The organism is Stenotrophomonas sp. YJH_SMC_14-1 (genome assembly GCF_059372275.1).
In genome coordinates this window covers 674330-730931 of record NZ_JCAFVK010000002.1, presented here as the reverse complement: position 1 = coordinate 730931, position 56602 = coordinate 674330, and the positions used below count along the sequence as shown (strand labels likewise).

The window sequence follows — 56602 nt, the reverse complement described above, 5'->3', positions numbered from 1 at the left end:
CCTTGGTTCGCACTCCCTGACCCGCCAGGCATGGCCCGGCGCTACCGTTGCCGCAGCCACCCCGACGCTTCAATAAACGCCCGCACCGCCTTCGGATCGGCATAGTCCAGCTCGATCATCCGCGCGACACCGGCTTTCTCGTCGGCTTGCTGGCGCATGTACTCCTGCGCGATGCGGTAGCCGGCGTAGTACCCCACATCACCCACCCCGAACGGATTACGGGCGCTGTTGTACAGCCAGTTGTCCAGATCCCCGCCGTCCATTTCAGCGACGAAACGCGTGCGGATTTCCGCTTCGTGCGCGGGCCCGTAGCTGTACAGCGGAAGCGCCGGCCGACGCCCACTCAGCCGTTCGGCCACATACTCCGCCACGCCTTCGCGCACCGCGTACTGCGCCAGGCTGCCGGTAGTCTCGCGCTGCTGGGTATGCACGTACTCGTGCAGGTTGTTCTGCGCGTTGTTCGCCCCCGGACGGCTGTCGTAGAAGATCCGCAGGCGGCTGCGCATCGGCTCCGGCAGCTCGCTCACGTCCACGCGTTCATCGCCCAGCGCCATCTCCGCACCGATCAGTACCTTGTCACCCAGCGTGGTCCCGCCAGTACGCAGCACGCCCACGGCATGGGTGATGGTGGCCGGGCGCAGGGCGGGGTAGAGCGTGCGGAAGGCGGCCAGGTCCCGTTCCAGTGTGGCGCTGGCCTGCTGCGCGTTGGCGGTCAATGGGCGTACCGACGTCCAGAAGCGCGGCCACGCACGCATGGCCTCGGCGTATTCGCGGGCGGTGTAGTTACGGACCTGCATCAGCGCATGCAGGCCGGGGCTGCATGGATCGATGTAGCGCGCCTGCACCAGTGCGACGTGGCGTTCAACGTCGGGCTCGGCGCGCACAGCGTCATAAGTGGCCCAGAAGCGGCCGATGTCGTCGGTGACGACCTGGGATGGGGCGGCCAGTGCCGCACAGGGCAGCAACAGGGCGGCAATCAGGCTGAAGGGCAGGCGCATCCGGAATTCCGCGATGGGATCACAGTTGAGATGCGACGTTGGCCCGGAAGGTTTAAGCCCGCGGCCCAGATCGAGGTAGTGCCGGCCGCTGGCCGGCAACCTCGACACACCGGGGTTTCACGCGATCGGCCAAAGTAGGGTAGAATGCCCACCCCGCCGAAAGGCTGGGGCAGTGCAATGGGCCGTTAGCTCAGTCGGTAGAGCAGAAGACTTTTAATCTTTTGGTCGAAGGTTCGAATCCTTCACGGCCCACCATTGCATCCAATGACCCAGGTCATTCAGAAAGGCACCGTAATGCGGTGCCTTTTTTGTTGCCCTGGTCCGTGGCCTCTACTTCGCCCGCATTCCCTTGGCTTTTGCGGCCGCCGCGTCGGCAGCTTGCTGTGCGGCCGTCGCTGCCGCATTCGCGGAACGCACGGCTTCCGCTTGAGCCGCGTCAAAGTCAGCCCGGCGCTGCGCGCTGATCCGGCGTTCCAGTTCTGAATATGCGACGTAGCTCTCCGGATACTTCGCGACGCAGGCCTGCTGCAGCAGCGGGATCGCGTGGTCGGACAATCCCGGTTGGAGGTGGGCGAGCAGGCAGTCCGCATACGCTGCGGATGCTGGCGGAGTGCTGCTGGACTGCGGTGAGGCGGCGGCAAGGGTGGTGGCGATCAATACACTCAACATGGGAACCTCCTTGTGGATATGAGCGTGGCGGCGACCAGTCCTTGAGCCAAAGTGCCCGTTGCATGACCATCACCGGCTCCATGGTGCTCCAGTTCCGGCAGATCGGCAAAGTGCCGCGAACGACAGTGCCTCCGGCGGTCTATGCTCGGCATCTTTCCCAGGATGGGCTGTCCCATGCGTCTGATCGTGCTGTCGCTGTTGTTGTCCGTCGTCTCCGCCGCGCCGCTGATGGCCGCCGAATCCGCGTCGCCCGCCGCCGCCACGCCGCTGGTCATCGGCGAGACCTTCACCATCGAGTCGAAGGCGCTGGGCGAGACCCGTCGTATCAACGTCTATCGCCCGCAGCCGTGGGGGCTGGACCCGAAGGCACCGCTACCGGTGCTCTACATGCCCGACGGCGGCATCGGCGAGGACTTCCTGCATGTGGCCGGGCTGGTGCAGGTGCTCAGCGGCAACGGCAGCATGCGTCCGTTCCTGCTGGTTGGCATCGAGAACACCGAGCGCCGCCGCGACATGACCGGCCCCAGCAAGGACCCTCAGGACCAGAAGATCGCGCCGCGCATCGGCGGCTCGGCGGCCTACCGTACCTTCCTGCGCGATGAACTGATGCCGCAGGTGCGTCAGCGTTACCCGACCACCGAGGAGCGCGCGCTGATCGGCGAGTCGCTGGCCGGCCTGTTCGTGGTCGAGACGCTGCTGCAGGAGCCTACGCTGTTCAACAGCTACATCGCGCTGGACCCCAGCCTGTGGTGGAACCGTGGCGCAATGCTGGCCGGCGCGGCCAAGCAGCTGCCGGCGGTGACGCGTGCGCAGCCGCGCGTGTTCCTGGCCAGCAGTGGGCAGCCAGAGCTGGCTGCGTCCGCCGCGCAGTTGGCCACGCTGCTGCAACAGGCGTCGCCGTCGCCGCTGGTGAAGTACCTGCCGTTGCCGGAGGAAACCCACGCCACGATCTATCATCCGGCCGCGTTGCAGGCGCTGCGCACGCTGTTCCCGGCGCCGCCGCCGGCCTCGCCCTGACCGCACTGGTACCCGCCCGCACACCATGCAACGATGCGGCAGCGGCGCCATCGGGTGCGCCGCCCGCAACGGGAGCGTGTGGATGCAGCGTGTGCGTGGATGGAGTATGGCGGCCTGCCTGGCCGTGAGTGGCTGTGCGATGTCGGTCGCGCCGCCCGCAGTGCAGAGTGAAGCGAAGGACAGTGCGCCGACTGCCACGCCGGGTGTGGTCCTGCCGGACACCGAAGTGCTGCGCGTGCACGACCCTGTCGGCCGCGACTATCCGGTCTGGGTGGCGCTGCCGGCCGCCTATGCGGCGCGTCCGGAAAAGCACTACCCGGTGCTGTACGTGACCGATGCGCTGTACAGCTTCCCGCTGGTGCGCAGCGTGCGCAACATGGTCGGGCAGAAGGGCGTCAACATCGAGGATTTCATCCTGGTCGGGCTGCCGCCGCAGGAAGGCCTGACCTCCAAGCAGAGCCGCTCGCGCGATTACACGCCCAGCGACCCGGCGCGTACCGATCCGCGTGATTACAGCGATGACGTCAGCTACGGCGGCGCGGCGCACTACCGCGATTTCCTCGCTGGGCAGGTACTGCCGATGATCGATGCGCGCTACCGCACCGATCCGGCGCGGCGTGCCTATGCGGGTCATTCCTATGGTGGCCTGTTCGGCGCCTATGTGCTGACCACGCGCCCGGACATGTTCCGCACCTACATCCTGTCCAGCCCATCGCTGTGGTTCGACGACCATCGGGTGCCGCGCATGCAGGCCGAAGCCAAGGCGCCGGCGCAGCCGACCACGGTGGTGCTGTCGGTGGGCAGCTTTGAAACGGTCAAGCCCGAACCGCGCTACTTCACCCGCAACGACATGCTGCGCCACAACGCCGAATTCGCCGAGCAGCTGCGCAGCAGCGGGCGATCGTTGAAGGTGGAGAACATGGTGATCGATGACGAGGATCACTTCACCGTCTACCCGGACATGATCACCCGCGCACTGCTGAAGGTGTTCCCGGGTACCGGACCGTACAGCAGCGGTTGATGAATGCCTCAGGCCGCCTCTGCATCCGGCCCGGTCAATACGCCCACATCGGCGTGCCGGAAGCACAGCCGGATGGCGTCGAGCAGCTCGCTCATGTTGTACGGCTTGGGCAGGAAATGGATGCCGTCGCGCAGCTGCGGCAGCACCTGGTGCTGGTCCATGCCCGACGTCACCAGGATCGGCAGCTGGGGATACAGGCCGCGGACCCGGTTGGCGGCTTCAATGCCACTGATCGCGCCCAGATTCACGTCGGTGAACAGCAGGTCGAAACGCTCACCGGCGGCCAGCAGGCCCAGCGCCGCTTCGGCAGAGCTCACGCCCACTACGTGGCAGGCCTGGCTTTCCAGCGCCAGCCGGCTCAGTTCGCGGGTTTCCTCGGCGTCCTCGATGAGCAGGACGCGGGGTTCAACGTGGCGCTTGGACAGCAACATGACGCGACAACTCCGGACAGCAACGGTGAAAAGGCGCGCAAGTATGCGCAAGCCGGTAGTGATCCCGACGTGCACGGCAAGCTAAGCGGGCGTTACAGGCTTCTCTGGCGCCGGAGCCGCACGTGCCAGGCCAGCACCGCGACCGCGAGCAGGGCGGTGCCGATGCGCAGGCTGGTGGCCTGCCAGCCCAATGCGAGGGCGTCATCGAGGCTGAACACATTCCAGGCCAGGTTCATCGAAACATGCAGGACCAGGCCGCACCAGAGCGTGTTGCCGTCAAGGTGGTCGAGCCAGGCGAAGATGAAGCCGCCCAGGGCGATCACCGCGCCGACGAACAGCGCGATGCCGCCACCGTCGAACCCGCCGAAGCCGAGCCAGTGCACCATGCCGAACAACAGCGCCTGCGGCAGTGCAAGCCATGGCCAGGGGCCGCGCACGATCTTTACCAGCAGCACGAAGCCCAAGCCGCGGAAGAGCACTTCCTCGGCCAGCGGGAACAGCACCGCCAGCATCGTGGCATCCAAGACGGTCAGCGCGGTGTTCGGCGTGCCGAGCAGCGCCAGGCCGAGCCAGCAGGGCAGGCTGGCCAGCAACACCCACATGGGACCGCTCCAGCCGTTTGTGCGCAGCCCGAGGCTGGCCAGCAGGCTCATGCCACGGGGCCGCAGCAGCGCGGCCAGCAGCAGTGCCACCAGTACCGCCAGCGCGTTGTCCAACAGGCTGCCGCCATAGGGGATGGGCAGTGCGGGAATCGGTGTGCCGATGGCCGTGGCGATATCGCGCAGGTTCAGGCCAAGGCCGACACCCAGCAGCACCAGCAACAGGCGTGCGGTGGTGGGCAGGCGGGACAACACGGTCATGTACGCATTCCCTGCGGAACAAGGACGCAGCGTGCCACGCGGTATGCATGTGGACACGCGCCGGAAGTCCCTGTGCCATCGGTCACGCGTTGCCGCACAGTCATCGCGGTGCAGGTACAGTCGAAACCAGACCGACAGGAGCAATGCCGATGCTGTGCCCCGTGTGCAAGACCCAGACGCTGCAGATGGCCGAACGCCATGGCATCGAGATTGATTACTGCCCGAGTTGCCGCGGTGTGTGGCTGGATCGTGGCGAGCTGGACAAGATCATCGAACGTGCAGGCGCCGGTGCTGCAGTACCTCCGCCAGCGCCCGTGCAGGCTCAGCCGGCGTCCGCGCCGCCACCGGTGACGCACCGTGATACCCGCCACCTCGGCCAGCGCTACGAGGACAACCGGGGACACGGCTACAGGAAAAAGAAGAAGGACAGCTTCCTGTCGGAGTTGTTCGATTTCTAGTTTGTAGCGTCGAGCCATGCTCGACGTTTGGCGCTAACAGTCGAGCAAGCTTGACTCTACATGGGGCGCGTGATCACGGCCGACGCAGGATGAACTCGCGGTCGTGGGTATCGCCCACGATGAAGTCGTACTCGCCAACCTTGCTGCAGCCATAGCGCGCGTAGAAGCGCTGCGCGCCGAAATTCTCTTCCCACACGCCCACCCACAGGGTGCGGCGCTGCGGCTGGTCCAGCCACGCCATGAACGCGTCCATCATGCGTGCACCATGTCCGCCGTTCTGGTGTCCGGCCAGGATGTAGAACCGCTTCAGTTCGATGTCACCCTCGCATGCATCCGTGTGCGGCAAGGTGTTGGCACCGGCGGCCAGGTAGCCGACCACGGCGTCATCGTCCAGCAACAGCCAGATGGCACTGCGTGGGTCGGACAGTTCGATGCGCTGCGGTTCGCTGCTGTAGTGCGCCTGCAGGAAATCGTGCAGCTCCTGCGGCGGATAGGAATCGCCCCAGGTTTCGTTGTACGTGGCGATGGCGATCGCCGACAGCGCGTCGACATCGGCAAGGGTGGCGCGGCGGATCTGCAACGACATGGCGGTGCCTGCATTGGAACGTGGCGAAGTGTAGCCGGCCCCGGCGGCTGCCGGGGCTGGCCATTGCTCACGATCTGCTGCTCAGAACCACATGCGCACGCCGGCCACCCAGCGCGTGTCGCGCGCGTGGTCACCGGCATAGTCGGCGGTGTCGCCAAAACTGCGTTCGTGACTGATGCCGATGTAGGGCGCGAAGCGACGGCTGAACTCGTAGCGCAGGCGCAGGCCGGCCTCTACCTTGTTCAGGCCACGGCCGATGCCGTACTCCTGCTCGTCCTTGGCCGCAACGGTAGCTTCCAGTAGCGGCTGCAGGATCAATCGGTTGGTCAGCAGCACGTCGTACTCGACCTCGGCCTTGGCCAGCACCTGGCCGCCGGAGCCCATGTACAGCGTGGCCGAGCTTTCGAACTTGTACGGCGCAAGACCCTGGATGCCGATGGCCGCCCATGTGCGCGAGTCGGACGGGCGGAAGTCCTGGCGCACGCCGACCAGCACGTCCCACCACGGCGACACGCTGCGACCATACAGTGCTTCCAGTGACGACGATTCGGTGCGGCCGCGGCTGCGTTCGCCATCGGTGCGCAGCCACAGGCGGTTGATGTTGCCGCCGATCCAGCCGGTGGCTTCCCATGCCTGGCCGTTGCTGCTCTTGCCATCCCAATGCTCAAGCCGGTCGATCAGCAGCAGGCTGTTGATCTCCGGCGCGTGCTCCATCGCGCCATGCGCGATCTGCGGGAAGGCGGCGGCGCGGTCGGCATCGGTCGGGACCGGGATCGGTTCGCGCGGTTCGGTGGGTGCAGGCGTGCCGTGGCCCATCGCCGCGTGATCCATGCTGGAGTGATCCATCTTGGAATGGTCCATCGTCGCCGGCTGCATCGCGCCATGGTCCATCTTCGAGTGGTCCATCGTGGAGTGGTCCATGCCGGCGTGATCCGCCGTACCCATGTCCATCTCCGAATGATCCATCTTTGAATGATCGACCGGTTCGGCCGGGGTCTTCGCGCTCTTCGCAGGCGCGTTCATCGCGCCCATGTCATGGCCGGCGTGCGACTGCGCGAACACCGGCAACGCGGCGGCGAGGCCCAGGGCCAGCAGGGTGGGGGAAAGCAGTGAGCGGCTCATTCTTCGATCCTCACTTCGCGCATCATGCCCGCTTCCATGTGGTACAGCAGATGGCAGTGGTAGGCCCAGCGGCCGAGTGCATCGGCGCGCACGCGATAGCTGCGGCGGGTGCCCGGCGGCATGTCGATGGTGTGCTTGCGGACCTGGAACTCACCTTGCGCGTTTTCCAGATCGCTCCACACGCCGTGCAGGTGGATCGGGTGCTGCATCATGGTGTCGTTGACCAGCACGATGCGCATGCGCTCGCCGTAGTTCAGCCGCAGCGGCTCGGCGCTGGCGAACGGGACGCCATCGAACGACCAGGAGAACTTCTCCATGTGGCCGGTCAGGTGCAGCTCGATCTCGCGGCTCGGCTCGCGGCCATCCGGGTCTTCGAACAGGCTGCGCATCGCGCCGTAGGTCAGCACCTGGCGGCCGTTGCCGCGCAGGCCGATGCCAGGGTCGTCCAGCTTCGGCTCGGTGGCCGAACTCTGCATGTCCACCAGCGGGTTGTTGCGCTCGCTGGCCGGATGCTTCGGTACCTTGCTGGCGGCACCGCCGCCGTGCGCACCGTGGCCCATGCTGGCGCCGCAGCTACCTTCCGTGCCCTTCATCGCGGCCATGTCGTGGCCACCATGGCCACCACTGCTCATGTCGTGCCCCATGTCGCTCATCGTCAGCAACGGGCGTGGGTCGCGCGCGGGAATCGGTGCCTGCAGCCCGTGGCGTACCGCCAGCGTGCCGGCGGCGTAGCCGGTGCGACCCATGTCCTGGCAGAAAATGGTGAACGCATCCTGGCCGGTGGGTTCGACCAGCACGTCGTAGGTTTCGGCGGGAGCGATGCGGAATTCGTCGATGCTGACCGGGTGGATGTACTGGCCGTCAGCGGCCACCACGGTCATCTTCAAACCGGGGATGCGCACGTCGAAGTAGGTCATCGACCCGCCGTTGATGAAGCGCAGCAGCACCTTTTCGCCACTGCGGAACAGGCCGGTCCAGTTGCCGGCCGGGGCGGTGCCGTTCATCAGGTAGGTGTAGGTATGCGCGTTGATATCGGAGATATCGGTGGGCGTCATCCGCATCCGGCCCCACATGCCACGGTCGGACAGCGCCGCGGACCAACCGTCGCGTTTCGCGTCGCGCAGGAAGTCGGGCAGGGTGCGCTTGTAGTAGTTGTCGTGCTCGGCCAGCTTCTTCATGCGCCGGAACAGCGCGCCCGGATCCATGTCGGTCCAGTCCGACAGCATGATCACGTGCTCGCGGTCGTGGTGGTACGGCGCCGGTTCGGCCGGGTCGATGATCAGCGCGCCGTACAGGCCGGCCTGTTCCTGGAACATCGAGTGGCTGTGGTACCAGTAGGTGCCCGACTGCTTCAGCTGGAAGTGGTAGTGGTAGGTTTCGCCGGGGCCGATGCCGTTGAAGCTCAGGCCCGGCACGCCGTCCATGTTGGCCGGCAGCAGGATGCCGTGCCAGTGGATGGAGGTCGGGTGGCGTTCCAGCGTGTTGCGCACGAACAGGTCCACGGTCTGGCCTTCGCGCCAGCGCAGGATCGGGGCCGGCAACGAGCCGTTGACGGTGATCGCCGGGCGGGTGCGGCCGGTGAAATTGGCCAGCGATTCGCCGATGGCCAGTTCGATGCGGGTATCGCTGAGCACGGCAGGGGCACCGGCCAACCGTGGGGCGGCAGTGGCGGCGGCGAGCGCGCGCTGCGGCACGCCGACAGCGGCGATGCCGGCGACCACGCCACCGGCGGCCAGGCCCTGCACGAACAGGCGGCGCGACGGCATGGGCACAGCGCCCGGACCGGGGGGATTGCGGGTATTCATGGTGGAGACTCCAGACACGGAAAGACGCCGGCAGGCCGCCGGCTCCGGTGCGCAGGGCGCACAGTGCGTGGGGAATCAGCCGATGGGAGGGCGTGAGATCGGCGGCAGCGGCGGCGACGGGCGGCCGGTGGCCGGCATCGGCTGTGGTGCCAGCGACAACGCCGGGCCGGCCATGAACGGCAACGCCTGCACCACCAGCAGCGGGTGCTGGGCGCAGCTGCGCACGCAGTCCTTGATCTGGCAGTGGGCGTCGTGGGCGGGGGCCTTGGCCTGCGGGGCCTGATCGGCCTGCATGGCGGCGTGGTGGTGGCAGTCGGCATTGCCGCCTTCAAGGGCGGCTGCCGCGTGGGCCATCCGGCCCATTTCCTCGTGACCGCTGGCCATGGCCGCGTTCAGCCCGTTGAGCAGCAGGCTGAGCATGAGCACGACACGAAGCAGGGTCGAGGCGAGGGACATGGCGCTAATCTAGCCGCAAGCGGCCGTGGATGCACTTCCGGCTGAATGGCCGGTTCAAGGTTGGACCTGCACCAATGTAGAGCCGAACCCGCGCTCGGCTGCTTCTGCGGCCACGGCAGCCGAGCGTGGGCTCGGCGCTACAGGGAGCCCGGCGTTACCCTTCTTCGCGCACGATCTCGACCAGGCGCGGGCCGTAGCGGCTCAGCTTGGTACCGCCGATGCCGCCGACTCGTGCCAGTTCGTCCAAGCTGGTCGGGCGTTGCTCGGCGATGTTGCGCAGGGTGCTGTCGTGGAAGATCACGAAGGCCGGCACATTCTGTTCGCGCGCCAGTTCGGCACGCAGGCCGCGCAGGGCGTTGAACAGGGCCAGATCCTGCGGCAGCACCGACAGGCCGGTGCGCTGCGCACTGCGCTCGCGGCCACTTGTGCTGCTGGCCGGATCGCGTCGCATGCTGATCTGGCGACGGCCGGTCAACACGTCACGGCTGGCATCGGTCAGGCGCAGGCCACCGTGGCCCTCGCTGTCCACTTCCAGCAGGCTGGCGGCGACCAGCTGGCGGAACACGCTGCGCCAGGTGCGCGCATCCAGATCGCGGCCGATGGCGTAGGTGCTGAGCTTGTCGTGGCCCTGCTGCTTCACCTTCTCGTTCTCGCTGCCACGCAGGACGTCGATCAGGTGGCCGACGCCGAAGCGCTGGCCAGTGCGGTAGACACAGCTCAGTGCCTTCTGCGCCGGAATGGTCGCGTCCCACGAGGCCGGTGGCGTCAGGCAGTTGTCGCAGTTGCCGCACGGCTGGGGATAGGTCTCGCCGAAACCGGCCAGCAGCACCTGGCGGCGGCACTGCATCGATTCGCAGTAGCCCAGCAGGTGATCGAGCTTGCCCCGCTCCAGCTGCTTGCGTTCTTCGCCGGCCTCGGATTGTTCGATCATCTGCTTGAGCAGTACCACGTCGCCCAGGCCGTAGCACAGCCAGGCCTCGGCAGCTTCGCCATCACGACCAGCGCGGCCGGTTTCCTGGTAGTAGCCTTCCATCGACTTGGGCAGGTCGGTATGCGCGACAAAGCGCACGTCCGGCTTGTCGATGCCCATGCCGAAGGCGATGGTGGCGCACATGACGATGCCGTCCTCGCGCAGGAAGCGGCGCTGGTTGTTCGCGCGCACTTCCGGCGGCAGGCCGGCGTGGTAGGGCAGGGCGTTGAAGCCCTGGCCGCAGAGGAATTCAGCGGTCTCCTCGACCTTGCGCCGCGACATGCAGTAGACGATGCCGGCCTCGCCACGGTGGCCGCGCAGGAAATCGGTCAGCTGCTTGCGCGCGTTGTCCTTCTGCACCACGGTGTAGCGGATGTTGGGGCGGTCGAAGGAGCTGACGAAGTGGCGTGCTTCCTGCAGGTCGAGGCGCTCGGCGATCTCGCGCTGGGTCGGCGGGTCGGCGGTGGCGGTCAGCGCGATCCGCGGAATCTGCGGCCAGCGCTCGTGCAGCACGGTCAGCTGCCGGTATTCCGGGCGGAAGTCGTGGCCCCACTGCGATACGCAGTGCGCTTCGTCGATGGCGAACAGGGCGATGTGGCTGCGCGACAGCAGTGACAGGAAGCGGCCGGTCAGCAGTCGCTCGGGGGCGACATAGAGCATGTCCAGCTCGCCGGCCAGCAGCTCGCGCTCGACGCGGCCGGCCGTCTCGGCATCCAGGGTGGAGTTCAGGTACTCGGCACGCACGCCGAGCTGGCGCAGGGCTTCGACCTGGTCCTGCATCAGCGCGATCAGTGGCGAGATGACGATGCCACAACCGTCACGCAGCAGGGCCGGCACCTGGTAGCACAGCGACTTGCCGCCGCCGGTGGGCATCAGCACCAGGGCATCGTGACCGGCAGCCACATGCTCCACGATGTCCTGCTGCGGACCACGGAAATCGTCGTAACCAAAGACGCGTTGGAGCAGGTCGTGCGCGGGACGGGAAGCCATCCGGCTAGTTTACCCCGGCGGGGGAGTCGGCAGGGCTGCGCCCTGCACCTGCTACAAGCCAGAGCAACGTCAAAGGCAACAGCCGGCTCTGGGGGGGATTCGTGGTTTGGTGGGGCGGTGTCGGAGTGCGGGGACGCCGCAAGTACGTCCGTGTAGGCTTGGCAGCCGCATCCATGCGGCTGACACCCCGCAATCCGATACCGCCCCACCTTCGACAGTTTCCCGCGGCCGTTGGTGGGTGTCGACCTTGGTCGACACCTCTGTCAGATATCGAATGAATTCATCCGTGTCGACCAAGGTCGACACCTACCAGAGCGGACGCTGTTCCAGCAGATCGCGAAAATCTGTCGAAGGCGGGGTGGGGCCGGTGGCAGGGGTGTCCGCGGCATGGATGCCGCGGCCAAGCCCCCAAGGACGGGTTTACGGCGTCCCCTGCCACCGGACCCACCCCGCCAGCCCACAGATAGCCAGCTTTTGACGTTGCCGTTGCCCCGGCGGGTGCAGGGCGCAGCCCTGCCGAGCCCCCCAACCCTTACTGGAGCAGGGAACGCAGCATCCAGGCGTACTTCTCGTGTGTCTGCAGCCGCTGGGTCATCAGATCCTCGGTCGGGGCGTCGTCACCCTTGGCCGCCACCTCCAGCACTTCACGTGCCGTACGGCAGACCGCTTCGTTGGCGACCACCAACTGGCGTACCATTTCACGCCAGTCCGCACTGTCGGTCAGGCCCGGTTCCTCGGCGATCGAGGTCAGCGCAGCGAATTCCCGGTAGGAGCCCGGGGCATTGAAGCCCAGCGCGCGGATGCGCTCGGCCACGTCGTCCAGTGCCGCCCACTGCTCGGTGTACTGCGTCTCGAACATGGTGTGCAGCGAGTTGAACATCGACCCGGTCACGTTCCAGTGGAAGTTGTGCGTCTTCAGGTAGAGCGTGAACGCATCGGCCTGGAAGCGCGACAGACCGTCGGCGATCTTCTTGCGGTCGCCCTGGGTGATCCCGATATCGATGTTCGGTGCCGACGGTGCCGCCGCAGCAAGCTTCTGCTTGCCGGTCTTGGCCTTGGTCGTGCTCTTGGTCTTCGCCATGGGGTTCCTCCTTGTGGAATCGTTGGCCTTCACAATAAACCGGTCGTGATGACTGGTCGCTTTCAAAGTTTTGAACGAACCGATTGATGAACTCTATCGATAAAAATCCATCGCCCCGCCTGCGCCAACAGCGTGCCGCCATCGACGGCGCCATGAGCCGCGACCGGGGCCGTTTGCTGGGGATGCTCTCGCGGTGCCAGGCCAAGCCACAGGATGCGGCACTGGCCGCCACCTTCGAGCAGGCCTTGCAGGCGTCGGTGCAGCGCCGGCAGGTGCGGGCGCAACAGCAGCCGTCCATTACTCTGGACCCGCAGCTGCCGATTGCGCGTGAAGCCGACGCGATCATCGAGCTGATCCGCGGTCATCAGGTGGTGGTGATCGCCGGTGAAACCGGCTCGGGCAAGACCACCCAGCTGCCGAAACTGTGCCTGGCCGCCGGCCGTGGCCAGGCCGGCATGATCGGCTGCACCCAGCCGCGACGGATTGCCGCACGTGCGGTGGCCAGCCGTGTCGCACAGGAACTGCAGAGTGAACTGGGCCAGCTGGTCGGCTACCAGGTGCGCTTCAATGACAAGGTCAGCGAAGACAGCCGCATCAAGTTCATGACCGACGGCATTCTGCTGGCGGAGATCGCCAGTGACCGCTGGCTGTCGAACTACGACACGATCATCGTCGACGAGGCGCACGAACGCAGCCTCAACATCGATTTCCTGCTGGGCTACCTGAAGCAGCTGCTGCGCAAGCGCCCGGACCTGAAGCTGATCGTCACCTCGGCCACCATCGACACCGAACGCTTCGCCCAGCATTTCGACAATGCGCCGGTGATCAGCGTCGAAGGCCGTACCTATCCGGTGGAAGTGCGCTACCGCGCGCTGGAAGGCGAGGGCGAAGACCAGGGCGAACGCACCGTCAACGACGCCATCGTGTCGGCCATTGACGAGATCACCCGCCTGGATGCGCGCGGCGACGTGCTGATCTTCCTGCCGGGCGAGCGCGAGATCCGCGATGCGCACCAGTCGCTGGAACGGCGCAAGTACCGCAATACCGAGGTGCTGCCGTTGTACGCACGGCTGTCCAACCAGGACCAGGACCGGGTGTTCAACCCCGGGCCGAACCGGCGCATCGTGCTGGCCACCAACGTGGCGGAAACTTCGCTGACGGTGCCGCGCATCCGTTACGTGGTCGATCCGGGCTTCGCCCGCGTCAAGCGCTACAGCCCACGCAACAAGCTGGACCGCCTGCACATCGAGCCGATCTCGCAGGCCAGCGCCAACCAGCGCAAGGGCCGCTGCGGCCGTATCGCCGAAGGTATCTGCTACCGCCTGTACGCCGAATCCGATTTCCAGGCGCGGCCGGAGTTCACCGATCCGGAAATCCGCCGCTCCAGCCTGGCCGGGGTGATCCTGCGCATGCTGCAGCTGGGCCTGGGCCGGATCGAGGAATTCCCGTTCCTGGAGGCACCGGACGAGCGTGCGGTGGCCGATGGCTGGCAGCAACTGACCGAACTGGGCGCGATCGATGCCGAGCGGCGCATGACCACCATCGGCAAGCAGATGGCACGCCTGCCGGTGGACGTGAAGCTTGCGCGCATGCTGGTGGCCGCGCAGGCCGCAGGCTGCCTGCGGCCGATGCTGGTGATCGCCTCGTTCCTGGGCATCCAGGACCCGCGCGAACGCCCACCCGAAGCGCGTGGTGCGGCCGACAGCGCGCACGCGCAGTTCGCCGATGGCCGCTCCGATTTCGTTGGCGTGCTGCGCCTGTGGGATGCCTACCGGCAGGCCCATGAAGACCTGACGCAGTCCAAGCTGCGCGACTGGTGCGGACGTCATTTCCTCGGCTTCCTGCGCATGCGCGAGTGGCGCGAGCTGCATCGCCAGCTGCGGCTGCTGTGCGAGGAACTGGGCTGGAAGGAGGAGGCCAGCGAGGCGTCGATGGCGCCGTTGCTGGCCGGCAGCAGTGCGCCGGCACCGGCGCGTGACGACGCGGCGGCGGTGAAAGCCACCCGGGGCCAGCTGCACCGCGCCGCACGCCTGGCCCGCGAAGGCAAGGCCGAGGCCGCACCGGCGCCGGTGGCCGTGCGCGCGCAGAAGGAGCAGGCACCGGTAGGAGGTGGTTTCAGCGAACGCGTGCGCGCCGCCGCCTACCAGACCCTGCACCGCGCGCTGGTGGCGGGCCTGCCGACGCAGATCGGCCACCGCACCGAAAAGGGCGATTTCCAGGCGCCGCGCCAGCGTCGCTTCCTGCCGTTCCCGGGTTCGGCGCTGTCCAAGCGGCCGCCGCCGTGGCTGCTGGTGGCCAATCTGCTGGATACGCAGAAGGTGTGGGGCATGACCCTGGCCGCGATCGAGCCGGACTGGGTGATCGCCGAGCTGCCGCACCTGCTGTTGCGCAAGCACTTCGATCCGCACTGGTCGCGCGCACAGGGACAGGTGCTGGCGTCCGAGCAGATCAGCCTGTTCGGCCTGGTGCTGGCGCCGAAGAAGCCGGTGCATTACGGCCGCATCGAGCCGGGCGAGGCACATGACATCTTCGTGCGCCAGGCCTTGGTGACCGGCGAGATCAACACCCGCGCCAGTTTCGTGGCCGACAACCAGAAAGTGCTGGAGGTCGCCCGCGAGGAGGAAGCCAAGCTGCGCCGCGCCGGCATTGTTGCCGACGAGGACTGGCAGGCGCGCTGGTACCTGGACCGGGTACCGCCGCAGATCCATTCGGCGGCGGGGCTGGATACCTGGTGGAAGGGACTGGCACCGGAACAGCGCAAGGCGCTGCATTGGTCGCTCGCAGACTTGCTGCCCGGCGAGGGCAGTGAGCAGGAGCGCTACCCGAAATACCTGGCGCTGGGCCAGGCGCGGTTGCCGCTGCACTACCGCTTCGAGCCGGGTGCCGACGATGACGGCGTGACCCTGGACGTGCCGCTGCACCTGCTCAATGCATTGGACCCGGTGCAGCTGGGCTGGCTGGCGCCGGGCTTCGTCGCCGACAAGGCCTCGGCACTGATCCGCAGCCTGCCCAAGGCAATGCGTCGCAACTACGTGCCGGCGCCGGACTTCGGCCGCGCGTTCTATGAGGCGTTTCCGCAGCCCAGCGCCGATGCCATCACCGGCGAACTGGCGCGTTTCCTGTCACGTGCAACCGGTGCCACCGTGACCGCGCTCGATTTCGAGCCCGGTTCGATCGAGCCGCACCTGCACATGAACCTGCGGCTGCGCGACGAGCAGGGCAAGGTGCTGGCCACTTCGCGTGATCTGGACGCACTGCGCGCGAAATTCGGCGGTCGCGCCGGCGATGCCTTCGCTGCACGCGCTGGCCGCGAGATGGCGGCCGATGGCCTGCGCACGTTCCCGGCGACGCCGATACCGTTGCAGGTGCCCGGTGAAGCCGGCGTTCCGGCCTATCCGGCGTTGCTGGACGAGGGTGACAGCGTGGCGCTGCGCATCTTCGCCGATCGGCAGCAGGCACAGGAGGCTCACCCGCTGGGCGTGCGCCGGCTGCTGGAGATCGCCCTGGCCGAGAAGATCAAGCAGGCGCGCAAGCAGCTGCCGGTGGGCGCCAAGACCGGCCTGTTGTATGCGGCGATCGAGTCGCAGGAGCGCCTGCGCGGAGACCTGGTGGATGCGGCGATGAACGCGGTGTTGGCGGAGGGCCTGGAAGACATCCGCGATGCGGCGGCCTTTGAACAGCGCCGTGAGCATGCGGCCAAGGCCCTGTTCGGCGAGGCCATGTCGCGGCTGAAACTGGCCGAAACCATCCTGGCGCTGGTGGCGGAACTGAAGCCGATGCTGGAAGCACCGTTGATGGGTTGGGCGCGCGGCAACCTGGACGACATGGAAGCGCAGCTGTCCGGGCTGATCCACCCCGGTTTCCTGCGCGATACGCCGGCCGACGCGCTGGCGCAGTATCCGCGCTACCTGAAGGCCATGATCCTGCGCACCGAACGCGCCAAGCGTGATCCGCCACGTGACCAGGCACGCATGCTGGAACTGCATCCGTTCCTGGAAGCGCTGGAAACGGCAGAGCAGCAGGGCCTGCGCGATCGCCCGCAATGGCAGGCGCTGCGCTGGGATCTGGAAGAGCTGCGGGTGTCACTGTTCGCGCAGGAGCTGGGGGCACGTACCGGCATTTCGGCGAAGAAGCTGGCGCAGCGGGTGACGGCACTGCGCCAGGCCTCGTAACCCCCGACCCGACCCCGCCGGATGATGACCGGCGGGGTACGGTGGAATGTCATCCACGCGTGGCGTGGATCCACTACTTGGAGCGGCGCACCTTGGGCTGGCTGTTCACGCCTTCCACCTTCATGTACCACACGCCCATCACGCCGGGCTTGATGCTGACCTTGGGCGATTGCTTGCGCACGCCGACCACGCTGGTGCTGTCGGTCTGCTCCCATTCCTGGCCGTTGTCCAGCACGTAGACGCGGCCCTTGCCGAAGCCACGGAACTCGCCCTGCAGCACGCCGGTGATCGGCTCGCTGCTGCCGAAATCGAAGAACCCGCGGTTCTTCACGATCACTTCCTGGCGGCCCTGTTCGCGGGCTTCTTCGCGTACCGCTGCCACAGCCTGGGTCGTCGCCGCTTCAACCTTGCCCTGCAGCCAGCGGTTGAGCGTGGCCAGTTCCTGCGCGCTCAGCTTGTCCAGGCCGGCCGCCTTGAATTCGGTCGGCGACATCTGCTGCTGCAGGTCACCGTCCACCACGCGCTGGGCCAGCGCAGGCGCCGACAGGGACAGCAGCAGTGCGGCGCAGGCCAGCAGCCGTGGACGGAAACGTGGGGCGATCGAGGGCATGGCGGAACTCTCCTGGGTTTGCCGGCGAGTGTAGCGGCATGTCTTCATGCCGGGTGATGGTGGCTGCGGTGATTGTCCCTGAACGGCGCCGGCGCTAGTGTAGGAACCTCTGTCTTGCCTGCTCGATGCTGTGAACCGCGCTTCTGTCCCCGGCCTGGATGCCTTGTTGAACCGTCCCTCCGCCGCGGTGCTGCCCGCTCCGCTGCGCCAGGCCCTGCGCGAACACTGGGAAGCACCCGAGTGCGACCACCAGATGCGCGCCAGCTGGTCGGTGCTGGGCGATACCCTCGATGCACTGTCGATGCTCTCGGCCGACGAAGGCGCGGTGGTTGCCGCGCTGTTGTTCGACCTGCCCGGCCTGCGCGCCAGCCTGGACCAGCTGCCGCTGGGCAACCACAAGGCGGCGGTGATCGGCCTGCTCGACGGCCAGGACGCCGCCGATCCGGTCTGGGCGCTGCATGCTGGCCGCGAGGCCGGGCGCAACAGCGAGGGCCTGCGCCGCCTGCTGCTGGCGATCATCCGCGACCTGCGCGTGGTGCCGATCCTGCTGGCCCGGCAGCTGGCGAGAATGCGCGCTGCCGACAAGCTGGACGACGAGCAGCGCCGGGCGCTGGCGCAGCTGACCCGCGACATCCATGCGCCGCTGGCCAACCGGTTGGGCATCTGGCAGCTGAAGTGGGAGCTGGAGGACCTGGCGTTCCGCCACCTGGAGCCGGAAACCTACCGCCGCATCGCGCGCGAAGTGGACGAAACCCGCGTGGCGCGCGAGCGCTACGTGCAGAACGTGAAGAAGCAGCTGTCGCGCGAGCTGGCCGCACAGGGCATCCATGCCGAAGTGAGTGGCCGCCCCAAGCACATCTACAGCATCTGGCGGAAGATGCAGAAGAAGCGGCTGGCGTTCGACCAGCTGTACGACATCCGCGCGGTGCGGGTGATGGTCGACGACGTCGCCGCCTGCTACGCCGCGCTGGGTGTGGTGCATGCGCTGTGGGCCCCGGTGCCGAGCGAGTTCGACGATTACATCGCACGCCCGAAGGCCAACGACTACCGTTCGCTGCACACCGCCGTGGTCGGCCCGGAAGGGCGCACGATCGAAGTGCAGATCCGCACCCACGAGATGCATTCCCAGGCCGAGCTGGGCGTGGCCGCGCACTGGAAGTACAAGGAAGGCGGCAAGGGTGCGGAAAAGTCGTTCGATCGCAAGATCACCTGGATGCGCCAGCTGCTGGAGCAGGCGCAGGACGGGCAGGGCAATGAACTGGCCGGGGCACTCGACGCCGAGCTGACCGAGGACCGGGTCTATGCGCTCAGCCCGAAGGACGAGGTGCTGGACCTGCCCCAGGGGGCCACGCCGCTCGATTTCGCCTACCAGGTACATACGATGGTGGGCCACCGCTGCCGTGGCGCCAAGGTCAATGGCCGCATCGTGCCGCTGACCTATCGCCTGCGCAGCGGCGACCGTGTCGAGATCCTCACCGGCAAGGAGGCCGACCCCCGCCGCGACTGGCTGATGCCCGCGCTGGGCTTCCTGGCCAGCAACCGCTCGCGCGAAAAGGTGCGCAGCTGGTTCCACAAGCTGGACCGCGCGCGCAACGTGCAGGCCGGGCGCGAACTGCTCGAGCGCGAGCTGAAGCGCCTGGGGCTGCAGCATTCGGATCTGGCGGTGGCGGCGAAGAAGTTCCATGCCGACAGCGTTGACGACCTCTACATCCAGGTGGCGCTGGGCGACACCGGCCCGAACCAGGTCAGCCGTACGCTGCTGGAGGCAGAGCGCGCGGCCAGCCAGCCGGCCCCTGCGCCGGCGCTTCCGCGCCCGACCGCCCGCCGCGAGAACCTGGGCAAGTCCAAGTTCACGGTGCAGGGCGTGGGCAATCTGCTGGTGCAGCTGGCGCGCTGCTGCCAGCCGGTGGCCGGCGAACCGATCGTCGGCTACCTCACCCGTAGCCGCGGTGTCACCGTGCACCGGGCAGACTGTGCCGCGCTGGCCCGGCTGGCGGCCACCAGCCCGCAGCGCATCCTGCCGGTGGAGTGGGGCCAGGCCGGGGGCGGCTACGAGGTGGACGTGGTGGTCGATGCGGTCGACCGCCGCTGGCTGCTGAAGGACATCACCAACCTGATCGCCCAGGAAGACGCCTACGTGCTGGACATCCACAGTGACAACGTGCGCAACAGTGGCCGTGCCCATCTGCGCCTGCGGCTGAAGGTCAGCGACTACGGCCAGTTGTCGAACCTGCTGGGCAAGCTGGACGCGCTGCCGGGCGTGAGCGAGGCGCGTCGCCTCGGCTGAGCTTCACGCTGCCCCGGCTACCCTGCACGCATGGAACGCGAGCCCCCGCATCGCCCGCATGGCGCTGAACATCCTGCGCTGGATCGCGTCCGCCGCGAGGGCCGCTGGTGGTGGCTGCAGGCACGCCATGCGCGGCGGGTCTGGCGATGGGCGCTGGTCGCGGCGCTGGCGGTGTTCGTGCTGCTGGTGCTGCTGCGCAAGCCGCTGGCCGACTGGTTCTGGGACGAGCCGCAGATCGAACAGCTGCTGGTCGAAGGCGATCGCGCGCTCGCCGCCGGCCGGCTGAGTGAGGCCGACGGCAGTGGTGCGCGGGAGCGCTACCAGGCGGTGCTGGCACTGGATGGCGATCGGCCGCAGGCGCGCCAGGGCCTTGCACGAACCGCCGCGGCAGCACTGCAGCAGGCCCGCGACAGGCTGCAGGGCGACGATCTGGAGGGCAGCGCGCAGTCACTGGCGCTGGCCCGCGAGCTGCAGGTGCCGCAGGGCGACGCCGACGCCGTGGCCCGCCAACTGCAGGCGCGGCGTAGCGCCGGCGCCGGTATCGGCGCGTTGCTGGCCCAGGCCCGCAATGCGTTCGCGGCCGGCCGGCTGGACGATGGCGACAGCAGTGCGTTGCCGCTGTTCCAGCGCATCCTGGCACTGCAGCCGGACAACCTGCCCGCTCTGGAGGGGCGCGAGGATGCACTGAGCGATCTGCTGCAGCATGCGCGCGCGCTGGCCGGACGCGGGGAACTGGCTGAAGCCGCTGCGACGTTGCAGCGCGCGCGCCTGTTCGATGCAGGCCACGCCGATCTTCCCGCCAGCCAGGAGGCCCTGGCACGGGCGGTCGACGAGCGCTTGCGGCAGGCACGGCGCGCACTTCAGCGACAGCAGCTGGAACGTGCCGCAAAGGGGTTCCTGGCCGTGCTGGCGGTGGCGCCGGACGATCCCACTGCCCAGCGGGGCCGCGAGCAGGTGCTGCAGGCGGTGCTGGCGCGAAGCCAGATCCAGGCCGACGATTTCCAGTTCGAGGCGGCGCAGCGTGATGCCGTGCTGGCCGAAGCACTGGGCGCTTCGCAGGCGGCACGACAGCAACTGGTGCAGCGCCTGCAGCGTGCACGGCAGGCCCGGGAGGCACTGCAGCAGCCCGCAGTGAGCAACGCGCAGCGTGAACGCGAGCTGCGCGATCACCTGCGCCGGATCGAACGCGCCGAGCGCGCAGGCCAATGGATCAGCCCGCCGGGGCACAGCGCATTCGATGCCCTTCGCGAAGCACAGGCGCTGGCACCGCGCGATTCACGTGTGAAGGCCGCGGCCGCGCGCCTGCTGCCTGCCAGTCGCCGTTGTTTCGACGACAACCTCCGGCAGAACCGGGTGCAGGCTGCAGGTGCCTGCCTGCAGGCCTGGCAGACGTTGTCTCCCACCGCTGGCGGCCTGCCTGCGGCCCGCCAGCGCCTCGCGCAGCGTTGGATTGCGATTGGCAGCGAACGATTGGGCAACGGAGATGTCGCCTTTGCCGAACGTGCGCTCCAGCAGGCGGGCGAGCTTGGCGTCGGCCCTTCCAGCAGCGAGTACCAGCAGTTGCGGCAGCGCCTGCGCGACATCGGGGTGTCGTCGCCCTGAGCCCGCCGCTGCCGGAGGGGCCGCTATAGTAGCCACCCCCGCAACATCCCCACGGAGTGCAGATGACCGTCCTTGTTTCCGGAGCCACCAGCCAGATCGGCCGGTTCCTGCTGCCGCGCCTGGTGCAGGTGCATGGGCGGGTACAGGCAGTGAGCCGGCGACCGCAACCGGCACAGGACGGCGTGCAGTGGCTGTGCGGGGACCTGGCGGCTGCGCTGGACAGCGTGCCGTCTCCGGACTGGCAGGCCATTGCCAGCTTCGGCCCCCTTGAAGCACTGGCGCAGTGGTTGTCGCGGCAGACGGCGGCCCCGGCGCGGCAGGTCATCGCCACCAGTTCGATGAGCTTGCTGAGCAAGCAGGATTCCGAGCAGGCCGACGAGCAGGACGTTGTGGCGATGCTGCAGCGGGGCGAAGCGGGCCTGATCGCGCAGGCCGAGCGTCTTGGCATGGGCTGGACGATCCTGCGCCCAACCCTGATCTATGGGGCCGGCATCGACCGCAGCATCACCCCGATCGTGCAGCGTGCGCTGCGTCTGCGCCTGTTTCCGATTCCGCTGGTGGGAGGCCTGCGCCAACCGGTGCATGCCGACGATATCGCCCGCGCCGTGGTGGCCTGCATCGCCACCGGTGCAGCGTCGGCACGGGTGCTGGAAATCGGCGGTGGCGAGCGCCTGCCCTATCACGCGATGTTCCGCCGCGTGCACGCCAGCCTGGCACAGCCGACATTGGCGCTGCCGTTGCCGGGCGCGGCGCTGCGGGGCCTGGCCGCGGTGCTGCCGCGGGCGCGTGGTCCGGTGTCACGCCTGCAGCAGGATCTGATTGCGGACAATGGCCCACTGCAGGCGCTGCTGGACGTACATCCGCGGCCGTTCCAGCCCGACGCGGACACGTGGCGACCGATGAGCGCGGCCCAGGCCGTGCAGCGGATCGCTGCGTATCCCGACAACGGCTAGCCAGCCACCATATCCATCCTCTTGGGGGGCTCTGCTACCATCCCCCGGCCCTTGTTTCCGCGAGTACGTTCGATGCCTGACGCGCCATCCCGATCGGCCCCTGCCGAGCGCATTGGCGTCGCGCTGTGCACCTACAACGGTGCGCGCTACCTGCAGGCGCAGCTGGACAGCATCCTCGACCAGGATCTTCCGGTGAACGAAGTCATGATCGGCGATGACGGTTCCAGCGACCAGACGCTGCAGCTGCTGCAGGCCTTCGTGCCGCGTGCACAGGCGCTGGGCATCCGTGTCGAGATCGTCCAGCACGCGCGCAATCTCGGCTATGTGCGCAATTTCGCCGATGCACTGATGCGTTGCCAGGCCGACATCCTGTTCCTGTGCGACCAGGATGATGTCTGGCATCCGGGGCGTGTCCGCCGCTATGTTCAACGCTTCCACGCCTACCAGGGCCTGTTGCTGCTGCACAGCGACGCACGGCTGGTGGACGCGCAGGGCGCGCCGCTGGGCCAGCGGCTGCTGGAGGTGCTGGTGGTCCATCCGGCCGAGGTCGAGCTGGAACGCTCGGGCCTTGCGATCGATGCGATCCTGCTGCGCAACTTCATCACCGGTGCCACCTGTGCGCTGCGCCGTGGGCTGCTGGCCGGATCGCTGCCGGTCCCGCCGGGCTGGAGCCACGACGAATGGCTGGCGGTCCACGCATCGCTGCGTGGAGGATTGGATATGCTGGCCGAACCGACCATCGACTACCGGCAGCATGGGAACAACCAGATCGGGGCCAGTCGCCGCGGTTTCCTGCAACGCCTGCGCCATCTCGATCTGTTCGATTCGCAGGCGCGCCAGCGCACGGCCGGGCGCCTGCTTGCCCTGGCCGATCTGCTGGGGCAGCGCGGCGTGGTGGTGGCGCCGGAGCGCTTCCAGGGACTTCACGCGCTCGCCTGGCGCATGGCCTGGTCGCGACTGCAGCTGTATCGCCGCGCGGACGTGCCGGCAGGCTGGATCGCCCATGATGCGCCGCGGTTGATCGCACGCCTGGCCAACGTCTGCCTGGCGGGGGGCGGCTGGAAAGGGGGCTGGGCGGCGCTTGCGGGCGCCTGGGCCGGGTGGCGGGTGCCGCGCGCTGCTTGAACTGCAGTGAAACCGCGGGCCATTGCCTGCCAGCCACCGCGGCGCCTGCGTTAGACTCGCCAGACCCTACCTGCCTGCATGCCCGTGCCCCGACGCTACGATTCCGACGACATCGACGATTTCGACGACGACCAGCAGGATGACAGCCCGCTGTGGCGGCGTCGCCTGATCACCTGGAGCATGGCTGCGGTCGCGTTGGGATTGGGCTTCCTGATCCCTTATACGCTGTACCTGAACCAACAGGTGACCCAGCGCTTCGGCGAACTTCGCTGGCAGATTCCGACCCGGGTATATGCGCGGCCGCTGGTGCTCACACCCGGCAAGGCGATGGACGCGGCGACCCTGAAGACCGAGCTCGCCGCATCCGCCTACCGCGATGACGGGCAGGGCAAGGAGCCGGCTACCTATGCGGTGAACGGCGGGCGCTTCGTCATTTCCAGCCGTGGCTACAACGATGTGGATGGCCGCGTCGCACCGCGCCGGCTGGAACTGTCGCTGGCCGACGGTGCGGTCGCCTCGCTGCGTGACGCTGACAACCGCAAGGCGCTGAAGGCTGCGCGCCTGGACCCGGCACGTATTGCCACCCTGTACGGGCAGAAGCAGGAAGAACGCCGCCTGATCCGCATGGACGAGGCGCCTGACCTGCTGGTGACCGGCCTGCAGGCGGTGGAGGACAAGGACTTCAACCGCCATCACGGCATCGATCTGTCCGGCATTGCGCGCGCGGTGTGGGTGACGATCCGCTCCGGTGGCCAGAGCCGCCAGGGTGCTTCCACGCTGACCCAGCAGCTGGCCCGCAGCGGCCTGCTGGGTATCGGCAAGGAACAGACCGTCACCCGCAAATTCAACGAAGTGCTGTACGCGCTGATCATGGAGGCGCGCTACGACAAGCGCACCATCTTCGAGGCCTATCTCAACCAGGTGTACCTGGGGCAGCGCGGCAGCCAGGCCATCCACGGCATGTCTTCCGGCGCCGAGTTCTGGTTCGGCCGTGACCTGCAATCGCTGGAAACCGAGCAGATCGCGCTGCTGATCGGCCTGGTCAAGGGCCCGTCCTACTACGATCCGCGGCGCAACCCGGAACGCGCGCTGGATCGCCGTAATTTCGTGCTGGGCAAGCTGCATGAGGCGACGCTGATCGACGATGCCGAGTACCAGCGTGCGTTGAAGGCGCCGCTGGGCGTGCCCAAGACGCCGGGCCTGGTGGCGGCCAACCGCTTCCCGGCCTATGTGGACCTGGTTCGCCGCCAGCTCGGCCATGACTATCCGGAATCGGCGCTGCAGGGCGCCGGCCTGAGCGTGATGACCGGCATGTCGCCGTCTGCGCAGGCCTATGCCGAAGGCGCGGTGACCCGCACCATCAAGTCGCTGGAAAGCAAGCGCCGTCCCGAACTGCAGGCCGGCATGGTGCTGACCGACGTGCACAACGGTGACGTGCTGGCGGTGATCGGCAGCCGTGAGGTGTCCGAGGTGGGGTTCAATCGAGCGATCGAAGCACAGCGCCCGGTCGGCTCGCTGTTGAAGCCGTTCGTGTACCTGCTGGCGCTGGCGCAGCCGGACCGCTACTCGCTGGCCAGCTGGGTCGACGATTCGCCGGTGACGGTGCAGCTCGGCCGTGGCCGCAACTGGAGCCCGGGCAACGCGGACAACCGCAGCCACGGTACCGTGCGCCTGATCGACGCGCTGGCGCATTCCTACAACCAGGCCACGGTGCGCGTGGGCATGCAGGTCGGCCCCGAGCGTGTGACCCAGCTGATCCACGTGCTGGCCGGCATCAAGGCCGAAGCGAATCCGGCGGTGATCCTCGGTTCGACCGACCAGAGCCCATACGCGATGGCACAGCTGTACCAGTTCCTCGCGTCCGGCGGCGAGATCCAGCCGCTGCACGCGGTGCGTGGCGTGCTCGATCCACAGGGCAAGCTGCTCAAGCGTTACGACAAGACCCCGGCACCGGCCCAGGAGGGCGACTCGATTGCCGCCAACCTGATCAGCGTGGGCCTGCAGCAGGTGGTTGCCAGCGGTACCGCGCAGCGCCTCAACGCCGATGGCCTCAGCCGCCTGCAGCCCGCCGGCAAGACCGGTACCACCAACGATGGTCGCGACAGCTGGTATGCCGGTTACACCGGCGATCACCTGGCGGTGATCTGGATCGGCAACGACCAGAACGAGCAGGCCGGACTGTATGGCGCCACCGGCGCGATGCGGGTCTGGTCGGGCATCTTCCAGCGCCTTCCCAGTGCGCCGCTGCGGGTCAGCAACAAGGGCCTGGATTGGCAGTCGGTGGCCGCCAGCGGCCTCAACACGACCGACGAAGGCTGCCCGGGAGCGCGCCGCTTCCCGTTCGTGGTCGGCTATGCGCCGGCCTATGCGCCCTGTGCACCGGCGGTGTCGCCGGACGGGCAGGGTGAGGCCGAAGGCGAGGGTGGTGGCTGGCGCAGCTGGTTCGGCCTGGACCGCAAGCCGGAAGTGCCTGCCGAACCTGCCGCGACGCCCGCCGCCACTCCTCCCCCGAGCCGATGATGCCGATGAACATGCGATCCCTGCTGCAGCCCCTGGCCCTGACCGGCCTCAGCCTGTCCCTGGCCGCCTGCGTGAGCAGTGCACCGCCGGTGGTCAAACCGGTCGATACCACCACGCCGGCGCAGCGCCTGGCCGCAGTTGACGCAGCCGCTGGCCCGGATGACAAGGAGCTGTCGGTGCAGCCGTTGCGTGACTCGCAGGTGGAAGATCTGCGGGTGACCGCGCAGGCGCAACGCCAAGCCAACGATCTGGCCGGTGCCGCCAGCAGCCTGGACCACGCGCTGGAAATCGTCGCCGGCGACCCGGCGGTGCTGCAGGAGCGCGCCGAGCTGGCGCTGCTGCAGGGGCAGTGGGCGCAGGCGGAGGCGTTCGCGCGCAAGGCGGTCGACCTGGGCTCGAAGACAGGGCCGCTGTGCCGCCGGCATTGGGCGACGATCGAGCAGTCTCGCCTGGCGCGGGGCGAGAAGGAGAATGCGGTGTCGGCGCATGCGCAGCTGGAAGGCTGCACGGTGCCGGGGATCAAGCGGTACTGAGGTATTCCACTCCATCGGGCGCTGCCCCCTCCGCGGCGCGCGCACTGATGGATGCGGGTGATGGCCCGGGTGGGTGGGGCGTGCAGGACACGCCGTAAACCCATCCCTGGGGGCTCGATGGCGCCATCCATGGCGCCAACGGTCCTGCACGCCCCACCCACCCGGCCCGCCATACATCGCGCGGGCCGCAGGCAAGAACAAAATCAAAAACAAAAGCGGGTCGCGCGCTGCGCGCGCTCGCAGTAGTCCCTCTTCTTTTCCCGTTCCTGCCACAGCTTCTGAGCTGCCAGTCGAGCAAGCTCGACGCTACGAAGCGCGTCCCTCCGTCACCGGGAAACTGTCGAAGGCGGGGAACTGTGGGTTTGCGGGGTGTCCGCGGGATGGATGCCGCGGCCAAGCCCCCAGGGACGGGTTCACGGCGTCCCCGCAAACCCACAGTCCCCCGCCAACCCTCAGTACAACCCAGAGCCATGAACAACGCTCTTGCTCTTGCTGTTGCCCTGGCTTGAAACGGGTGCCGGGCAGCGCCCGGCCGGGTATCCTTTCCCTCTGATGTCCGACCTTGTCCATGCCAGCCGCGAAGCCCTCAGCGACGGCGGCGCGCTCGCCTCGCACCTGGATGCCTTCGTCCCGCGTCCGGCACAGCTGCACCTGACCGAAGCCATCGCCGATGCGCTGCAGCAGCGTGACCCGCTGCTGGCCGAGGCCGGTACCGGCACTGGCAAGACCTTTGCCTACCTGGTGCCGGTGCTGCTGTCCGGGCTGCGTACCATCATTTCCACCGGAACCCGCGCGCTGCAGGACCAGCTCTACCACCGCGATCTGCCACGGGTGCGTCAGGCGCTGGGTGTCGGCCTGCGCAGTGCGCTGCTGAAGGGGCGCGCGAACTACCTGTGCCGCTATCGCCTGCAGCAGGCGCGCGGCGAGCCGCGTTTTTCCAGCCCCGAACAGGCGGCGCAGTTCCAGCGCATCCTGGCCTGGTCCGGTCGTTCGGAGTTCGGTGACATCGCCGAACTGGAAGGCCTGGCCGATGATTCGCCGCTGCTGCCGATGGTCACTTCCACTGTCGACAACTGCCTGGGTACCGACTGCCCGTTCTGGGATGACTGCTTCGTGGTGCGCGCGCGGCAGCGTGCGCAGGCGGCCGATGTGGTGGTGGTCAACCATCACCTGCTGCTGGCCGATCTGGCCCTGAAGCAGGATGGCTTCGGTGAACTGCTGCCGGGGGCGCAGGCCTTCGTCATCGACGAGGCACACCAGCTGCCCGAATTGGCCGCGCAGTTCTTCGGCGAAGGTTTCGGCATGCGCCCGTGGCAGGAACTGGGCCGCGACTGCCTGGCCGAAGCGCGTGGCGTCGGCGGCGCGCAGTCCGCGCTGCAGGAACCGGTCGACCAGTTGCAGCAGGCGCTGCTGGCCCTGCGTTCGGCGATGGAGGGACTGCCGCCGCGTGGCACGCAATGGCGCGCGTTGGCGATGCCGCAGGTGCGCGATGGATTCGATACGGTGATGGCGGGGTTGGTGACGCTGGAGCAGGCACTGCAGCCGCTGCGCGAAGCCGCGGCGGGCCTGGATGCCTGCCATGCACGGGCGCGCGAAGCGGTCTCGCGGCTCAGCCGCTGGCTGGGCGATGACGAACCTGCCCTCGATTTCGATACCGACCCGGCGGAAACCGCCACTGCCGCTGATGTGCTCTGGTACGAGCTCACGCCACGTGGTTTTCGCTGCCAGCGCACGCCGATGGATGTGTCCGGCCCGTTGCGTGAGCATCGCGAACGCAGTCGCGCGGCATGGATCTTCACCTCGGCGACGCTGACCGTGGGCGGTGGCTTCGACCACATCGCCACCCGCCTGGGCCTGGACGATCCGCACACGCTGGTCCAGCCGAGTCCGTTCAATTGGCCCGAGCAGGCATTGTGCTACCTGCCCGAAGGCCTGCCTGATCCGGCTGCGCGGGGCTTCGGTACTGCGTTGATCCAGACCCTGCGGCCGGTGTTGCAGGCCTCGCAGGGCAGGGCATTCCTGTTGTTTGCCTCGCACCGTGCATTGCGCGAGGCCGCCGAGGCACTGCGTGATGGGCCATGGCCGTTGTTCGTGCAGGGCGAGGCGCCGCGCGCGACGCTGCTGCAGCGCTTCCGCGAATCGGGCAATGGCGTGCTGCTGGGCTCGGCCAGTTTCCGCGAGGGCGTGGACGTGGTGGGCGAGGCGCTGAGCGTGGTGATGATCGACAAGCTGCCGTTCGCGGCGCCGGACGATCCGGTGTACGAGGCACGGCTGGAGGCGATCCGCAGCCAGGGTGGCAATCCGTTCCGCGATGAGCAGCTGCCGCAGGCGGTGATTGCGCTGAAACAGGGCGTCGGTCGCCTGATCCGCAGTGAGAGCGACCGTGGTGTGTTGGTATTGTGCGACCCGCGCCTGCTCAACCGTGGTTATGGCCGGGTCTTCCTCGATTCACTGCCGCCATTCCGCCGTACCCGCAGTCTGGCCGATGTGCAGGCCTTCTTTACGCCACAATGGGCGCCCGTGGCCGATCATGCGGCTGCCCCGGCCGCCGTTGCGACCGGCCCCGAGCCGGCGCCCGGTGCCACGTTCCCCCTGTTCTGACCCGATCCGATGAAACTGCTCGCCTTTGAAACCGCCACCGAAGCCTGTTCCGTTGCCCTGCATGTCGATGGGCAGGTGCTGGAACGCTTCGAGATCGCCCCGCGCCGGCATGCCGAACTGAGCCTGCCGTGGGCCGAGGCGCTGCTGGCCGAAGCAGGCATCAGCCGCCGCCAGCTGGACGGTATCGCGCTCAGCCGCGGCCCGGGTGCGTTCACCGGCGTGCGCCTGGCGATCGCCATCGCGCAAGGCATTGCGCTGGCACTGGATCGGCCGTTGCTGCCGGTCTCGACGCTGCAGGTGCTGGCGCTGCGGGCACCGGCGGACGAAACGCAGATCCTGTCGGCGATCGATGCACGGATGGGGGAGCTGTATGTCGCGCGCTTCGAACGTGTAGACGGCCTACCGGTGGCACGCGATGCCGAGCGCGTGTGCGCACCCGCTGCGGTTGCGCTGCCGGAAGGGATGTCGGCCTACGGTGTCGGCACCGGTTTCGGTGCAGCCGAGGGGGCACTGGTGACCCAGCTGGGCACCGGCCTGCGCGGCTTTGATGCGACGGCGCTGCCGCGGGCGTCGGATGTATTGGCACTGGCGGTGCCGGCGTTCGCTCGCGGCGAAGCCATTGCACCGGAGAAGGTCGAGCCGGCGTACCTGCGTGACAATGTGGCGCTGACCCTGGTCGAGCAGCAGGCCGCGCGCGAGGCGAAGGCGAAGGCCAACGGCTGAGCCCCTCGTGGCGGGATTGGTCGCGTAGATCAAAAGCCGTGGTTTGGCCGGGCGGGTGGGCTGCGCAGGGGGCGCTGCAAGTACGTCCCTGTAAGCTCGGTCGCCGCTTGCTCGTGTGCGCTGTCCTGCGCACACGGCAAGACCGGGGTTGGGCGTCCTGCCCAACCCGCCCGAGGCATGCCTCGGGCCCATGCGGCTCACGCCCCTGCGCAGCCCACCCGCCCGGCCTCTGACAGTTTCCGTGTGCGTCCGCCACGGAAAATCAAAAAAGAAAATCAAAGTCAAAAGCGGATCGCTTCGCTCGCATCCACGCGTAGCGTGGATGTGTATCGACCAAGGTCGACACCTACCAAAGCAGTGGTGCGCCGCGATCTGTCAGAGGCGGGGCGGTGTCGGGCGGCGGGGTATCCGCGGCATGGATGCCGCGGCTAAGCCTACACGGACGTACTTGCGGCGTCCCCGCCGCCCGACACCGCCTCGCCACGCTTCAGTACACCAACCGCCGCTGTTGCTGTTGCCGTTGCTCTAGCCTTTCAGCGGGTCCCGGGCCGCAGGCCCGGGCAACAAACCCTACCGGTCGTCGCGCAGTTCGCCGCCCGGCAGGAACACCCACGTACGGGTAACCTGCAGGATGTCGATTTCGTCTTCAGTCTTCGGCAATGGCGGGAACGGCTGGGCCAGCTGCACCACCCGCAGTGCGGCCTCATCCAACAATGGCGTCCCGCTCGAACGCAGGATCCGGCTGCTCTCCACGCTGCCATCGCGGCGCACGCCCACGCTGATCACTACCTGGCCGCCGAGGCGGCGCTGCCGCGCCTCATCCGGGTAATTCAGGTTGCCTACCTTCTCGGCACGGTCGACCCAGGCGCGCAGGTAATTGGCATAGGCATACTCACGCGTGCTGGCCGACACGAACTTGCGGTTCGGGCGCTTGGCGTACTGCGCCGAGCGCAGATGTACTTCGGCAGCCAGCCGCGCCATCTCCACGTCGCGCTGTTCGCGTGCGCTCAAGGGCGCATCCGGTTCGGGCTGATCCGGCGTGGGGCGGGACTGCGCCTGCGCCACCACCTCTTCGCCATTGCGGCTGCTGACCACCCGTGCCTGTGGCGGCGGAACCGGCGCGGCCGATTGCTGCTGCTGTGGAACCGGGCTGATTCCGGACTGGGCCTGCGGCACGATGCCGGCCTGGTTGTCGCGCGGACGCTGTGCGCGGTCGTGCTCGCCACCGCCTTCCTGATTGGCCGCGGCCAGGAAATCGGCCTGCTTCGGGGTCAGCGCGGTGCGGGTCTGGCTGAAAATGACTTCCAGTGTCGGCACCAGCGGCGCATCGCCCTTCACGGCGAAGCCCACGCCCAGGATCAGCAGGGCGTGGACCAGCACCGACAGCGCGATGGTCGCCCCCAGCCGTTGCGCTTCGCGCGGCGGCGGGGGCAGGACGGCAGGTGCGGCAGACATCAGCGCAGGCCGGCCTCGAGTGCGTCGAACAGGGTGCCAGCGATGTTCAGGCCGTACTGCGCGTCCAGTTCGCGCACGCAGGTCGGGCTCGTCACGTTGACCTCGGTCAGGTAATCGCCGATCACGTCCAGGCCGACGAAGCGCATGCCGCGGCGCTTCATCTCCGGGCCGACCTGGGCGGCGATCCAGCGGTCGCGCTCGCTCAGCGGGCGGCCTTCGCCGCGGCCGCCGGCGGCCAGGTTGCCGCGGAATTCATCGCCCTGCGGGATGCGCGCCAGGCAGTAGTCCACCGGTTCGCCATCGACCAGCAGGATGCGCTTGTCACCGGCGGTGATGTCGGGAATGAACTTCTGGGCCAGCGCCAGCTTGCGGCCGCCGTCGGTCAGGGTTTCCAGGATCACGTTCAGATTCGGATCGCCCTGGCCGCTGCGGAAGATCGAGCGGCCGCCCATGCCGTCCAGCGGCTTCAGCACGGCCTGGCCGTGCTCCAGCGCAAAGGCCTTCAAGACCTTCGCGTCGCGGCTGACCAGGGTCGGCGGGCAGCACTGCGGGAACAGCAGCGCGGCCAGTTTCTCGTTGTAGTCGCGCAGGCCCTGCGGGTTGTTGACCACGCAGGCGCCGGCCGCTGCGGCCACGTCCAGCACCTGGGTGTCGTAGATGTATTCGGCGTCGACCGGCGGGTCCTTGCGCATCAGCACGATCTGGCCAGGGCCGAACTCGGTGCGGCTGAACGCGCCCAGCTCATACCAGCCGGCCGGGTCGTCGCGCACCTGCAGCGGCGCGGTCTGGGCCACCGCTACGCCACCCTCCAGGGCCAGGCCGCCCGGGCGCACGTAGTGCAGGGCATGGCCGCGGCGCTGGGCTTCCAGCAGCATGGCGAAGGTGGTGTCCTTGGCGATCTTGATGTGGGCGATGGGATCCATCACCACGATGACGTTCAACGGCATGGGCGCACCTGTCAGGCAAGGCGTTGATGGTAGCGGCAACGCCGCTCGCGCGCCTCCCCGCCGTCCTGCAACGCAGCGTCCGCCCGGCGGTCGCGCACGCATTGCGAAACCCGTCACGTTCAGGAGGGTGCCATGCCCCGCGCCATGGGGCGGCCTTGAAGCGGGCGCGGAAAGTGCGATATAGATACGCTTTCGTAGCGGCCCCCGCCAGAGATCGGGCCGTGCGCTTGGGGATAGGCAATGACTGAAAACACGACTGCGGGCGGGGAACTCGCAGGACTCCGGGTGATGGTCATCGATGATTCGAAGACCATCCGCAGGACTGCGGAAACGCTGCTCAAGCGCGAAGGCTGCGAGGTGGTCACCGCCACCGACGGCTTCGAAGCGCTTGCGAAGATCGCAGACCAGCAGCCGCAGATCATCTTCGTCGACATCATGATGCCGCGCCTGGACGGGTACCAGACCTGTGCGCTGATCAAGGGCAACCAGCTGTTCAAGGCGACCCCGGTCATCATGCTCTCGTCCAAGGATGGCCTGTTCGACAAGGCGCGGGGACGCATCGTCGGCTCGGAGCAGTACCTGACGAAGCCTTTCACGCGTGAAGAACTGCTGGGTGCCATCCGCACATACGTCAACGCCTGACCAGGGGGGAAAGGCACAATGGCTCGTATCGTTCTGATCGAGGATTCACCGACCGACCGCGCGGTGTTCACCCAGTGGCTGCGCCGTGCCGGCCACGAGGTGCTGGAGGCGGACAATGCCGAGGATGGACTGCAGCTGGTCCGCGACCAGGTGCCGCAGCTGGTGCTGATGGACGTGGTACTGCCCGGCATGAGCGGCTTCCAGGCCACCCGCGCGATGGCCCGTGATGCGGCGATCAAGCACATCCCGGTGATCATCGTCAGCACCAAGGCGATGGAAACCGACAAGGCCTGGGGCCTGCGCCAGGGCGCGGCCGATTACATCGTCAAGCCGCCGCGCGAGGATGAACTGATCGCGCGGATCAACGAACTGGTGGCCTGATGCGCTCGCCCTTCGACATTCTCGAAGCCTACGAACGGCGCAGCCTGGCCCACGCGGTGCAGCTGCCCGAGCGGCAGTTCGCCCAGGACCTCTGGCGTGGCGTGGGTTACCGCGTCGGCCAGCGCCGGCTGGTGTCCGATTTCCGCGAAGTGGTGGAAATCGTGCCGATGCCGCCGGTGACCCCGGTGCCGTGCGCGCAGCCGTGGCTGCTGGGCGTGGGCAATCTGCGCGGCAACCTGTTCCCGGTGGTCGACCTGAAGTACTTCCTGGAAGGCACGCGTACCGTGCAGCAGGAAGGCCAGCGCGTGCTGATCATGCGCCAGGCCGGCGGCGACGTCGCCCTGACCATCGATGAACTGTTCGGCCAGCGCAGCTTTGAACTGGACCAGCAGATCGCGGCCGGCACGCTGGCCGAAGGGCGCTACGGCCACTTCGTCGATCGCGCCTTCCACGCCGACGGCCACGACTGGGGCGTGTTCTCCCTCTCGCTGCTGTCGCGTACCCCTGAATTCCGGCAAGCCGCGGCCTGAGGCCGGGCATCGCCCCCTGCATTGAAGATCGAGGTTGAACGATGAGTACTGCTTCGGACGCCACCAAGACCGGCAAGCTGCGGCTGGGCGGCAGCAACCTCTGGCTGTTCCTGCTGCTGGCATCGATGATCCTGTTCGGCGTCAACACCGGCGTCGCCACCTGGCAGGGCAGTCGCCTGGCCGATGCCGGTTCCAAGGCGGCCGACCTGCAGGTGCTGTCGCAGCAGCTGGCCAACCAGGGCCGTGACGCGGTGGGCGGCAACGCGCAGGCGTTCACCGCCTTCAAGGCGACCCGCAACGCGATCGAACAGAACGTGTCGACACTGCAGGGGCGCTACGGCAAGGAGCCGGGCGTGTCCGGTGCCATCGCCACCCTGGGCGAGACCTGGGCGCCGCTGGGCAAGCAGGCCGGGCAGCTGGTCGCCAGTGAACCGGCGGTGCTGGCGCTGGCTGGCAACGCCAACAACTTCACCGGTGCGGTGCCGGGCCTGCAGGCCCAGCTGAACGAGCTGGTGCGTGCGATGTCGGCCTCCGGCGCGCCGTCGTCGCAGGTGTACAGCGCCCTGCAGCAGGTGGTGGTGGCCGGCTCCATGGCCCGTCGCGTGACCGAAATGCGCGCCGGTGGCAGCGCCGCAGCGACGTCCGGCGATGCACTGGCACGCGACATCACCGTGTTCTCGCAGGTGCTCGACGGCCTGCGCAACGGCAACGAGGAACTGGGCATCACCGCCGTGCGCGGTGCCGCCGCCGTCGCCGCACTGGAGCAGTCGCAGCAGAAGTGGGAAGCGATGAAGCAGGACGCTGACGCGATCCTGGCCAGCTCGCGCCAGCTGTTCGCGGCGCAGTCCGCCGCCACCGCGCTGGGCCAGGGTTCGGCCCACATGCTGGATGACAGCCGCAAGCTGTTCGATGCGTTCTCTTCGTTCGGCTCGGTGTCTGACACCCGCCTGTTCCCGAACTTCTGGATCGGTGTGGTATCCGGTGCGCTGTCGCTGATCGCGATCATCGGCTTCGTTTCCACCAACGTGCGCAGCCGCTCGCGCGAGCAGGAACTGCGCTACCAGACCCAGGTGGAATTCAACAGCCGCAACCAGCAGGCGATCATGCGGCTGCTGGACGAAATCTCCTCGCTGGGTGAGGGCGACCTGACGGTGAAGGCCTCGGTGACCGAGGACATGACCGGCGCCATCGCCGACGCGATCAACTACGCCGTCGACGAGCTGCGCCACCTGGTGACCACCATCAACGACACCTCGGCCAAGGTCGCGCTGTCCACCCAGGAAACCCAGGCCACCGCCATGCAGCTGGCAGAGGCGGCGGGCCACCAGGCCAACCAGATCACCTCGGCGTCGGACCGCATCGGCGAAATCGCGGCGAGCATCGAACAGGTGTCGCGCAACTCGGCCGAGTCGGCCGACGTGGCACAGCGTTCGGTGGTGATCGCCGCCGAAGGTGCCGGCGTGGTGCGCGAGACCATCCAGGGCATGGACCAGATCCGTGACCAGATCCAGGAAACCTCCAAGCGCATCAAGCGCCTGGGTGAGTCGTCGCAGGAAATCGGCTCGATCGTGGAACTGATCAACGACATTTCCGAACAGACCAACATCCTGGCGTTGAACGCGGCAGTGCAGGCGGCGTCGGCCGGTGAAGCGGGTCGCGGTTTCGCGGTCGTGGCCGACGAAGTGCAGCGCCTGGCAGAACGTACCTCCGGCGCGACCCGACGCATCGAGAACCTGGTGCAGGCCATTCAGGCCGATACCAACGAAGCGGTCACCTCGATGGAACAGACCACCGCCGAAGTGGTGTCCGGTGCACGCCTGGCCGAGGATGCCGGCACCGCGCTGACCGAGATCGAGCGCGTGTCCAATGCACTGAACACCCTCATCAAGAACATCTCCATCGCCGCCCAGCAGCAGTCGGCCGCGGCCTCGGACATCACCCGCACCATGGGCGTGATCCGGCAGATCACCGGCCAGACCTCGCAGGGTGCCGGGCAGACCGCCGAATCGATCGGCCACCTCGCGCAGCTGGCGGCCGACCTGCGTCGTTCGGTCGCCGACTTCAAGCTGCCGGCGTGACGCGGGCAGGGCGGCGAGCAAGGAACCAGTCGATGAAGCATTTCCATTCCCCACGCCAGAACTCGCGCGGCTTCCGCGCGGCGGCGAACGGAGCGCGTCCATGAGCAGTCTGCGCGATGCGATGAGCCACGCAGCGCTGGGCTGGGTCAAGCCCGAGCTGGACGAGACCCTGCGCCAGGTGCGCAACGAAGTCGAGTACTACGCGGAAGACCCGACCGACGCCAGCCGCATGCGCATCTGCGCCGGCTACCTGCACCAGGTGCAGGGCACCCTGCGCATGGTCGAGCTGTACGCCCCGGCCATGGTGGCCGAGGAGCTGGAACAGCTGGCCAATGCCATTGGCGCCGGTGGCGTGGCCGATCGGGATGAAGCCTGCGCGACCCTGATGCGTGGCAGCGTGCTGCTGCCCGATTACCTGGAGCGCCTGCAGAACGGTCACCGTGACATCCCGATCGTGCTGATGCCGCTGCTGAACGAGATCCGTGCTGCACGTGGCGAAGAGGGCGTACATGACAGCGTGCTGCTGGCATTCGCACCGGACAGCGTCACCGCCACCGAGGCCGAGCTGGACCATGCCCGTGGCAGCCTGAGCGGGCGCAACCGCGAGCTGCTCGATACCGTGGGCAGTGCAGTGAAGGAAGAACTGCTGCGCATCAAGGATGCGCTGGACCTGCACCTGCGTACCGGCGGTGCGCCGGAGCAACTGCAGACCCAGGCCAACGAGCTCGGTGCGGTCGCCGATACGCTGGGCATGATGGGCCTGGGCGTGGCCCGCGGCGTGGTCGTGCAGCAACGTGATGCCCTGCGTGGCGTGGTCGAGGGCCGCCAGCAGATCGACGAAAACCTGCTGCTGGATATCGCCGGGGCGCTGCTCTACGTGGATGCGTCGCTGGATGACCAGGTCGCCCACCTGGGCGCCGGCGGCAGTGGCCAGGACGATCCGAGCGCAGTGGAGAACCGGCGCACGGTAGAGGTGCTGGCGCACGAGGCCATCGCCAACTTCGCCGCCGCGCGCGAGCACTTCGTCGCGTTCATTGAAACCAGCTGGAACCATGCCGAGCTGCACGACGTGCCGCGCCTGCTGGGCGATGTGTCCGGTGCGCTGCGCATGCTCGACCTGGGTACCGCCGCCGATTACCTGCGCGGTGTGCAGCAGTACATCGAAGCCGAGCTGATCGGTCGCCAGCGCGTGCCGAGTGGCCGCCAGCTGGACACGCTGGCCGACGCCATGGCCAGCCTGGAGTACTACCTGGAAGCCCTGCGCGACCGTCGTCCGGGTCGCGAGGACATCCTCGACATCACCCGCAGCAGCCTTGAGGCGCTGCGCTACTGGCCGTTGCCGGACCACGATGCGGCTGAGCCGGCAGCGTCCGTGCCGCAGTCGATCGAGCGTGAGCCGGTCGTGCTGCAGGGCGAGGCACTGCAGCCAGAGCACATCGAGATCCCGGTACAGTCGGCCGCGCCGGCACCCGGTGAGGTGCCGGTACCGCTGCCGGACTTCACCTTCGATCCGCCACCGGCCACGCCTTCGCCTGCAGCGGCGGACAACAGCTTGATGTTCGGTGGGCTGGGATCCGTCGCCTCCGCGCCACTATCGCTGCGTGACGAGTCGGATGCACCGCTGGTCTTTGCCGCCTCCAGTGCACCTGCACCCGAGGTCCCGCAATGGGATCTGGCACCGTTCCATCCTGAGACCGATCCGCCCGCTCCAGCGGACGATGAGCGCAGTCCGACGTTTGCCAGCTTCGATCCGGTCAGTTTCGAACAGCTCGATGCAGGGCAGGGCGCCGCCGCCCATTGGACGCTGTCGGAGGCGGCTCTGCCAGTGCAGTCCAATGCGACAACCGGCCTGGACGTAGAGGACGCCGCCGACGCCTCGCTGTCCATCGAGACCGGCGCGCATGCCGCACCGGGGTTCGACCCGGTGGCCGCCGAACATGACGCGGTTTCTGCAAGTGACGACGTCGTGTTCCGTTTCGATGCCGATGCGCTGGACAATGCCGACGACGTGTTGTCGCTGCATGCGATGGAGGCATTGTCGCTGGAGGACGCTGCCGGGCTGCATCCGTCGCTGGAGAGCATCGATGCCACTGCCCCTGCGGTGGTGGAAGAGAGCCCGGCTGCCGCAGAGCCGGACATCACCCCTGTGGATGTGCCGGTGGAAGCGCCGGCACCGCTTGCCGATGTGCCGGCAGCGGCGGTGTCGATGATCGACATCGACACCATCGCACCGATTGATTTCAGCGAAGCCGACGCGCAGTTCTTTGTCGAGCTGAGCGCTGCCGCCGCGGACTTCAATCCGCAGGCGACCCCGACGCCGGCCGATGCGGAAGCGCCAGTCGCCGTGGGCAGCGCGGAAGATGCAGACGCCGGCTTCGAGGCCGGCTTCGACGACGATGCCGAGAACATCGACGAGGACATCCGCGAGGTGTTCCTGGAAGAGTTCGACGACGAACTGGCCAACCTCGGAACGTTGCTGCCGGCATGGCGCATGCAGCCGGACAACATGGACCGTCTGCGTCCCATCCGTCGCATCTTCCATACGCTCAAGGGCAGTGGCCGACTGGTCGGTGCACGCACCCTGGGCGAATTCGCGTGGAAGATCGAGGGCATGCTCAACCGCGTGCTCGACGGCAGCCGCCCGGCGACGCCAGCCGTGCTGGCCATGGTCGACAACGCGCATGCCGCGCTGCCGCAGCTGAACGCCGCGTTGCGTCATGGCCAGCGGATCAGCGTGGACCTGCAAGCGATGCAGGCCATTGCCGATCGCGTCGGCGCGGGTGAGGAAACCTATTACGTACCGCTGCCGGTTGCGGCCGCTCCCGCCGCACCGGTGGTCGAAGCCGATGGCGAGGACGAGATCAGCCGCATCCTCGAAGGCGAAGCAATGGCGTCGGTGCAGGCTGAAGCCGATGCGGACCCGGCGCCTGAAGCATTGGGCACGCCGGCCAACATCGACAGCGTGCTGCGCGAGATCCTGGAAGCCGAAGTGGAAGTCCACCAGGCGACCCTGCAGGACTGGCTGCGCTTGGCACAGCAGGCGCAGCAGCCGGTCAGCGACGCGCTGCTGCGCGCGGTGCACACCATGAACGGCGCCTTCGCGATGACCGAAGTGCCGGAAATCACTGCCGTTACCGGCGGTGCCGAGTCCTACATCAAGCGCGCGCTGGCCGCGGACGTGGTGCCGGGCGACGAGGGCGTGGCTGCGCTGGACGCGACCGCGCAGGCGATCACCGCGACCATGGAAGCGCTGCAGGCCGAACAGCCGCGCATCATGCCGCAGGAAGCGCTGGTGCAGCGCCTGCAGGCGCTGGCCGGTGAACTGCCGGAAGCGCGCTGGCCGATGGTCGGGCTGGGAGACGAGGATGAAGAGGGCATCGAGCTGGCGCCCGATGTCGGGCAGGCATCCGAAGCCGAAGCGCCGCTGGCCGGGCTGGACACGCTGGACGAAACCAGCATGGCGTCCGCTTTCGACGCGGCGCCCGATCTCAGTGCCGAGCCGCAGCCGCTTGCCGAAGATGCGCTGGAACCGGTTCCAGCTGCAACCGACCCGCAGACGCTGGACATCGCAGCCGACAGCGGCCTGGACGTGGGCGAGCTGACCGCCAGCGACGATCTTTCGCGTTACTTCGACGCCGGCTGGCCGTCGGTGCCGGGCGAAGGTGAACCTGCCGTGGCGGACCCCGGCGCGATTGAATCGATCCAGCCGGTCGAGAGTGCGCCTGTTGTCGAAGTGGCCGAAGCAGATGCCGTGCCCACGATCGCGACGGTCGACGACGCTGATCTGACCATGGCCGACGATCTGTCGCCCTACCTCGACGCCAGTGCGCTGCCGGTGGATGACCGCGACGCGGAAGAGCGGCCGGTGCCTGCGGAAGTTGACGCGATCGACCTGAATACGCCGTTGTCCTTTGATTCGGGCAGTGCCGATGACAGCGTCATTGACGCCGCTGCTGCACTGCCACTCGACAGCGGGCTGTCGAGCCTGCAGGATGAAATGGCTGCGCCGGGTTTTGCAGAACCGGTCACGCTGGCAGCCGCGCTCGAGGCCGGCCTGCACGTGATCGAAGACGAGCAGACCCTGGACGACGACGGGCAATGGCCCGTGCTCGGCCTCCAGGCCAGCGAACTCGCGCCGGGCGAGGCGGAAGCCTTTGCCGAGGATGCGGACGTCGGCGGGGAGGCGGCGGTCGGCGAAGGAGAGAGCGCCGATCAGCCGTCCCCGGCGACGGTGAACGAGGTGAGCGCTGCCGAAGCACTGCAGGCCACCGCCGAGCCGGTGCGGTTCTTCGAACTGGAAGAAGCGCCGGGGCAGGGCACGGCCAACACCGATGCCGAACCTGCCGAGGCCGACGCCGGAGAGCGGGCGCCGCTCCACGATGAAGCCTCCACCCTGGAAGACACCGCGGATGGCGCCGATGCGCTCGACTTCAGCGTGTACGACCGCGAACTGGTCGACATCTTCGTCGAGGAAGGCAAGGATCTGCTCGACCACTGCGATGGCCTGATCAGCGAGCTTCGCAATGCGCCGCAGGATCGCGAGGTGCTGGCCGGCCTGCAACGTGACCTGCACACCCTGAAGGGGGGCGCACGCATGGCCGGCATCAATGCCATCGGCGACCTTGGCCACAGCATCGAATCCCTGCTGGAAGCCGTGGCGGCCGGCCGCACCGAGATCGAACGCCGCGACGTGCAGCTGCTGGAGCGCGGCTTCGACCGCCTGCACCAGCTGCTGACGCGGACCGGTGCCCACCGCGTGGTGGCGCCTGCACAGGACCTGGTGGAGGCCTTCGAGGTCCGCACCACCACCGATATCGCGGCGGCCGCTGCGGCCGCGCGTGCGGCCAGCGAGGCCGAGGCCGTGCCGGCACAGGCTGTGGGCCCGCTGACGACGCCGGCCGATGCCCCGCTGTCGGCACCACTGCCGGCCGAAGGCGTGGCCGACGAAGATCCGCTGGCGCGTCCGCAGCAGGAGCAGGTGCGGGTGCGCGCCGACCTGCTCGACCGCCTGGTCAACCATGCCGGTGAAGTGGCGATCTATCGCTCGCGTCTGGAACAGCAGCTGGGTGCCTTCCGTGGTGCCATGGCCGAACTGGAGCGCACCAATGCGCGACTGCGCGACCAGCTGCGCCGACTCGACCTGGAAACCGAGGCGCAGATCGTCGCCCGCTACCAGCGCGAGCAGGACCAGGCGGACCAGAAGTTCGATCCGCTGGAACTGGACCGTTTCTCCACCCTGCAGCAGCTCAGCCGTGCGCTGAACGAGTCCGCCGCCGACCTTGGCGGCCTGCAGGGCGTCCTGGACGATCTGTCGCGCCAGTACGACTCCCTGCTGCAGCAGCAGTCGCGCGTAAGCTCGGAACTGCAGGATGGCCTGATGCGCGCGCGCATGGTGCCGTTCGACGGTCTGGTGCCGCGCCTGCGCCGCGTGGTCCGCCAGTCCGGCATGGATACCGGCAAGCAGGTCCACCTGACCCTGGAAGGTACCCACGGCGAACTGGACCGCAACGTCCTCGACCGCATGGTCGCGCCGCTGGAACACATGCTGCGCAACTCCGTGGCCCATGGCCTGGAGGCGCCGGAACAGCGCCGCGCCGCCGGCAAGCCGGAGGAGGGCGAGATCGCCATCCGCCTGCACCGCGAAGGCTCGGAAATCGTGCTGGAAGTGGCCGATGACGGCGCCGGCCTGGACCGCGAGGCGATCCGCCGCCGCGCCATCGACCGTGGCCTGCTGGCTGCCGATGCCCAGCCGAACGAGCAGGAACTGGACAACCTGATCTTCGCCTCTGGTTTCACCACCGCCGACCAGGTCAGTCAGCTGGCAGGCCGTGGCGTGGGCATGGACGTGGTGCGCAACGAAGTGCGCCAGCTGGGCGGTTCGGTCGATATCCAGTCAGTGCGGGGCCAGGGCGTGCGCTTCACCCTGCGCCTGCCGCAGACGCTGGCGGTCACCCAGGCGGTGTTCGTGCAGATCGGCGAAACCACCTTTGCGGTGCCGGTCGCATCGGTCAGTGGCATCGGCCGCCTGTCGCGCGAGCGTTTCGAAGCGGCCGACAGCAGCTATCGCTACAGCGGCGAGGACTATCCGCTGTACGACCTCGGCAGCCTGGTCGGGCAGGCCCCGGCGCGTGCCGATGGCCAGGACCAGGTACCGCTGCTGCTGGTCCGTGCCGGTGACCTGCGTGCCGCCGTGGCGATCGACCAGGTGCTGGGCAACCGCGAAATCGTGGTCAAGCCGGTCGGCCTGCAGATCGCGTCGGTGCCGGGCATCTACGGTGCAACCATCACCGGCGATGGCCGCGTGGTGGTGATCCTGGACGTCGCGCCGCTGGTGCGCCGCTTCCTCGCCAACCCGACGCTGCCGGTGCTGGCCAACGCGCCACGCCAGGAGCGCCAGGTGCCGCTGGTGATGGTGGTGGACGATTCGCTGACCATGCGCAAGGTGACCGGGCGCATCCTCGAACGCCACAACTTCGAGGTCAGCGTCGCCCGCGACGGCGTGGAAGCACTGGAGCGCCTGGAAGAACGCGTGCCCGACCTGATGCTGCTGGACATCGAGATGCCGCGCATGGATGGTTACGAGCTGGCCACCGCGATGCGTGCCGACCCGCGCTACAAGGACGTGCCGATCGTGATGATCACCTCGCGCAGCGGCGACAAGCACCGCCAGCGCGCCTTCGAGATCGGCGTGCAGCGCTACCTGGGCAAGCCGTACCAGGAGCTGGACCTGATGCGTAACGTGTACGACCTGCTGGGGATCGCCCGTGTCCGTGAGTGAAGCCCAGGCGGCCCCGGCCGTCGCCCTGCTGGCCCGTCCTGGCGCGGCGCGCGAGCGCCTGCGCGAGGCGTTGTCGCATGCCGATGTGCAGCTGGTGCTGGAAGACGACCCCAACGGCCTGGAGCCGCAGCTGCTGCAGGACGCGCGTCCACAGTTCGTGGTGATCGCGCTGGAAGCGGCCATCGAGGATGCTCTGGAGCGGCTTGAAGCGGTGCTGTCCGCACCAGGCCTGACCCTGGTCTTCGACGAAGCCGAGCTGGCGGCGCGCCGTGATGGCTGGGAGGCACAGCGCTGGGGCCGCCATCTGGCCGCCAAGCTGCACGGCCACCAGCAGGTGCTGCCGCCGGGTGCGGAAGACGAACCCACCCTGCAGCTGGAACCGGGTCACCCGGCACCGCCGCCGGCACCACGGGAAGAAGCGCTCCAGCCGCATCTGGACCAGGCATTGAGCTGGGCCGACGAGGTACCGGCGGACAGCCTGTATGCGCCACCGGCGCACCTGCACGAACCGATCGCGCTGGAGCAGGCACTGGCCGCGCTGCAGCCGGTGGTGCCGGAGCCGCTGGAGGCAGCGCCGATGCAGCCGGTTGCCGCACCGGCAACGCCGCCGGTGTCCTTCGACCACACCGCGTGGTCGCTGGTCGAGGACGTAGCAGACGCACCCGCAGCCACCGGGTACAGCGCCGCGATGGAAGCCCCGCTGCCGTCCTTCGATACCGATCACCTCAGCCTGGTGGACCTGGACACTGCGGCGCCTGCGGGCGCACGTGCCGGCTCGCTGCTGGTGCTGGCCGGCATTGGCGGCCCGGATGCGCTGCGCCGCCTGCTCGGTGCGCTGCCGTCGTCGCTGAGCGTGCCGGTGCTGGTGCACATGCGCCTGGACGGTGGCCGCTACGGCAACCTGGTCAAGCAGATGGCACGGGTGTCGCCGCTGCCGGTGCAGCTGGCCGAAGCCGGCCAGCGTGCAACACCCGGTGAAGTGCGCGTGCTGGCCGATGACATCGGCGTGCAGGCAGCCAGCGACGGCCTGTATTTCGTCAGCGACGCGCAAGGTATTTCGATTGCCGGGCTGCCGGCCGACCACACTGCGCTGGTCCTGCTCAGCGGCGCCGACCTTGCGCATGTGGGTCCGGCGCTGGATCTGGCCGCCGCCGGTGCCTGGGTGGCCGGGCAGGTCGGCGAGGGATGCTATGACCCTGCCGCAGCCACGGCGGTGGTCGCCGCTGGCATGGTGGCGGGTGAGCCACAGGAACTGGCGCAGGCCATCGCCTCGCGCTGGGGCGTGGAAGACGATAACGGAGAGGCACCATGAGCTATGCCAGCAATGACGAAATCCGCGGCGTCCTGATCCAGGCCGGCAACGAGCGCGTGCTGCTGCCCAATGCCACCGTGGCCGAAATGATGTCGCGGGTGCCGGTGCAGCCGGTTTCCGACGCCCCGCGCTGGCTGGTCGGCGAAATCGGCTGGCACGGTTGGCAGGTGCCGCTGGTGTCGTTCGCGCGCCTTTCCGGCCTGGGCGAGGAAGCCGTGGGCGGCCACAACAAGGTCGTCGTGCTGAAGGCCCTCAGCGGCAACGCGCAGCGCCCCTACTACGCGCTGCTGACGCAGAATTTCCCGCAGTTGATCTCGGTGCCGCGCGATGGCCTGCTGGCCGATGCTTCCGAGGAAACCCTGCCGCAGATCGTGCACATGCGCGTGCTGCTGGGTGAGCAGAGCGCGCTGCTGCCGAACCTGGATGCGCTGGAAGCCGCGCTGGATTCGCTGGCGACCTGATCGGCAATCCGCCGGTCGGGTTCCCGGTAGTGCCGGCCGCTGGCCGGCAACCTCATGATCCCTTGGATGCCGGCCAGCGGCCGGCACTACCACCAATCAACCTTACCCCAGGTCGCCCAACCACGCCTGCAATGCCGCGATCGCGGCCAGCCCGGCGGTCTCCGTGCGCAGGATGCGCGGCCCCAGCTGCAGGCCCTGGAATCCTGCCGCTGCCAGCTGATCCCGGTCGCGCGGCGACCAGCCGCCTTCCGGGCCGATCGCGATCACGATGCCGCCGGTCGGCGCCGCGTCGAGCGTCGACAGGCGATGGGCACCGTGCGGGTCCAGCGTCAGCCGCAGCGTATCGGCCGGCAGCGTCGCCGCCGCCTGCGCCAATGCCACCGGCGAGCCCACCTGCGGAATGCGCGCGCGCCCGGACTGGCCGCAGGCCGAGGTCACCACGTTGTTCCAGTGCGCTACGCGCTTCTCCGCGCGCGCGGCATCCAGCTTCACTTCGGTGCGCTCGGCATTCACCGGAACGATGGCGCTCACGCCCAGCTCGGTGGCCTTCTGCAGGATCAGGTCCATCTTCTCGCCTCGGGCAATGCCCTGCAGCAGAGTGATCGCCAGCGGCGATTCGTTGTCCACCGCCTGCACCGCATCGATGCGCACCTGCACCTCGCGCTTGCCAGCGGCGGTCAGCGTGGCGCTGTAGTCGTGGCCATCGCCGTTGAACAGCACGCAGGTATCACCCTCGCGCAGGCGCATCACCCGCACCAGATGGTTGGCCGTCTCTTCCGGCAGGGTCACGGTCTGGCCGCTGTGCAGCGCCAGGTCGATGGGGCAGCGGGTCACGCGCATGCAATCGCCTCGTCAATCGCCGCCAGCGTGGTATGTGCCAGCAGCTCCAGTTGTTCGTCATCCACGCAGTAGGGTGGCATCCAGTACAGCACGTCGCCCAGCGGACGCAGCACCACGCCACGTTTCAGCGCAGCCTTGTAGGCGTGCAGGCCCAGTCGCAGCGCCGGATCGAACGGCGTGCGCTTGTTGCCATCCCGCGACAGCTCGAAGGCCACCACCATGCCGGCCTGGCGGACGTCGGCCACGTGCGGATGGTCGCTCAATGGCGCAGCCAGCGCGCCCATCACCGAGGCGATGCCACGGTTGCGGGCGATCACATCGTCGTCGCGGAAGATGTCCAGCGTCGCCAGCGCAGCCGCACAGGCCAGCGGGTTGCCGGTGTAACTGTGCGAATGCAGGAAGGCGCGCTCGCGCGAGTCATCAAGGAAGGCGTCGTACAGCGCCTGCGTGGCCAGCACCGCGGCAAGCGGCAGGAAGCCGCCGGTCAGGCCCTTGGACAGGCACATCAGGTCCGGCATCACGCCGGCCTGCTCGCAGGCGAACAGGGTGCCGGTGCGGCCGAAGCCGGTGGCGATCTCGTCGGCGATCATGAATGCGCCGTGCGCATCACACAGTTCGCGCACCCGCTGCAGGTACACCGGGTCATGCATGCGCATGCCGCCGGCGCACTGCAGGCGCGGTTCCAGGATCACTGCGCAGATCTCGCCGGGATGCTGGTCAAACAGAGTGGCCAGGCCATCAGCGGCCTGGCGTGCGCGATCAGCCGCACTCTGGCCCGGCTCGGCCAGGTAGGCATCGGGCGAGGGCGCGAACAGGCCTTCGGCCAGCAGCGGCGCGTAGACGCGGCGGTACAGCGGAATGTCCGCCATCGCCAGCGCTCCAAGGGTCTCGCCGTGGTAGCCGTTCTCCAGCGCGATGAAGCGCGTGCGCCGTGGCTCGCCGCGGTTCTGGAAATACTGGAAGGCCATCTTCAGCGCGACTTCAACGCCGGCCGAGCCGTTGTCGGCGTAGAACACCTTGGCCAGCGGCTCGCGGCCGGGCTGGCGTGGCGCCAGCGCCAGCAGGCGCTCGGCCAGGGTGATCGCCGGCTCATGGCCGAAGCCAGCCAGCATCACCTGTTCCAGCTGCCCGGCCTGCGCCGCGATGGCGCCGCCGATGCGCGGCTCGGCATGGCCGAACAGATTGGTCCACCAGCTGCTGACGGCGTCCAGGTAGCGGTTGCCGTCGTGGTCGATCAGCCATGCGCCTTCACCACGGGCGATCGGCACCAGCGGCAGGGTATGCGGGTGCTCACGCATCTGCGTGCACGGATGCCACAGCACCTGCAGGTCGCGTTGCCGCCAGTGCTGGGCCAGCGGGGAGGGGGTTGGGTCTGCTAGCATTTCGGGCTCATGAACATGTTGCTGCCTGCACATTCTATCGGCCCCGGCGCTGGCGCCGGCCGCCGCGGAGATTCCGCATGAACGATGACCGTGCCGGCCGGCGCTTGCCGATCATCCATCGGATCACCGATGAGGAGAACGGCCCCTTCCAGCGCCAGCACCTGGACCTGGAGTTCTCCAACGGTGAACGCCGCCGCTTCGAACGCCTGGTCAGCCGTGGCCATGGTGCGGTGGTGGTGGTGCCGATGCTCGATGACGAGACGGTGCTGCTGGTTCGTGAATACGCCGCCGGCATGCACCGCTATGAACTGGGCCTGGTCAAGGGCCGGATCGACGCCGGCGAAACCCCCGGGCAGGCCGCCGACCGCGAGCTGAAGGAAGAGGCCGGGTACGGTGCACGCCGGGTCGACGTGCTGCGCGCGATGACCCTGGCTCCCACCTACATGAGCCACCAGTCGTGGCTGGTGGTGGCACGCGACCTGTATCCGGAAAAGCTGGCCGGCGACGAGCCGGAAGAACTGGAGGTGGTGCCGTGGAAGCTGGCCGAACTGGACCAGCTGATGCTGCGCGAGGACTTCTCCGAGGGACGCTCGCTGGCGGCGCTGTTCATCGCTCGCCAGTGGCTGCAGGGAACGCGATGATCAAACTGACCACGGACCTGCGCGAGACCGCCATCGCCATCGCCCAGGAAGCCGGACAGGCCATCATGCAGGTGTACGCCGATGGCTTCGAGGTGCAGATCAAGGACGACGACAGCCCGGTCACCGCCGCCGACCTGGCCGCCAACCAGGTCATCGAACTGGGCCTGCGCCAGCTGACCCCGGACCTGCCGATCCTGTCGGAGGAATCGGCGCAGGTGCCGTGGGAGCACCGCCGCCACTGGGGCGCGTACTGGCTGGTGGATCCGCTTGACGGCACCCGCGAGTTCGTCAAGCGCAATGGCGAGTTCAGCGTCAACATCGCGCTGATCTACCAGGGCGCACCAGCGTTCGGCGTGGTGCTGGCCCCGGTCACCGGCATCGTCTGGCATGCCATGCGTGGCGAGCTGGCCTATCGCCGGCAGGGCCTGCACGACACCGTGCTGCGCACCCGCACGCCGGCCACCGCCCCGCTGCGCGTCGCCGCCAGCCGCTCGCACCGCTCAGCGGAAACCGAGGCGCTGCTGGCGCGCATGGGCCGCATCGAGACCATCGCGCAGGGCTCGTCGCTGAAATTCTGCCGGATCGCCGAAGGTGGCCTGGATGTCTATCCGCGGCTGGGCCCGACCTCCGAATGGGATACCGCCGCCGGCCAGTGCGTGCTGCACGCCGCCGGCGGTGCGGTACTGTCGGCCGCGACCGGCAAGCCGTTCCGCTACAACCGCCGCGAAACCCTGTTGAACGGCGATTTCATTGCCCTTGGTGATACCAGCCTGCCGTGGCGCGACTGGTTGTCCGACTGAACCTGGAGGCCGCATGAGCGCGCACGACACCCCCGCCACCGGCAGCGCCGCCGCCCACGAGCTGGAGCGCCTGCTGGCGATCATGGCGCGCCTGCGCGACCCGCAGGGCGGCTGCCCGTGGGATCTGGAGCAGAACTTCGCAACCATCGCGCCGTACACCATCGAGGAAGCCTACGAGGTGGCCGATGCGATCGACCGTGGCGATCTCGACGATCTCTGTGACGAGCTGGGCGACCTGCTGCTGCAGGTGGTGTTCCATGCGCGCATGGCCGAAGAGCAGGGGGCCTTTGCCTTCGCCGAGGTCGCACGCGCGATCAGCGACAAGATGCAGCGCCGTCACCCGCACGTGTTCGCCGACGTGAGCGTCGACGATGCCGACGGCGTGACGCGCAACTGGGACGCGATCAAGCGTGCCGAGCGTGCCGCCAAGGGCGAGCAGGACACCTCCGCGCTGGCCGGCATTTCGCGCGGGCTGCCGGAATGGCAGCGGGCGGTGAAGCTGCAGTCGCGTGCGGCCAAGGTCGGCTTCGACTGGCCCGGCCCGTTGCCGGTGCTGGACAAGGCGGCCGAGGAACTGCAGGAACTGCGCGAGGAGTTCGAACGCGGCGATATCGCCGGCAACAAGGCGCGGCTGCAGGAAGAACTGGGCGACCTGCTGTTCGTCTGCGCCAACCTGGCGCGCCATGCCGACATCGACCTGGGTGCGGCGCTGCGCGGGGCCAACCACAAGTTCGAACGCCGCTTCCGCGCGATGGAAGCGCAGGCCGACGCGCAGGGTGGGGCGCTGGCTGCGATGGGCCTGGATGCGCAGGAAGCGTTGTGGCAGCAGGCCAAGGCGGCGGAGAAAGCGTGAAGACGCTGGGCCTATTCCTGCTGACCGCGCTGGCCGAGATCGTCGGCTGCTACCTGCCCTGGGTATGGCTGCGCAAGGGCGGCAGCGTCTGGTTGTTGTTGCCGGCCGCGGCCAGCCTGGCCCTGTTCGCGTGGCTGTTGACCCTGCACCCGGCCGCCAGTGGGCGGGTCTATGCGGCCTACGGTGGCGTGTACATCGGCACCGCGCTGTTCTGGTTGTGGCTGGTCGACGGCATCCGCCCCAGCCGCTGGGACCTGCTGGGCGCTGCGCTGTGCCTGGCCGGCATGGCGGTGATCATGTTCGGGCCGCGCACCTCATCAGGGTAGCGCCGGGCCGTGCGTGGCTGCGCCTCCTTCCGACCGCGCTGGCGCGCGCAAGCCGGGCATGGCTCGGCGCCACAAGGTCAGCGATGGTGCATGATGGCGACGCCCCTGGTTCCCGGAGCACGCGCATGTCCCGCTTCGCCAGCTTCCGCGAGTTCTATCCGTTCTACCTCAGCGAGCATCGCCACCCGGTATCGCGCCGGCTGCACTTCATCGGCAGCTGCGGGGTGTTGCTGCTGGTTGCGGCGGCAATCCTGCGCGGGCAAGCCATCCTCGTGCTGGCCGCCCTGGTCTGCGGTTACGGCTTCGCCTGGGTCGGTCACTTCTTTTTCGAGAAGAACCGCCCGGCGACATTCCAGCACCCGCTGTACTCGTTCATGGGCGACTGGGTGATGTTCGCCGACATCCTGCGCGGGCGCATGCCCTGGTAGCTCCGCTGTGAATGCGGCCTTCACGCGCTATGCTGGGGCCTGGACGTCATAGATAAGGAAAGCAAGATGTTCCCGACCATGTTCTTTACCGTGGTGCTGGCCTTCGTGGCCGTGGTGATCCTGTTCAAGGCGGTACGGATGGTGCCGCAGGGCTACGAGTGGACCGTCGAGCGCTTCGGGCGCTACACGCACACCATGACCCCCGGCCTGCACTTCCTGATTCCGATCGTGTACGGGGTCGGGCGCAAGGTGAACATGATGGAGCAGGTGCTGGATGTACCCAGCCAGGAAGTGATCACCAAGGACAACGCCGCCGTGCGCGTGGACGGCGTGGTGTTCTTCCAGGTCCTGGATGCCGCCAAGGCGGCCTATGAGGTGGCGAACCTGGAAGTGGCGATGATCGCCCTGGTGCAGACCAACATCCGTACCGTGATCGGTTCGATGGACCTGGATGAATCGCTCAGCCAGCGCGAGGTGATCAATGCCCAGCTGCTGAGCGTGGTCGACCATGCCACCAATCCTTGGGGCGTGAAGGTCAACCGCATCGAGATCCGCGACATCCAGCCGCCGCGCGACCTGCTGGATGCGATGGCGCGGCAGATGAAGGCCGAGCGCGAGAAGCGCGCGCAGATTCTAGAGGCAGAGGGTTCCCGCCAGTCGGAGATCCTGCGTGCCGATGGCGAAAAGCAGGCCACCGTGCTGGAGGCCGAAGGCCGTCGCGAAGCTGCGTTCCGCGATGCCGAGGCGCGCGAACGCCTGGCCGAGGCCGAAGCGATGGCGACCAAGGTGGTGTCGGCGGCGATTGCCGAGGGCGACGTGCAGGCGATCAACTACTTTGTTGCGCAGAAGTACGTGGAAGCGTTCAAGGAGCTGGCCAGTTCGCCGAACCAGAAGCTGGTGCTGATGCCGATGGAGGCCAGTGGCGTGATCGGTTCGATCGCCGGCGTGGCCGAACTGGCGAAGCAGGCGCTGGCCAGCCAGGACAACAAGGCCGCGGGCAAGCGGCCGCCGCCGCTCGGAGGCTGACATGCGCTGGGAAGTCGTCGGTTGGGGCGCGCTGGCGCTGCTGCTGTTTGCCGCCGAGGCGTTGGCGCCCGGGGCGTTCATGCTGTGGATCGGCATTGGCGCGGCGGCGGTGTTCGTACTGGTTGCGGTGTTCAGCGGCATTCCATTGCTGTGGCAGGTCGTTGCCTTCGTCGTGCTGAGCGTTGTCTCGATCCAGTGCTACCGGCGCTGGGGCAAGGCAAGGGCGCGACCCAGCGATGCACCGTTGCTCAACCGCCGCGCCGAACAACTGGTCGGACGGGTGGTGCCGTTGCAGCAGGGTATCGTTGGTGGGCAGGGCCGGGTCAGCATCGACGACGCGTACTGGCAGGTCAGCGGCCCGGAACTGCAGGCCGGTGCCATGGTGCGGGTGGTAGCGGTGCAGGGCAGCACGCTGGTGGTCGAGTCTGCTGCGGGTAGAGTCGACTGATAGTCGACTGGCATGTGTTGGGTCGGGCGGGTTGGGTTCGGGGTACACGCCGTAAACCCCGCTCCGCGGTCCGGCCCAGCCGCTGGCGGCTGCGCGTTCGGGCGCTTGCGAAGCAGTGCTTCGCAAGCAAAGCGCCCCCAGGGATGGGATCACGGCGTGTCCCGCTCGCCCATACCGCTCCGGCCAAGCCGTCGACTTCGCCGAGCCGATACGCTTTGGCTGTTGCCGTTGCCTGGCCTGTAAAAGGCGCCCGCCGGCCGCAGGCCGGCCAAACACCCCCCGCTGCGCTGCGGCGCGACCTGCAGGCGACCGATCTGGGATAATGGGCATTCTTGTTTCCTCTGCTGCCGGACCCGGTCATGACCCAGAAGACGCTGCTCAACGATACCCACCGCGCCCTTGGCGCCAAGATGGTCGATTTCGGGGGTTGGGACATGCCCATCCACTACGGCTCGCAGCTGGACGAGCACCACCTGGTGCGTCGCGAGTCGGGTGTGTTCGACGTCAGCCACATGACCGTGGTCGACCTGCGCGGTGACCAGGTCAAGCCGTTCCTGCGCCGCCTGTTGGCCAACTCGGTCGACAAGCTGAAGGTCACCGGCAAGGCGCTGTACTCGTGCATGCTGAATCCGCGCGGCGGCGTCATCGACGACCTGATCGTCTACTACCTGGGCGAGGATTTCTTCCGCATGGTGGTCAATGCCTCCACCCGCGAAAAGGACCTGGCCTGGCTGCGCGAGCAGGCTGCGCCGTTCGGCGTCACCGTCGAGCAGCGCCCGGACATGGCCATCCTCGCCGTGCAGGGCCCGCAGGCGCGCGACATCGTGATCGGCCTGGCCCGCGAAGCCGACCGTGCCGCGTTGACCAAGCTGGGTCGCTTCGCCGCCCTGCAGGTGCAGTCCGACGACGGCGTCGAACTGTTTGTCGCCCGCACCGGTTACACCGGCGAGGACGGGTTCGAGATCCTGCTGCCGCAGGACGCGGTGGTCGCGTTCTGGAACCGCCTGCTGGCGGCGGGCGTGAAGCCGGCCGGTCTCGGCGCACGCGACACGTTGCGCCTGGAAGCCGGCATGAACCTGTACGGCCAGGACATGGACGAAGAGATCAGCCCGTACGAAGCGGCGCTGGCCTGGACGGTGTCGCTGGACGAAGGCCGCGACTTCATCGGTCGCGACGCGCTGGAAGCGCAGAAGGCTGCAGGCACAGCACGCCAGATGATCGGCCTGGTGATGGACGAGAAGGGCGTGCTGCGCCATGGCCAGGCGGTGACCACCGCTGGCGGCCAGGGCGAGATCCTGTCCGGCACCTTCTCGCCGACCCTGGCCAAGGGCATCGCTTTTGCCCGCGTGCCCGCCGGTGAACTCGGCGAGGTCACCGTCGACATCCGCGGCCGGCAGGTGCCCGTGCGCGTGGTCAAGTTCCCGTTCGTGCGCGAAGGCCAGGCCCAGCCCGGCGTGCTCGCCGACGCCTGATCCGGACATGCCGGTCGTCACTGACAGCAGTGGCGGCCGGTTGGTTACACTAGCCCCGTTTTTTCCACCCCTGCATATCTCTGGAGCAGTCCCATGAGCGAGATCCCCGGCGACCTCAAGTTCCTCAAGTCCCATGAGTGGGCCCGTGTCGAAGGCAATGGCCGCGTCACCGTCGGTATTTCCGACCATGCCCAGGGCCTGCTGGGTGACCTGGTCTACGTCGAACTGCCGGAAGTCGGCGCCGACGCCAAGGCCGGCGAACAGATCGCCGTCGTCGAGTCGGTGAAGGCCGCCTCGGACGTCTACAGCCCGATCAGCGGCAAGGTTGTCGAGGTCAACTCGGCCCTGTCCGACAAGCCGGAAACCATCAACGAAGATGCCTACGGCGAAGGTTGGATGTTCGTGGTCGAACTGACCAACGCTGAAGAGGTCAACGAGCTGCTGGACCCGGACGCGTACGCCGAAGCCCTGGAGAACGACGACCACTGAGTCGTCGTTTCCGGGTTCTGCAACGGCCACCTTCGGGTGGCCGTTTTTGTTTTGGCGAGTACGTCGGCTCATGACGCAGGGTTTGCTGCGCGCCCTCGACGCGGCATCAGCAGACCCGCGAACGGTACCGAGGGGCGTGCGCAGTTTTGCGCAAATCCGCGTTTCCGCCCCGCGCCGACGCGTCCGGATGTGAAAACTTTTCGCCCCCCGTTGCGGTGCCGTTGTGCTGGCGCTGGTGCCGGCGCCGGCCGGTGCCGGCGTTGCGTGCATGCAGTGGCCGCCAACATGCATGCATCTGCGCAGAGTGCCTATTTCAAGTGGTTTTTGTTCAACGCTTGCGTTGTTGTTGCTGCAGGCAACGCGCGTGCGTGGTGCTTTGTTGGTCGTCGAGGGCGGAGCGTCGCGACCGTGCAGGCAACACCGCGGATGGCGCGGATGTGAAAATTTTTCGCGGGGGTTGTTGACAGTAAAAAAAACCGTGATTAGGTTTCGCCTCAGCAGACCTTGCCTGCCAAACCGAGTGCGCAGAATCAATCGTCCGATGCGAAGCAGCCCCTTCAAGACCACCGCGACCCAGATGACGGTGGACATGGCCCCGCTTCCCCCGGAGAAATGCAAGGCACCTCCCGTTCCGATGCCCGCTCCGCCGATCGAGGCGGGCATTGCCGCATCCGTAACGGCGCGCTTGACGCGCCGGCGGTCCCCGCACGCAGCATCCGCGGGTTTGATCCACCTGGGCGTTTCAACTCCCTATCACTGACGAGGAGCCATCCCATGGCAACCAAGAAAGCTGCGAAGAAAAAGCCCGCCGCCAAGAAGGCGGTGAAGAAGGTCGCGAAGAAGGCCGCTGCCAAGAAGGCAGTGAAGAAGGTCGCGAAGAAGGCGACCGCCAAGAAGGCAGTGAAGAAGGCTGCGAAGAAGGTCGCCAAGAAGGCCACTGCGAAGAAGGCAGTGAAGAAGGCGGCGAAGAAGGTAGCCAAGAAGTCTCCTGCCAAGAAGACCGCGAAGAAGGTAGCCAAGAAGGCCACCAAGAAGACTGCCAAGAAGGCAACGGCCCGCAAGCCGGCCAAGAAGGTCGCGAAGAAGGCGACTGCCAAGAAGGCCGTCAAGAAGACCGCCAAGAAGGCAGTGAAGAAGACCGCGAAGAAGGCCACCAAGAAGGCTGCCCCGAAGAAGGCAGCGAAGAAGGTTGCCAAGCGCAAGCCGGCCGCCCGCAAGAAGAAGGCCGCTCCGGTCGCTCTGCCGGCAACCCCGGCGCCGCTGATCTAAGTACTTCCCGATAGCCGCATCCTGAAACCCCTTCCCTGGCTGCCCAGCGGGGAGGGGGTTTTTTTATGGGGCCATTGGCAGCGTCGAGCCATGCTCGACCGCCTTGCTGACGGTCGATGCTAGCGGTGCGGCGCCGGTGGAAAGCGCTCCACCAGGAAATCGATGAAGCTGCGCAGGCGGGTCGAGGGGTAGCGGTCGTGGGCGTAGACCACGTGCATCGGCCGCCCCGCGTGGCCGTGTTCGGGAAACAGCTGCACCAACCGCCCAGCCTCGACATCCGCGGCCAGAAGCAGTGCCGATTGCAGCACGATGCCCAGCCCATGCAGCGCCGCTGTACGCAGCGCTTCGCCGTTGTTGATCTGCAGCCGACCTGTGGGCACGTGGCCGAGCCCGCCAGCATCGGCCTGCAGCCACTGCGCCAGCGCGCTGGGTTCGAAGGACAGGCATTGGTGCCGGGCAAGCGCCAGCAGGTCGGGGGGCGTACCGTGCCGGGCGAGGTATCCGGGCGAGGCGCACATCATCAAGCGATACGGTGCCAATGCACGCGCCACCAGCACGCTGCTGTCGGCCAGCGTGCCGATGCGCAGGGCTGCTTCGAAACCCTCCTCTGCGAGGTCGACCACGCGGTCGGTCAGCACCGCGTCGACACGCACGTCGGGGTAGCGCGCCATGTAATCGGCCAACGCCGGTACCAGCGCATGCGTGCCGAAGATCACCGGCGCGCTGATGCGCAGCGTGCCTGCGGGTGCAAGGTGCTGGTACTGGGCCTGAGCATCGGTTTCCTCCACCAGCCGCAGGATCTCCCGGCAGCGGGCGTAGTAGTCCTCCCCGAACGGCGTCATGTGCTGGCGCCGGGTGGTACGACTGAGCAACTGCATGCCCAGCCGCGCCTCCAACGCACGCAGGTGCTTGCCGGTCATCGTCGGGGAGATGGCCAGTGCTGCCGCTGCAGCGCTGAGGCTGCCCTTGTCCACGATCAGCACGTACACCTGCATGCTTTCCAGCAGGTTCATCTGAAACTCCGGGTGTTGAATGCCGAAACTTTTGCGGAGTTTATCAATCACGGGTGATCAAACAGCATGCACTGCAGGGGCCGGATCCACCGGCCGTGCTGAAAGGAGAACACGATGGATTTGAATCTTGAGGGACGCACAGCGCTGGTCACCGGGGCGGGCAGTGGCATCGGTGCCGCTGTCGCCAGGCAACTGGCCGCGCAGGGCGTACGTGTTGCCATCTCGTCACGGCGGCAGGCACCGCTGCAGGCGCTGGCGGCAGGGATCGAAGCGGCGGGCGCACCCGCGCCGATCATCCTGCTGGGCGATGTCACTGACGCCGGGGACGTGCGACGCATTGCTGACGCGTCGCTGGCGGCGTTGCAGCGGGTGGACATCCTGGTCAACGCGGCTGGCGGTTCGCGGCCAACGACCGTCGATGCAGCCGACTCGATCTGGGAGGAGGCATTGGCGCTGAACTTCTCTGCCGCACGACGGCTGACCCAGGCACTGCTGCCGGCGATGCAGGCGCAGGGATGGGGGCGGGTGATCAACTTCAGCGGTTCGATGGAGCCCCGTTCGGTGAATGCCGCCACCGCGGCGAAAGCAGCGCTGCATCTGTGGAGCAAGGGGCTGTCGTCGGAGGTGGCCGGGCAGGGCATCACGGTGAATGCCATTGCGCCGGGTCGGATCAACAGCCCGCAGATCCTGGACCGCCTGCATCCCACCGAGGAAAGCCGACGCGCGTTCATCGCCAGTAACATCCCGATCGGGCGCTTCGGTGAGCCGGAAGAAGTGGCGCCGCTGGTGGCATTCCTCGCCTCGCCGCTGGCCGGTTACATCACCGGTGCAGTGATTCCGGTGGACGGCGGCATGCACTACTTCGCGCATTAGCCCTCCGTTTGTAGAGTCGAGCGCGGCTCGATTCCACAACAGCCAACAAAAAGGGCGGCCTGCAGGCCGCCCTTCATGCTCACGGTCGCGCCCGCCTGATCAGCGCGGCGACGCCACCGCGCGGTTGCTGGAAGCGCCCTTGCCCTTGCGCTTGTCCTGCTGCGCCGGGCTCGCGCCTTCGGCCATCAGGTTGTCGCTGCCGAAGTCGGTGTCCACATCCAGCCAGCGCTGTGCCGGCAGGCCGAGCGCGGAATCGAGCACGGTCGGCAGCAGGCCGCTGGGCAGGCCGCTCTCGCCATTCCACATGATGGCGATGCCGAGATCGCGTTCCGGCACCAGCGCGACCAGGCCGCGGTAGCCCTGTACGGCACCGGCATGGAACACCACGTCGTGGCCGGCGTAGTCGAAGGTGCGCCAGCCCAGCGCGTAGCCGGCCGAGTGCAGGCGCTCGCGGCGCCAGCCCGAACGCATCTCGCCGGGAGTGTTGATCAGGCTCGAATGCAGGGTGGCCAGCAGCGGTGCCGGCAGCACATCGGGGCGATGGCCGGTGTGCGCCAGCAGCCACTGC

At 67.8% G+C, this 56602-nt stretch carries 47 protein-coding genes and 1 tRNA gene (1 of these 48 only partly in view); 31 read left to right on the top strand and 17 right to left on the bottom strand.

Annotated elements, in window-relative coordinates; all coding sequences use genetic code 11:
• Positions 1–41: 41 nt before the first annotated feature.
• Positions 42–998, bottom strand: coding sequence for a DUF2268 domain-containing putative Zn-dependent protease (locus tag AC5P9P_RS08295; RefSeq protein ID WP_495232684.1), 957 nt, complete (start codon positions 996–998; stop codon positions 42–44).
• Between the two features lie 179 nt (positions 999–1177).
• On the opposite strand from AC5P9P_RS08295, the gene AC5P9P_RS08290 reads away from it, so the two are divergent.
• Positions 1178–1253 (top strand) — tRNA-Lys (locus tag AC5P9P_RS08290).
• A 75-nt stretch (positions 1254–1328) separates the two neighbouring features.
• Here the strand turns inward: AC5P9P_RS08290 and AC5P9P_RS08285 are convergent.
• Positions 1329–1667, bottom strand: a complete 339-nt coding sequence (locus AC5P9P_RS08285; RefSeq protein ID WP_005410743.1) for a hypothetical protein — start codon at positions 1665–1667, stop codon at positions 1329–1331.
• A gap of 174 nt (positions 1668–1841) precedes the next feature.
• Between AC5P9P_RS08285 and AC5P9P_RS08280 the strand changes: the two genes are divergently transcribed.
• On the top strand, positions 1842–2684 hold the full coding sequence (locus AC5P9P_RS08280) for an alpha/beta hydrolase (protein WP_062605813.1): 843 nt from the start codon (positions 1842–1844) through the stop codon (positions 2682–2684).
• Between the two features lie 82 nt (positions 2685–2766).
• Positions 2767–3705 carry an alpha/beta hydrolase gene (locus AC5P9P_RS08275; protein WP_495232683.1) on the top strand — a complete coding sequence of 313 codons (939 nt, stop codon included), beginning with the start codon at positions 2767–2769 and terminating at the stop codon, positions 3703–3705.
• A gap of 8 nt (positions 3706–3713) precedes the next feature.
• On the opposite strand, the gene AC5P9P_RS08270 is transcribed toward AC5P9P_RS08275, so the two are convergent.
• Both AC5P9P_RS08270 and AC5P9P_RS08265 read right to left on the bottom strand, forming a co-directional pair.
• Complete coding sequence (locus tag AC5P9P_RS08270) at positions 3714–4136, bottom strand: response regulator (protein ID WP_005410740.1); 423 nt, start codon at positions 4134–4136, stop codon at positions 3714–3716.
• Positions 4137–4228: 92 nt separating this feature from the next.
• On the bottom strand, positions 4229–4996 hold the full coding sequence (locus tag AC5P9P_RS08265; protein ID WP_111188474.1) for a CPBP family glutamic-type intramembrane protease: 768 nt from the start codon (positions 4994–4996) through the stop codon (positions 4229–4231).
• A gap of 149 nt (positions 4997–5145) precedes the next feature.
• On the opposite strand from AC5P9P_RS08265, the gene AC5P9P_RS08260 reads away from it, so the two are divergent.
• Positions 5146–5454 (top strand): TFIIB-type zinc ribbon-containing protein, encoded by a 309-nt coding sequence (locus tag AC5P9P_RS08260; protein ID WP_100443385.1) that lies wholly within the window; start codon positions 5146–5148, stop codon positions 5452–5454.
• A 73-nt stretch (positions 5455–5527) separates the two neighbouring features.
• Here AC5P9P_RS08260 and AC5P9P_RS08255 read toward each other — a convergent pair whose 3' ends face one another.
• The 6 genes from AC5P9P_RS08255 to AC5P9P_RS08230 form a co-directional block, all read right to left on the bottom strand.
• Positions 5528–6040: a GNAT family N-acetyltransferase gene (locus AC5P9P_RS08255; protein WP_049432721.1), complete on the bottom strand. Its 513-nt coding sequence runs from the start codon at positions 6038–6040 to the stop codon at positions 5528–5530.
• 81 nt (positions 6041–6121) lie between these two features.
• Complete coding sequence (locus AC5P9P_RS08250; protein ID WP_049432718.1) at positions 6122–7162, bottom strand: copper resistance protein B; 1041 nt, start codon at positions 7160–7162, stop codon at positions 6122–6124.
• Positions 7159–8967, bottom strand: a complete 1809-nt coding sequence (locus AC5P9P_RS08245) for a copper resistance system multicopper oxidase (RefSeq protein ID WP_033832971.1) — start codon at positions 8965–8967, stop codon at positions 7159–7161. Before AC5P9P_RS08245 ends, AC5P9P_RS08250 begins: the two co-directional genes overlap by 4 nt.
• Before the next feature lie 75 nt (positions 8968–9042).
• The gene (locus tag AC5P9P_RS08240) at positions 9043–9423 is read right to left on the bottom strand and encodes a CopL family metal-binding regulatory protein (RefSeq protein WP_049396260.1); all 381 of its coding nucleotides are present in this window, start codon (positions 9421–9423) and stop codon (positions 9043–9045) included.
• Positions 9424–9577: 154 nt separating this feature from the next.
• The gene (recQ, locus tag AC5P9P_RS08235; protein WP_049432712.1) at positions 9578–11383 is read right to left on the bottom strand and encodes a DNA helicase RecQ; all 1806 of its coding nucleotides are present in this window, start codon (positions 11381–11383) and stop codon (positions 9578–9580) included.
• A gap of 532 nt (positions 11384–11915) precedes the next feature.
• Positions 11916–12464 carry a Dps family protein gene (locus tag AC5P9P_RS08230; protein ID WP_005410730.1) on the bottom strand — a complete coding sequence of 183 codons (549 nt, stop codon included), beginning with the start codon at positions 12462–12464 and terminating at the stop codon, positions 11916–11918.
• Positions 12465–12550: 86 nt separating this feature from the next.
• Here AC5P9P_RS08230 and hrpA point away from each other — a divergent pair, with 86 nt between their 5' ends.
• A complete protein-coding gene (gene hrpA, locus AC5P9P_RS08225; RefSeq protein WP_288419154.1) occupies positions 12551–16636 on the top strand; it encodes an ATP-dependent RNA helicase HrpA in 4086 nt (1361 codons plus the stop codon).
• A 73-nt stretch (positions 16637–16709) separates the two neighbouring features.
• Here the strand turns inward: hrpA and AC5P9P_RS08220 are convergent, their stop codons facing one another.
• A complete protein-coding gene (locus AC5P9P_RS08220; RefSeq protein WP_005410728.1) occupies positions 16710–17246 on the bottom strand; it encodes a hypothetical protein in 537 nt (178 codons plus the stop codon).
• Positions 17247–17376: 130 nt separating this feature from the next.
• Here AC5P9P_RS08220 and AC5P9P_RS08215 point away from each other — a divergent pair, with 130 nt between their 5' ends.
• The 8 genes from AC5P9P_RS08215 (at position 17377) to tsaB (ending at position 29590) form a co-directional block, all read left to right on the top strand.
• Positions 17377–19533, top strand: a complete 2157-nt coding sequence (locus tag AC5P9P_RS08215; protein WP_164133624.1) for a bifunctional (p)ppGpp synthetase/guanosine-3',5'-bis(diphosphate) 3'-pyrophosphohydrolase — start codon at positions 17377–17379, stop codon at positions 19531–19533.
• 30 nt (positions 19534–19563) lie between these two features.
• Positions 19564–21135, top strand: coding sequence for a tetratricopeptide repeat protein (locus tag AC5P9P_RS08210; RefSeq protein WP_495232682.1), 1572 nt, complete (start codon positions 19564–19566; stop codon positions 21133–21135).
• Positions 21136–21197: 62 nt separating this feature from the next.
• Entirely contained in the window at positions 21198–22088 is an 891-nt protein-coding gene (locus AC5P9P_RS08205) for an SDR family oxidoreductase (RefSeq protein WP_049404688.1), read from the top strand.
• A 72-nt stretch (positions 22089–22160) separates the two neighbouring features.
• Positions 22161–23213 (top strand): glycosyltransferase family 2 protein, encoded by a 1053-nt coding sequence (locus tag AC5P9P_RS08200; RefSeq protein ID WP_049404690.1) that lies wholly within the window; start codon positions 22161–22163, stop codon positions 23211–23213.
• An 84-nt stretch (positions 23214–23297) separates the two neighbouring features.
• Entirely contained in the window at positions 23298–25733 is a 2436-nt protein-coding gene (gene mrcB, locus AC5P9P_RS08195; RefSeq protein WP_049404692.1) for a penicillin-binding protein 1B, read from the top strand.
• Complete coding sequence (locus AC5P9P_RS08190) at positions 25730–26266, top strand: hypothetical protein (RefSeq protein ID WP_049404693.1); 537 nt, start codon at positions 25730–25732, stop codon at positions 26264–26266. The genes mrcB and AC5P9P_RS08190 overlap by 4 nt, the downstream gene beginning before the upstream one ends.
• Positions 26267–26818: 552 nt before the next feature.
• Positions 26819–28867, top strand: coding sequence for a DNA repair helicase YoaA (gene yoaA, locus AC5P9P_RS08185; RefSeq protein WP_049452989.1), 2049 nt, complete (start codon positions 26819–26821; stop codon positions 28865–28867).
• 9 nt (positions 28868–28876) lie between these two features.
• Complete coding sequence (tsaB, locus tag AC5P9P_RS08180) at positions 28877–29590, top strand: tRNA (adenosine(37)-N6)-threonylcarbamoyltransferase complex dimerization subunit type 1 TsaB (RefSeq protein ID WP_012481047.1); 714 nt, start codon at positions 28877–28879, stop codon at positions 29588–29590.
• 570 nt (positions 29591–30160) lie between these two features.
• Here the strand turns inward: tsaB and AC5P9P_RS08175 are convergent.
• Together AC5P9P_RS08175 and gshB are read right to left on the bottom strand one after the other, a co-directional pair.
• The gene (locus tag AC5P9P_RS08175) at positions 30161–31045 is read right to left on the bottom strand and encodes an energy transducer TonB family protein (RefSeq protein ID WP_111108631.1); all 885 of its coding nucleotides are present in this window, start codon (positions 31043–31045) and stop codon (positions 30161–30163) included.
• Complete coding sequence (gene gshB, locus AC5P9P_RS08170; protein WP_005410718.1) at positions 31045–31992, bottom strand: glutathione synthase; 948 nt, start codon at positions 31990–31992, stop codon at positions 31045–31047. The genes AC5P9P_RS08175 and gshB overlap by 1 nt, the downstream gene beginning before the upstream one ends.
• A 240-nt stretch (positions 31993–32232) precedes the next feature.
• Here gshB and pilG point away from each other — a divergent pair, with 240 nt between their 5' ends.
• From pilG to AC5P9P_RS08135, 7 genes are all read left to right on the top strand, one after another.
• Positions 32233–32634, top strand: a complete 402-nt coding sequence (pilG, locus tag AC5P9P_RS08165; RefSeq protein ID WP_005418455.1) for a twitching motility response regulator PilG — start codon at positions 32233–32235, stop codon at positions 32632–32634.
• A gap of 18 nt (positions 32635–32652) precedes the next feature.
• Positions 32653–33015 (top strand): response regulator, encoded by a 363-nt coding sequence (locus tag AC5P9P_RS08160; protein ID WP_005410717.1) that lies wholly within the window; start codon positions 32653–32655, stop codon positions 33013–33015.
• Positions 33015–33545, top strand: coding sequence for a chemotaxis protein CheW (locus AC5P9P_RS08155; protein WP_005410716.1), 531 nt, complete (start codon positions 33015–33017; stop codon positions 33543–33545). The genes AC5P9P_RS08160 and AC5P9P_RS08155 overlap by 1 nt, the downstream gene beginning before the upstream one ends.
• A 41-nt stretch (positions 33546–33586) precedes the next feature.
• The gene (locus AC5P9P_RS08150) at positions 33587–35623 is read left to right on the top strand and encodes a methyl-accepting chemotaxis protein (RefSeq protein WP_005410715.1); all 2037 of its coding nucleotides are present in this window, start codon (positions 33587–33589) and stop codon (positions 35621–35623) included.
• A 100-nt stretch (positions 35624–35723) separates the two neighbouring features.
• Positions 35724–42401, top strand: coding sequence for an Hpt domain-containing protein (locus AC5P9P_RS08145; protein WP_164076471.1), 6678 nt, complete (start codon positions 35724–35726; stop codon positions 42399–42401).
• Positions 42388–43713 (top strand): chemotaxis protein CheB, encoded by a 1326-nt coding sequence (locus AC5P9P_RS08140; RefSeq protein ID WP_049433095.1) that lies wholly within the window; start codon positions 42388–42390, stop codon positions 43711–43713. Before AC5P9P_RS08145 ends, AC5P9P_RS08140 begins: the two co-directional genes overlap by 14 nt.
• Positions 43710–44174, top strand: coding sequence for a chemotaxis protein CheW (locus AC5P9P_RS08135; RefSeq protein ID WP_033833436.1), 465 nt, complete (start codon positions 43710–43712; stop codon positions 44172–44174). Before AC5P9P_RS08140 ends, AC5P9P_RS08135 begins: the two co-directional genes overlap by 4 nt.
• A 102-nt stretch (positions 44175–44276) precedes the next feature.
• Here the strand turns inward: AC5P9P_RS08135 and AC5P9P_RS08130 are convergent, their stop codons facing one another.
• Together AC5P9P_RS08130 and bioA are read right to left on the bottom strand one after the other, a co-directional pair.
• A complete protein-coding gene (locus AC5P9P_RS08130) occupies positions 44277–45014 on the bottom strand; it encodes a 16S rRNA (uracil(1498)-N(3))-methyltransferase (protein WP_033833435.1) in 738 nt (245 codons plus the stop codon).
• A complete protein-coding gene (gene bioA / locus AC5P9P_RS08125) occupies positions 45005–46396 on the bottom strand; it encodes an adenosylmethionine--8-amino-7-oxononanoate transaminase (protein ID WP_033833434.1) in 1392 nt (463 codons plus the stop codon). The genes AC5P9P_RS08130 and bioA overlap by 10 nt, the downstream gene beginning before the upstream one ends.
• A gap of 77 nt (positions 46397–46473) precedes the next feature.
• On the opposite strand from bioA, the gene nudE reads away from it, so the two are divergent.
• The 10 genes from nudE to AC5P9P_RS08075 all read left to right on the top strand — a co-directional run bounded on the left by nudE (position 46474) and on the right by AC5P9P_RS08075 (position 54148).
• Complete coding sequence (gene nudE / locus AC5P9P_RS08120; protein WP_033833433.1) at positions 46474–47037, top strand: ADP compounds hydrolase NudE; 564 nt, start codon at positions 46474–46476, stop codon at positions 47035–47037.
• Positions 47034–47837 carry a 3'(2'),5'-bisphosphate nucleotidase CysQ gene (cysQ, locus tag AC5P9P_RS08115; protein WP_033833432.1) on the top strand — a complete coding sequence of 268 codons (804 nt, stop codon included), beginning with the start codon at positions 47034–47036 and terminating at the stop codon, positions 47835–47837. The genes nudE and cysQ overlap by 4 nt, the downstream gene beginning before the upstream one ends.
• Before the next feature lie 13 nt (positions 47838–47850).
• Complete coding sequence (gene mazG, locus AC5P9P_RS08110; RefSeq protein WP_033833431.1) at positions 47851–48690, top strand: nucleoside triphosphate pyrophosphohydrolase; 840 nt, start codon at positions 47851–47853, stop codon at positions 48688–48690.
• Positions 48687–49016 (top strand): YnfA family protein, encoded by a 330-nt coding sequence (locus AC5P9P_RS08105; protein WP_033833430.1) that lies wholly within the window; start codon positions 48687–48689, stop codon positions 49014–49016. The genes mazG and AC5P9P_RS08105 overlap by 4 nt, the downstream gene beginning before the upstream one ends.
• Before the next feature lie 125 nt (positions 49017–49141).
• Entirely contained in the window at positions 49142–49444 is a 303-nt protein-coding gene (locus AC5P9P_RS08100) for an Mpo1-like protein (protein WP_033833429.1), read from the top strand.
• A 66-nt stretch (positions 49445–49510) separates the two neighbouring features.
• Complete coding sequence (locus AC5P9P_RS08095) at positions 49511–50470, top strand: SPFH domain-containing protein (RefSeq protein ID WP_005410704.1); 960 nt, start codon at positions 49511–49513, stop codon at positions 50468–50470.
• Between the two features lies 1 nt (position 50471).
• Positions 50472–50918, top strand: a complete 447-nt coding sequence (locus AC5P9P_RS08090; RefSeq protein ID WP_049454216.1) for an NfeD family protein — start codon at positions 50472–50474, stop codon at positions 50916–50918.
• A 359-nt stretch (positions 50919–51277) separates the two neighbouring features.
• Entirely contained in the window at positions 51278–52390 is a 1113-nt protein-coding gene (gcvT, locus tag AC5P9P_RS08085) for a glycine cleavage system aminomethyltransferase GcvT (protein WP_049433097.1), read from the top strand.
• 93 nt (positions 52391–52483) lie between these two features.
• On the top strand, positions 52484–52879 hold the full coding sequence (gene gcvH, locus AC5P9P_RS08080; RefSeq protein ID WP_005410701.1) for a glycine cleavage system protein GcvH: 396 nt from the start codon (positions 52484–52486) through the stop codon (positions 52877–52879).
• A gap of 774 nt (positions 52880–53653) precedes the next feature.
• A complete protein-coding gene (locus AC5P9P_RS08075; RefSeq protein ID WP_049402545.1) occupies positions 53654–54148 on the top strand; it encodes a hypothetical protein in 495 nt (164 codons plus the stop codon).
• Between the two features lie 119 nt (positions 54149–54267).
• On the opposite strand, the gene AC5P9P_RS08070 is transcribed toward AC5P9P_RS08075, so the two are convergent.
• Positions 54268–55161, bottom strand: a complete 894-nt coding sequence (locus tag AC5P9P_RS08070) for a LysR substrate-binding domain-containing protein (protein ID WP_164133463.1) — start codon at positions 55159–55161, stop codon at positions 54268–54270.
• 114 nt (positions 55162–55275) lie between these two features.
• Between AC5P9P_RS08070 and AC5P9P_RS08065 the strand changes: the two genes are divergently transcribed.
• Positions 55276–56034 carry an SDR family NAD(P)-dependent oxidoreductase gene (locus AC5P9P_RS08065; protein ID WP_076739152.1) on the top strand — a complete coding sequence of 253 codons (759 nt, stop codon included), beginning with the start codon at positions 55276–55278 and terminating at the stop codon, positions 56032–56034.
• 99 nt (positions 56035–56133) lie between these two features.
• Here the strand turns inward: AC5P9P_RS08065 and AC5P9P_RS08060 are convergent, their stop codons facing one another.
• Positions 56134–56602, bottom strand: partial view of a serine hydrolase domain-containing protein gene (locus tag AC5P9P_RS08060; protein WP_005410697.1) — the 3' portion only. It continues 932 nt past the right edge of the window; 469 of the gene's 1401 nt are visible here — the last part of the coding sequence; its start codon lies off the right edge, out of view; it ends in the stop codon at positions 56134–56136.

What these genes read in the sequence shown, in the direction of transcription:
- AC5P9P_RS08285 (WP_005410743.1), bottom strand. Translation starts at nt 1,667, where the DNA reads ATGTTGAGTGTATTGATCGCCACCACCCTTGCCGCCGCCTCACCGCAG.
- pilG (WP_005418455.1), top strand. Translation starts at nt 32,233, where the DNA reads ATGACTGAAAACACGACTGCGGGCGGGGAACTCGCAGGACTCCGGGTG.
- AC5P9P_RS08280 (WP_062605813.1), top strand. Translation starts at nt 1,842, where the DNA reads ATGCGTCTGATCGTGCTGTCGCTGTTGTTGTCCGTCGTCTCCGCCGCG.
- gcvT (WP_049433097.1), top strand. Translation starts at nt 51,278, where the DNA reads ATGACCCAGAAGACGCTGCTCAACGATACCCACCGCGCCCTTGGCGCC.
- recQ (WP_049432712.1), bottom strand. Translation starts at nt 11,383, where the DNA reads ATGGCTTCCCGTCCCGCGCACGACCTGCTCCAACGCGTCTTTGGTTAC.
- AC5P9P_RS08250 (WP_049432718.1), bottom strand. Translation starts at nt 7,162, where the DNA reads ATGAGCCGCTCACTGCTTTCCCCCACCCTGCTGGCCCTGGGCCTCGCC.
- AC5P9P_RS08100 (WP_033833429.1), top strand. Translation starts at nt 49,142, where the DNA reads ATGTCCCGCTTCGCCAGCTTCCGCGAGTTCTATCCGTTCTACCTCAGC.
- AC5P9P_RS08155 (WP_005410716.1), top strand. Translation starts at nt 33,015, where the DNA reads ATGCGCTCGCCCTTCGACATTCTCGAAGCCTACGAACGGCGCAGCCTG.
- AC5P9P_RS08200 (WP_049404690.1), top strand. Translation starts at nt 22,161, where the DNA reads ATGCCTGACGCGCCATCCCGATCGGCCCCTGCCGAGCGCATTGGCGTC.
- mazG (WP_033833431.1), top strand. Translation starts at nt 47,851, where the DNA reads ATGAGCGCGCACGACACCCCCGCCACCGGCAGCGCCGCCGCCCACGAG.
- hrpA (WP_288419154.1), top strand. Translation starts at nt 12,551, where the DNA reads ATGAACTCTATCGATAAAAATCCATCGCCCCGCCTGCGCCAACAGCGT.
- tsaB (WP_012481047.1), top strand. Translation starts at nt 28,877, where the DNA reads ATGAAACTGCTCGCCTTTGAAACCGCCACCGAAGCCTGTTCCGTTGCC.
- AC5P9P_RS08230 (WP_005410730.1), bottom strand. Translation starts at nt 12,464, where the DNA reads ATGGCGAAGACCAAGAGCACGACCAAGGCCAAGACCGGCAAGCAGAAG.
- AC5P9P_RS08270 (WP_005410740.1), bottom strand. Translation starts at nt 4,136, where the DNA reads ATGTTGCTGTCCAAGCGCCACGTTGAACCCCGCGTCCTGCTCATCGAG.
- AC5P9P_RS08240 (WP_049396260.1), bottom strand. Translation starts at nt 9,423, where the DNA reads ATGTCCCTCGCCTCGACCCTGCTTCGTGTCGTGCTCATGCTCAGCCTG.
- AC5P9P_RS08095 (WP_005410704.1), top strand. Translation starts at nt 49,511, where the DNA reads ATGTTCCCGACCATGTTCTTTACCGTGGTGCTGGCCTTCGTGGCCGTG.
- AC5P9P_RS08210 (WP_495232682.1), top strand. Translation starts at nt 19,564, where the DNA reads ATGGAACGCGAGCCCCCGCATCGCCCGCATGGCGCTGAACATCCTGCG.
- gcvH (WP_005410701.1), top strand. Translation starts at nt 52,484, where the DNA reads ATGAGCGAGATCCCCGGCGACCTCAAGTTCCTCAAGTCCCATGAGTGG.
- AC5P9P_RS08220 (WP_005410728.1), bottom strand. Translation starts at nt 17,246, where the DNA reads ATGCCCTCGATCGCCCCACGTTTCCGTCCACGGCTGCTGGCCTGCGCC.
- AC5P9P_RS08205 (WP_049404688.1), top strand. Translation starts at nt 21,198, where the DNA reads ATGACCGTCCTTGTTTCCGGAGCCACCAGCCAGATCGGCCGGTTCCTG.
- AC5P9P_RS08260 (WP_100443385.1), top strand. Translation starts at nt 5,146, where the DNA reads ATGCTGTGCCCCGTGTGCAAGACCCAGACGCTGCAGATGGCCGAACGC.
- AC5P9P_RS08275 (WP_495232683.1), top strand. Translation starts at nt 2,767, where the DNA reads ATGCAGCGTGTGCGTGGATGGAGTATGGCGGCCTGCCTGGCCGTGAGT.
- AC5P9P_RS08175 (WP_111108631.1), bottom strand. Translation starts at nt 31,045, where the DNA reads ATGTCTGCCGCACCTGCCGTCCTGCCCCCGCCGCCGCGCGAAGCGCAA.
- yoaA (WP_049452989.1), top strand. Translation starts at nt 26,819, where the DNA reads ATGTCCGACCTTGTCCATGCCAGCCGCGAAGCCCTCAGCGACGGCGGC.
- gshB (WP_005410718.1), bottom strand. Translation starts at nt 31,992, where the DNA reads ATGCCGTTGAACGTCATCGTGGTGATGGATCCCATCGCCCACATCAAG.
- AC5P9P_RS08075 (WP_049402545.1), top strand. Translation starts at nt 53,654, where the DNA reads ATGGCAACCAAGAAAGCTGCGAAGAAAAAGCCCGCCGCCAAGAAGGCG.
- bioA (WP_033833434.1), bottom strand. Translation starts at nt 46,396, where the DNA reads ATGCTAGCAGACCCAACCCCCTCCCCGCTGGCCCAGCACTGGCGGCAA.
- AC5P9P_RS08150 (WP_005410715.1), top strand. Translation starts at nt 33,587, where the DNA reads ATGAGTACTGCTTCGGACGCCACCAAGACCGGCAAGCTGCGGCTGGGC.
- nudE (WP_033833433.1), top strand. Translation starts at nt 46,474, where the DNA reads ATGAACGATGACCGTGCCGGCCGGCGCTTGCCGATCATCCATCGGATC.
- AC5P9P_RS08255 (WP_049432721.1), bottom strand. Translation starts at nt 6,040, where the DNA reads ATGTCGTTGCAGATCCGCCGCGCCACCCTTGCCGATGTCGACGCGCTG.
- AC5P9P_RS08190 (WP_049404693.1), top strand. Translation starts at nt 25,730, where the DNA reads ATGATGCCGATGAACATGCGATCCCTGCTGCAGCCCCTGGCCCTGACC.
- AC5P9P_RS08245 (WP_033832971.1), bottom strand. Translation starts at nt 8,967, where the DNA reads ATGAATACCCGCAATCCCCCCGGTCCGGGCGCTGTGCCCATGCCGTCG.
- AC5P9P_RS08130 (WP_033833435.1), bottom strand. Translation starts at nt 45,014, where the DNA reads ATGCGCGTGACCCGCTGCCCCATCGACCTGGCGCTGCACAGCGGCCAG.
- AC5P9P_RS08090 (WP_049454216.1), top strand. Translation starts at nt 50,472, where the DNA reads ATGCGCTGGGAAGTCGTCGGTTGGGGCGCGCTGGCGCTGCTGCTGTTT.
- AC5P9P_RS08265 (WP_111188474.1), bottom strand. Translation starts at nt 4,996, where the DNA reads ATGACCGTGTTGTCCCGCCTGCCCACCACCGCACGCCTGTTGCTGGTG.
- AC5P9P_RS08070 (WP_164133463.1), bottom strand. Translation starts at nt 55,161, where the DNA reads ATGAACCTGCTGGAAAGCATGCAGGTGTACGTGCTGATCGTGGACAAG.
- cysQ (WP_033833432.1), top strand. Translation starts at nt 47,034, where the DNA reads ATGATCAAACTGACCACGGACCTGCGCGAGACCGCCATCGCCATCGCC.
- AC5P9P_RS08145 (WP_164076471.1), top strand. Translation starts at nt 35,724, where the DNA reads ATGAGCAGTCTGCGCGATGCGATGAGCCACGCAGCGCTGGGCTGGGTC.
- AC5P9P_RS08135 (WP_033833436.1), top strand. Translation starts at nt 43,710, where the DNA reads ATGAGCTATGCCAGCAATGACGAAATCCGCGGCGTCCTGATCCAGGCC.
- AC5P9P_RS08295 (WP_495232684.1), bottom strand. Translation starts at nt 998, where the DNA reads ATGCGCCTGCCCTTCAGCCTGATTGCCGCCCTGTTGCTGCCCTGTGCG.
- AC5P9P_RS08160 (WP_005410717.1), top strand. Translation starts at nt 32,653, where the DNA reads ATGGCTCGTATCGTTCTGATCGAGGATTCACCGACCGACCGCGCGGTG.
- AC5P9P_RS08065 (WP_076739152.1), top strand. Translation starts at nt 55,276, where the DNA reads ATGGATTTGAATCTTGAGGGACGCACAGCGCTGGTCACCGGGGCGGGC.